Origin of the sequence: Vibrio splendidus (assembly GCF_002873455.1) — a bacterium.
GTDB lineage: Bacteria > Pseudomonadota > Gammaproteobacteria > Enterobacterales > Vibrionaceae > Vibrio > Vibrio splendidus_J.
The window spans coordinates 1-57,671 of record NZ_MCUN01000007.1 but is presented as its reverse complement, the minus strand read 5'-3'; the positions used below and the strand labels follow the sequence as shown (position 1 = coordinate 57,671).

Genomic DNA, 57,671 nt, shown 5'->3' with positions numbered 1-57,671 from the left:
AGCTTTAGCATGGTTCTCAACCTCAACATTCAACTTCTCATTGGTCTTTTGCAGTTGATAAGTTCGGTCAGTGACCAACTCTTCTAAGTGTTCTTTGTGCTCTTCGAGCTCGCGTTTCGCCTTTGCTTCGCCCACCGCGACCACTTGCAGTGCCTGCGCGGTATTTCTGGCAGTAATGATCGCCTCGCCCATATGAGCCAATTCATCGTTACCCTTAACCGAGATATCGATATTCAAGCGGCCCTGTGCGATAGACATCAAAGCTGAAGAGTATTCAGTAAGACGTTTAACAACCGAAATATAAACAACTCGCCACACAATAAATGCGACGATAACCAAGCCAATAACCGAAATCACAGACAACGACCATTGAGCTAGGTTCAGGGTGCTAGTCAGCTCATCAACCGCTTTTTTTGTGCTTAAATTTGAATCATCAACCAGTTGGTTAACCGTTGTATTCAACTGAGAGAACAGCTCCAGCGTATTTTGCATCAGAAACTCTGACTTTTTTGTGTTCTCATATTGTTCTAGCGAGATATCGAACACCACCTGGCGTTTTCTTAACTCTTCAAGCAACTGAGACATCTGCGCTGAACGAGTCGGATCTTCTACCGCTTTAACGCGGCGCGCCATAATTCTTAGGTTGGATTCAAATTCAGATTGGATTTGATGAATACGCTCAACATTGGTAACTGTCTGCGTTTCTTCAATTTGATTAAGCATCTTGAACGCCAACAAATGCAATTCGTGCAAACGCTCAGACAAATCAAGATCAACTTCAACAAGTGCGTCTAAGGCTTGATAGGCTCTATCGGTTTCTTTGGTCTCTAGGAGGTCGTAGATGTGCGTTACGTTGGCAACCGCAATGGTGGCCGTGTTCAACACTTGGGTTCGGGTTAACTGCTCTAATTCTTCTGCGAGTAGTCGCATCTCTTCGACACGAGACGTCAGTTCTTTACTTAGCCAAAGTTTGCGCTCAACCGACACACCCAGTTCAGCCAATGTGTTGATTACGCTTTGGACATTGTTTTCGAGTTTATTGAGGAGTTGGGAATCAAAGCTGTCGACACCAAGTTCTTTGATATGCTGAAGAAGCGACTCAAGTTGGCCGAACAACATGGTTCCGGCCTCTTTTCTTTCTGCTTCATTTCTCGCATTAGAAAGCGTTTGTACCGACGAAATAATACGGTTACTCAACTCAGAAACTTGACGAGCTTCGATCATGGCAGGAAGAGCTGAATCGACGACGTTTCTTTCAGTCTTTGCTACAAAGCTAAAACCTGAAACACCGATCAATGCAGACAACAAAACCAACAGTGCCATCACTAAGAATGAGGCCAGTAGCTTGCGTCCAATACTCGCTGAAGCTAACAACATAAACTCTAAACCTTAAAACGTTCTTCTTTACCCATGCAGAATACGCTATATTTTGCAGTGTTTCTTATCTAAAACCAATAAAACGGCAATTCATGCTATCTAGACCTTTTACTTCAAAAATTCTTCTCTCACTACTGGCCTCAGTAACCACGGTCGCAAGTGCTAGCGAGCCTTTGAGCCCAATAAAACCAGCCGAAGCCACATCGCAAAAAGAAAAAATCTGTGCCATTTACCCGCACCTTAAAGACTCTTATTGGTTATCGGTTAACTACGGAATGGTCTCGGAAGCAGAAAAGCAGCAAGTCGAGCTAAGAGTGTTGGAAGCTGGCGGTTACCCCAATGTCGCCAAGCAAGCTTCACAACTGGTGCTTTGTACAAAATGGGGAGCCGATGCCATTATCTTGGGCACAGTTTCACCCGATGCTTACCATGACAATCTTACGGATTGGGTTGGCTCAACCCCTGTGTTTGCGACGGTCAATGAGTTAACCGTTAATGAAGAGCAACAAAAGGTATTGAAAGGCACGGTTGGTGTCGACTGGTATCAAATGGGGTTCCAAGTCGGAGAGTTTTTGTCAAAAAGACATCCGAAAGGATCTGGCGAAACACCGATTGCCTTGTTACTTGGCCCACAAGCAAGTGGCGGCACTAAGCCTGTGGCACTAGGATTTTATGATGCGATCAAGTCGAGCGATATCAAAATTGCGATAAGCTACTGGGCAGACAACGATAAAGAACTGCAAAGAAACTTGGTACAACAAGTCATCGAGCAGCCGGATATTCAATATATTGTCGGAAGCGCAGTCGCGATTGAAGCTGCGATAAGTGAGCTAAGAGCGGCCGGTAAAACCAAAGAAATAGGATTAATTTCAAGTTACCTAAGTCACGGAACCTATCGCGGCTTACTTCGTAACAAAGTGCTTTTTGCCCCGACAGATAAAATGGTTGAGCAAGGTCGTTTGTCGGTAAAACAAGCCACCAGTTACTTGCGCGGTCAACCTTATGAAAAACACAGTGCACCCATGATTGAAGCGCTGACACCTGCAACGCTCAAAGATCAAATTATCGCCGACTCATTGTCACCTTCTGAGTTTCGTCCGGTATTCAGTGTGAATCCTTAGTGCTATATTGGCTGAAGAACTCAAAACAATAAAAACGAAACAATCATTTAGGGAACATTCATGCAAAAAACGACGCGTACTATGCCAACGCATAAGAATATCGCTTTGGTCGCTCATGACCATTTCAAACCTGAGCTACTAAGATGGGTTAAAGAGAACAAAGAAAAACTACAAAAGCACTTCCTTTATGCAACAGGCACGACGGGTTCTCTACTAAGCAAAGAAACTGGCCTAGCGATTAAGAGCATGATCAGCGGCCCAATGGGCGGTGACCAACAACTTGGTGCGCTTATCTCCGAAGGCAAGATCGATATGATGATTTTCTTCTGGGATCCATTGAATGCCGTACCACACGACCCAGATGTAAAAGCACTACTTCGTATCGCAAGTGTTTGGAACATTCCAGTGGCAACCAACCGTGCTACCGCTAACTTCCTGTTTAACTCTTCACTGCTTGAAGAAGAAGTGATCATAGAGATACCAGACTACGAAGCGTACCTAGCTGAACGCACGTAAACGCACGTTAAATGTGCTCTCTACTGAACAGACTAAAAAGCCTGCATTATCGCAGGCTTTTTTACGTCTAATTTGCAGACATTAAACAGTTCAGTCATCAAACAACATAGTCATAAGATATATAGTGAGTATCTCTACTTATCACTCCACACCGCCATTTCGTTACCGCTTGGCTCTCTAAAATGGAAACGTCGACCGCCGGGAAAGCTGAATATCTCACGGTTTACCTCTCCACCAGCATCAATCACGTCACGCTCGGTTTGCTCAAGATCTTCGCTATAGAAAACCATCAGTGCCGCGCCACTTTCAGCATTAGACGCCAGATCCGCTAAATAGAAGCCACCCATTAAGCCTTTACCTTCAAAAGCAGAATACTCAGGGCCATAGTCTTCGAAGACCCAACTAAACACTTGGCTAAAAAACGCCTTAGTTGCGGCGATGTCTCGTGCTGCAAATTCAATGTAATTAATAGAGCCGTGTTCCATAGCGAATTCCTTCTGCTTTATGCCTTTTTCCTAATGATAATATCTTACGCCCTAATTAGAATAGCTTGCGCCCAAATGACTATAGAGAGCGAGCTTGAGATCTAATCTTAGATAATTACGTCAAGTGACATCATCTTTTACGAACAACGGGGTAATCAGAGCCATGCAGCTCTTGTACAAAACCAGAACCGTCGCCACTGTGCGTGATCCATACTTTCTCTTTTGCTCGTGTCATTGCCACGTAAAACAAACGACGCTCTTCAGCATAAGGGAACGCGTCTGATGATTCAGTCAATGCGCCGTCAATATGCAGCTGTTTCTTCTTCGTCGGGAACTGCCCCTCGTCAACACAAAGAATAATCACAAAATCGGCTTCTTTGCCTTTACTGCCATGGCAAGTCATAAAATTGATATTGATGGATGTGAAGATTTTTTTCCAATCTTCTATCAATTCGGGTTTGTGATAATGATTGCGTCCAAGTAGCAAGACTGACTTTTTGGTTTTACCTTTTGCTTGCCTATTTATCTGATCCAGGATCTTCTCAACTTCTTTGCTTGGCGCACTGTAGACCGCCTTCTGTTTTTGTTGCTTGAAGCTGTTCAGTTCTTTCGGCAACTGAATCGGATTCTCCTGCACGAAGCGATTGGCAACGGCACCTAACTGATTGTTAAAACGGTAAGTCGTATCTAGATGATGAATCGTCGAGCTCTCAAAGCGATCCTTAAAGCCCGTCGTTAAATCAACATCTGCGCCCGCAAACTGGTAAATCGACTGCCAGTCATCACCTACCGCAAAAATAGAAGCTTGGTGTTGCGCTTTCGACTGATTACACAGCGCCTCAACCAAGGCAAGGCGATCTGGCGAGATATCTTGATATTCATCGATCATGATGAACTTCCAAGGCGAAATAAACTTGCCCTTCTCGACATACTGAGTCGCTCTGCTAATCATGATTGAGAAGTCGATATGATTCTGTTCTTTCAATTCCTTTTGCCACGCAGTCACACATGGCCAACAAAGTGAAAGTTCACTGTTGAGACGCGTGTAGTCTCTGTGATCAATTAACTGCTGTTGTACTTCTTTCTTCGATAAACCCGATGCATTCAACTGCTCAAGCTGCTTTTCAAGCCAACCTATCAACTTGAGGTTTGAAACATGGCTACCAAGTTCATCATCACCAGTTAGATAAGCGATTGGCCACTTAGACAAGTGCTTTTGCCAACGTTTGAAGTTGGTCGGCGTCATCCAGTGCTTTTTCAACCAATCAATACACCATGCTTGGCGTTGATTGTCATCGAGCGCTAAAGGAGAGATAACCACACGTTCGGGTTCAACCTGATTAAGGATCTTTAAACCCAACTGGTGGAAAGTACTCACTTGCACCTTCTCTGCTGATAAACCAATTTTGCTGTTAAGGCGCTGTTTCATCTCTTCCGCTGCTTCACGGCCAAATGCGAGCAATAACAACTCTTCAGCTTGAGCTTGATGGCTTTGCAGTAAATACGCGACGCGAGCGGTAAGAACACTGGTTTTACCCGAGCCAGCGCCCGCTAAAATAAGGTTGTGATCATCATTCATCAAGACCGCGTATTGCTGAGATAAGTTGAGTGGTGACGATTCACATTGAGCAAACAATACTTCCCAGTTTTGTCTTTCTGTTTCTAACCACTGCTGATTTCTTTCGGCTTGCTTAATTTCCGTCTCAGACAACCATGGCTGCATTCGAGCAATGCGGTTTGGCATACGCTGCGCCGCTTCATCTAAAGTCATCGTCATGTTCTCTAAACTTGAGTTAACCATGTCGACCCAAGTCTTAACTTTTGAATGCGGTAGGAAAGCAGGAAGTTGCTCAAGACGTGTTAATTCAGCTTCCCATTGAGGAACGTGTTCAGCTAATTGTTCACATTGTGTGTCATGCCACTTCTGATAAGCAGCAACCGATGCGCGTGCAAATTGACGGCATTGTTCCCAAGGTAGGCCTTGTACTAACCAGCTGCGCTGTTTGCCATCTTGTTGATTAGCAAAGAACTGTAACGATCCCCAAAACAATCCGCGTTTTATCGCGATCTTGCCACTCCAAATAGTAAACGGGATACGTTCTTCACTGCCTACCGAAGATAACAACAGACGTGGACCATCAAGTTCAACCTGATGATATTCATTTTGAATAAAAAACTGTGCAGTCTTGTTAGCGCTTAGCTGCATTGGAGCGTGCTCTCTAATTGGGAATATTGAATTTATATCATGATGCTGTGAGAATTAATAATGTCTCACATCTTATCGATGCTTTCATGACCATCTAAGGGCAATTATGGATAAGTATCAAATTCTTGTGCTTGATTTCTGTTAGGATTATGGTTTTAGTGTGTCAAGTGAGCGACTGTGGACTTCTCAGCCAAATTGCGCCTCTATTGGGCGAATAAAACCATAAATTACAGCGTATTAATTCTCATCACTTTGCTCGGTGTTGTGGTACCTGCTTGGTATTATGGACAAAACACACTTATCACACCTTTGATCTTAGGTGTTATCGCTGCGGCTCTTGCTGAAAGTGACGACAGTTTTACTGGCCGTCTCAAAGCACTCACGCTGACTTTTATCTGTTTCGCTGTGGCTGCTTTCTCTATTGAAATTCTCTTCGATACACCTTGGCTGTTCGCGATAGGGCTTTTCGTTTCAACTTTCTCTTTTATTATACTCGGTGCAATTGGCCCTAAATACGCCAGTATCGCGTTTGGTTCGCTGCTTGTTGCTATCTATACCATGCTCGGTGCCCATGAGAGCACCAACCTTTGGTTTCAACCGCTTCTACTTTTAACCGGTGCCGCTTGGTACTACTTCATGTCGATGATCTGGCAGATTGTCTGGCCGATGCAACCCGTACAACAAAACCTGGCTACGGTATTCGATCAAATTGGCAATTACATCGGCTCAAAAGCGGAACTCTTTTACCCTGTATCTGACCTTATTCCTCAGCCACATCGCATTATTGAAGCTAAGTTAAACGCCAGTACCGTTAATGCACTCAACATGTGTAAAGCGACGCTGCTTAACCGCTCTAAGCGCGGGCACATTGATGGTCCGAGTGATCGATTCCTTAACACCTATTTCATCGCACAAGACATTCATGAGCGTGTGAGCTCTACCCACTACCGCTATCAAGAGCTAGCAAAGCACTTTGAACGCTCTGACGTGTTGTTTCGATTCAAGTATCTACTCGAAGCCCAAGCCACAGCTTGTAAAGAAGTGGCGAGCTCATTGAAAGTCGGAGCAGAATACCAACATGGCGATAAGTCTGTATTGGCGCTTGATGAGCTAATGTCTTCGCTTAACCATCTTAACCAACAAAATAAGCCCGAATGGAAATCATTGCTCAACCAGTTGGATTACTTATTCAATAACCTAGCGACCGTCGAGAAGCAGCTCTCGAATATCAGTAACCCGGATGCAGAGAAGTTAGAAGAAGGTGTGTTGGACGATACCAACCCTCATACTTTGACGGCAATGTGGCACAAGATCAAAGCCAACCTGAATACCGACTCAATGCTGTTTCGTCATGCGATACGTATGGCAATCACATTGACGCTCGGCTACGGAATTATCCAAGGCTTTAATATTGAAAGAGGCTATTGGATTTTGCTGACAACACTATTCGTATGTCAACCAAACTACAGTGCAACCCGCCAAAAGCTAACGGCTCGGGTCATTGGCACCGTCGCAGGCTTGTTGATCGGCGTACCGCTACTGACCTTCTTCCCGTCTCAAGAGAGCCAGTTAGTTTTCATTGTGATCAGTGGAGTGATGTTCTTTGCATTCAGAATCAATAACTACGGGTTCGCGACCGGCTTTATCACGCTGCTTGTACTCTTCTGCTTTAACCAATTAGGGGAAGGCTACGCGGTGGTATTGCCAAGACTAGCGGATACCTTTATTGGTTGTGCCCTCGCCGTACTTGCTGTCATTTACGTGTTGCCTGATTGGCAATCAAAGCGATTGCACAAAGTAATGGCAGATGCGCTCGATTCCAATAAGAACTATCTCGCTCAGATCATTGGCCAATATCGTGTAGGTAAAAAAGACACCCTTAATTACCGTATTGCGCGCCGTAGTGCACACAATAACGATGCCAACCTGACTGCGGCCATCAGTAGCATGTTGGTTGAACCGGGTAAGTATCGTACCTCTGAAGATGAGAGTTTCCGATTCCTAACACTCAACCATGCTCTACTCAGCTATATTTCTGCCCTAGGTGCCCACAGAACACGTATCGATGATGAAGCAACACATAAACTGGTACTGGACGCGCACAGAGTAATACACGAACACCTAGATGCTCTAAATGATCAACTCTACTCCCACCAAGAACAGTGTGAAGTAAAAAACGCTTACGATCCTGAATTGGATAAACGTTTGAGTGAGTGGCGAGAAGAGGATGAGAGCTCTGTGAGAATGGTTCTACAACAGCTGCATTTGATTTATCGAATGCTTCCAGAATTACATACTTTAGCGACCAAGTTTGCGGTTAAGGTAAAGATCGATAAGCCGTTTGAAACAGAAGCTTCTTGAGTAACAAACAAAATACTGTAAAAACAGAAAGATAACGCCAATCGCTTACCTTTTGATCATTAAATGTATTTATGCATTGTTCTACCTACAACCCCAAATAGGTAGGACAGCTACTTGCCTACCCTTACTCCACAAGGGCTCAAGAGATTTTTACATTGTGAGAATTCTCTGACTTTGATTGACCCAACCATAACTTTGCCTAACATTCCTCGGACAAAAAACGACCACATGAATTTATAGTTGTCTTAGTTTTAGGAAACTTCAAACTTCATTTAATATTCACTTAATCTTGTTTGATTTCTGGAATCAGTAGGCTATGCTCTATAGAGCATATGGATTTGAACAAAGGTCACATTATGAATACACAACAATTTGAAGTATTTAGGCAGCAAATACAGCTTCTTAGCCCACAGCAATTGAAAGCACTTCAAGGTGAAATCGACGGAAACCTTGAAACGGACCAGTCTTCTCTGCTTACCGATGAAGAGCTAAACGCACTAAATGACCTGTTCAATTAATAGACAGACGTCACTATTTTAGCTTAAGTTCACTATTTCGCCGTAAATTTCACCCGTTCACCATTGCGCTCAAAATATCGTCCGCCTAGACTCATTAAATACGTCAATAAAAGGTTCTGCTATGTCGATATCTGGTATTCAATCTGGTTACGCCATTATTCAGCAGTCAGCCAACATGGCTGAAGAAGCCGCAATCGAGCTCAACCAAGCCTCCAAACACTCTCTAGAATCCGATGATACTTTCCAAACTAGCGATTTCAGTTTTAACCAAATAGAACCTGATCAATCGATTTCATTTAAAGAGAAAGAACCGGAACCCGCTTCATCCTCAACTGATGCCTTGATAAAACTAACACAAAGCGCAAGTTATAACCGCGTCGGTGCAAGTGTCGTTGATCGTCAAAACGAAGCCATCGGCAGCCTTCTCGACATCCATATCTAGCTCAATCTCATAGTGAGCATTTTTTGACAAAGTTGTCTTACTTAGACGAACAAATTGCTGCTAAACCCATACAAACTGTAACTCATTATATCAGGCGCTTGTTTCTGGTTTATTACTCGGTAGAATCAGCGCAAACCAATTTTGCTGCACAAACTTTACTTCATACTATTTATGCCAAAACTAAATCTGCATCGCCGTGACTATGTTTCTATTTTAGGAGGCGACATCTCCGCAGACGCATTAGAAAAAAAGCTTCAGCCTCATTTTGAAAAGCCAGTAAATAAGCTGACTCCTAGCCCCTATCTGACAGAAAAAAATCTAGCACGTCGCTGGGCAGCTCTCGACAATTTGAATTCGCAACAGGAGCTCCTCGACCCTCATACACAAAGTCAGATACAAGCTTATGAGAAAAACATTGAACACTTTATTGGCACCGTTAAAGTCCCTGTGGGCGTGTCTGGTCCTTTAAGAGTCAATGGACTATTTGCTACAGGCGATTACCTGGTACCACTCGCGACCACAGAAGCAGCACTTGTTGCGTCTTACAATCGTGGTTCTAAGCTGATTACAGCATGTGGTGGAGCAAGTGCAATGTTGCTCAATGAAGGTGTCACGCGTACTCCTGGTTTCGCTTTCCAAGGATTAGTTGAAGCTGGACAGTTTGTGGCTTGGGCTGTGACTCAATATAATCAATTCAAGATCTTAGCAGAATCAACAACATCACACGGCAAGCTTACTGACATCAACATCAACATCGAAGGTAACCATGTTTACTTAGTGTTTGAATTTCTCACCGGTGATGCTTCTGGTCAGAACATGGTGACCATCGCCACCAGTGCTGTCTTTGAGCACATCATAGAAAATACACCCGTTAAGCCCGATCATGCTTTCCTAGATGGCAACTTGTCAGGCGACAAAAAAGCCAATACCCAAACCTTGCGCAGCGTTCGTGGTAAAAAGGTTACGGCTGAGGTTAATATCTCTGCTGAGCTTATCGCTAAGTACCTCCACACCACACCAGAGAAGATGGTGCAGTTCGGACAAATGACCACGGTGGGTGGTGCTTTGAGCGGCACTATCGGTATTAATGCTCATTATGCGAATGCACTGGCGGCACTCTATATCGCTTGCGGGCAAGACGCGGCCTGTGTTGCTGAATCAGCGATTGGTATGACTCGCATGGAGCTCAATAAAGAAGGTGGTTTATACGCAAGCGTAACACTGCCTAACTTGATGTTAGGGACTGTTGGCGGCGGTACCGGTTTACCAAGTCAAAAAGCGTGTTTAGATTTGCTTGGGCTGCATGGCAACGGTAAATCACAAGCCCTCGCTGAAGTTTGTGCTGCATTGTGTTTGGCGGGTGAACTATCGATTGTTGGTGCGTTTTGTGCTGGCCACTTTTCACGAGCTCACCATAAGCTAGCTCGTTAATAACCTTGTCCGATTGGCTTGGTGTTTTGTGTGTTGCGCCAAATATCAAGCCATTCTCAATGCATGAGTCATAAATGGATTACTTACACTTATCTAGAGTGAGCCTTAAGCACCTCACTGCGCTTCATATTATGCTGAACACCCACAGCGTTACTCAAACCTCAGAACAACTTTGTGTAAGCCCTTCGAGTGTGAGCAAAACCTTGTCTCAACTGCGTGAAATTCTTAATGACGAACTGTTCTATCGAGATGGCACCAAGCTGATTCCGACGCCGTTTGCCTTGCAGATAGCTCCGACGGTTCACGCGATTCTTTCAAGCATGAACGGACTGCTTCATCAGAAGAGTTTTACTCCTCAAGAATACCAAGGCAGCTTTTCACTTTCGATGCGCGAAAGTACCTTTGAAGTATTCGCATCAAAACTCAGCAAAATTACCACAGAACTTGCTCCTAAAGCTAAACTCAATATCTATTCAAAACAGCAGCTTGGCTTCGATGCCCTACTCAGCGGTAAGGTGAACTTGATCTTGTTGCCTCATGATATTTCCCAGCCACCGACCGATAATAAAGAACTGGTTTGGGAAACGATTCTTCCAGACGAAATGGTTTGTTTGATGGGCGCAGACCACCCTCTTGCCCAGCAAGAACTGACGATTGGTGGCTACTTAGATTACAAGCACATTGGGATTTTAGATAACGAACTGTCTCAGCCTTACTTTGAGCAAAACTTAGTTCAATGTCATAAGCCAAGAGATATGGCAATATCGGTAGCGGACTTCGGTGCAGCGGCTGTACTGTGTCACCACACGCCTTTCCTGTTCACTTGCTCTAAACAGTGGGCAGAACATGCTAAGCAAGCGCAAGGCTTAGTGAGCAAACCCTTGCCTTTTGATTACGGTAAGGTTGCGTATAGCTTGGTGTGGAACAAGCCCAACATGAATGATCAAGCGATCAAATGGTTGTGTGACTTATTTTTAGAAACATAGTGCTTTGGAGACATAATTGTCTAGAAGCTGAGTGTTTTAGAGACTGATTGTTTTAGAGACTTAGTATTTCTAGAAGCTTGATGGTTTGTTTAAACACCACAAACATAAAGACTAGCTATAAACCTCTGGGGTTTGCATTGGCCTTTGAACAATCGTGTAGAGCTTGTCGTGAAAGCTCTGCATCTGTTGTTCGGTGCATTTAGGCCATTTTAGTGCTTCACCAATCACACCATGATGTTGAAACGCATTCAGTCGAATTCGAACATCACTTGGCAAACCCTTCAAGTAACACCCGACCTGCTCTACCTCGATATCTAGGTCACTTTTATTAGGAATATGCAGCAACCGGACTTCATGTAACTTACCTTTATCAGCTAAATAGTTGATGGTTTCAAACACCCGATGATTTCCTCTGCCCACTAACCAGTGATGTGTTTCCGACTGCCATGATTTTAGGTCAATCATCGCGCCATCAAGGTAAGGCAACACCTTTTCCCAGCCTTGTTGTGGCAGTGAACCATTACTATCAATAAAGCACGTGAGATGCGCTAACTGCGAATCGCTTTTAATCGCTTGAAACAGTTCGATGATAAACGGCAACTGCATGGTCGCTTCACCACCGGAGACAGTTATTCCACTTAAGAAGAACTGGTTATGCCTGACGAGATCAAGAACCTCTGAGACCTTCATTGTGGTGATTTTAGGGCTCGATTTATGATCGCAGATATCGATGCACTGATCGCAGTTGGTACAAACTTCTGGGTCCCACTTCACTTTGCCATCAACCATGCTTAAGGCACTGCTTGGACAAGCACTCACGCAGTCCCCACAATGGTTACAGTGATTGATTGTGTGTGGGTTGTGGCAAGTAATGCAGTCAAAATTGCAGCCCTGAAGAAACAGCACTAAGCGGTTTCCCGGGCCGTCAACACAAGAAAAGGTCAGCACACGGCTGACCTTCGCTTGTTTTTCTGTCTTATTATTTTTAACCCTAGCCATTTGAGTTGTTAGATCAGAAACTTTCATAATTGATATGGTTTAATTATTGATATCGTTGGGTTAAGGCGTTAGTCGTACGTCGGTGACATCTCTAAACTGGCTACACGTGGTTTACGCTCTAATATGCCCGTATTCTTCGCGGCTTCAGCACCTAAGAAGGTGGTATTAGTACGTGAGCCTTGCTCATCGTATTTCGCAATATCAGAGAGCTTAATCATGTAACCCGTTACACGAACCAAATCGTTTGATGCCACGTTAGCCGTGAACTCACGGTAACCCGCTTGAATTGCCCCTTTACACAAGTTGAACATCGCTTCAGGGTTAGATTTCACTGTTTCGTCGATGGTCAGGATGTCACTAATACCCGAGGTATAGAACTTATGGTGACCAGCAGTAGCACGAACATAAGATACTGGATCCGGTTCGGTACCATAAGGAATACGGACACCCGGAGTCACATCTTCATCTAAACTAATACCACCTTGTGCATGCAACAGAGCTTTACCCTCTAGCCCATACTTCACTTCAGAGCTTTCAACGATTTCAGCCAGTTTTTCAGAAATTCGGTGCCCGAGTTGATTAGACGGTTCATCGTGGCCATAGCGCCCCACTTTGCCTTCTTTTTCCATCAAGATGTTGACGGCTTCAGCCATGCCATAAATACCAAACATTGGCGCAAAGCGATCTTCTTCAATAAGGCCTTCTTTAGCCAGGAAGCCTTCAAAAAAGTTAGACTCTTCATGCAAGAAGCGGCTACGTGCGTTCATCAGTTCGACCATGATGCTACTGTAGTTCGGCAATACTTGTTGTAGGAAGTCAGCACTATCTTCAGACTTTAACGCCACTTGCTTAAGGTTCATACGCACTAAGGTGTTTGAACCACCCGCCAAAGGTAAGGAGTTGTAGCAGCTCACAATACCAAAACGCTTGTCGCCGTAAGCCTCGGCATGCGCTGGATAGTTTGCGATATGTGGTTTACTGCATTCACAGATGTTGCTCGCTGCATGACGAAGTAAATCATCAGGGGTCACAGCAGGGTCGTACATAAAGGTTAAGTTTGGCGCGATCTGCTTGAGTTCAGCATCTACGCGTAAAATCGTACGGCACACAACATTGTCTGTCGGGCCGATATTAACGTGCATAAAGGCATCTGGCAGTGTGCGGTCCAACATGATCCAAAACAGCTTAAGTTTTTGATACACCTGCTCATCCGTCAAGTCGCCAACAAATGGCATCAGTACATCATCCAACTGACCCAGGTAAACCGGAATTGATGTTACTGACGGAACATGGTGGTAAAGGATGGTAAGCATGTTCAATGCTTCATCGAAATTGGTTGCCGCGCCAAGCTCTAAATACTCTGAGCCTTGATGTAAGTATTTAGAATAATCTGGAAGTACATAGCGCGGCTTAAATGGTGCGTGCCCTTCAAACATGTCACATAGCACACCTTGTTGTAAGGCTTGCTCTACTTCGTTGCTTACCGGCATATACGGCAGGCTCGCTTCAGCTTCTAAGGCAAGATAGCTCGACTTCTGCTTTGGAGACAGGTTGGCATCTGAAATGATATTGCTAAAGCATTGTTGTTGCTCTGAAAGTTGTGGAGAAGCAGATTGATGGCTCATGATGAAACCCTTAATATTATTATGGGCTTATTTTACATCTCACCGTCATATTTCCACTAATGAAATGTATGCAAGACTACATTTCCAAAATGGAAATGAGTAATTTATTAATTGTTAATTGTTGAGGATTAGCTTGTCTATGAACGAAATGGGAAGAAAGAAGCCAGTAACGGCGGTGATAGTGATAGTGATAGTGATAGTGAAGATATTAAACAGCACTCGCTGGTTTGAAACACAAACGACTAAAAATAGAAAACCCACATAACTGACCTTAAGATCGTTGATGTGGGTTTCGTTACTTTAGATGAGCATTACCGAGATAGCTCAAGGCATACACAGAACTACAGGTGAGGAAGTACTTGTTTCCGCCCAACCCCCATCAGCACCTTTAACTCTCCTTGTGGAGTGTCAATCGAGAATGGTGTTGAAACTTCAACCACTGCAAAGCCCGCTGCACTCAATACATTCTCTGAGCGTTGTTGGCTTACACCGTAGTCTTGGCTGTCGTTCTCTAAGTACCAATCCCAATGTACAAATGTGCCGTCGTTTTCAAGCAGCGTGTAAATTAGACTGACTGTGTCTTGTAGGTTCGGGATAAAACCACACACCGAAGAGGCTACCACTAGGTCAAACTGGTTTCTGAATGCTGGATGCTGCGCTGCAAGTCCGCGCGATAAAATATCAACAACCGGTTCAACGTTTGGTAACTCTTTCTTATCTAACTCTTCAATCATCCCTTCTGAGATATCGAGAGCGATGATCTCTTTTGCAAAAGGAGATATTTTCTGGCTGAGTAATCCTGTACCACAACCAAAATCAAGGACACGGGTTCCGTTCAAATCAACGAGCTGTGTTAACTGGTCAAATGCGGACTGTGCGAATACAGCAGTAGCGGGATCGTTATCCCAATCAGGTGCGTACTCGTCCCATTGTTTCGCCATCATGGCCTCCATCTTTACTTCTTGTAGGTTCGGAACGCCCCCAGAATAAACCAAATTAGTCAATTCGTCATAGAGTTATCATGCAAAGATGGACTATTTCTAAGATAGTCAGCACAATATTCAGATAATATGCACCGCCACCCGCTCAATATGGAAATGAAATGAACCTTTCTCAAGTCCAAGCCTTTTGTTCCGTTGCTGATTTAGGATCCGTCTCTGAAGCTGCTCGACAGCTTGAATGTAACCGAACCAAACTGAGCATGTCGATCAAAGCCTTAGAAAAAGAGTTAGATGTCGAGTTGTTCGTACGCAGCGGAAACCACGTTGAACTTTCTGAAGCGGGTAAAGCAATTTACAAAGATTGTGAAGGCTTGTTGGTGACAGCTGCGCGTATTAAACAGACCTGCTTGCATGTTTCGGGGGAATTTAACGCGGAAATTTGGATTGCACGAGATGACTCCTTACCCGATGAAATGTGGCAGGATTTATCTCACGCCTTAAATAACAAGTACCCTTCTACCTCATTCAACTTCGTTCTCGCATCGAGCGGCGACTTAGCTAATTTAGTTGAAACTCAGCAAGTAGACTTCGCATTTGGCGTCGATTACGAACGTGTCGATGACCCAAGAATTATCTACAACCCACTGGGTAAGATTCGAATGATGTCTGTGTGTAAGAAAGGACATGATCTGAGTGCGATGCGACGAGTGTCGGATGAAGTACTGAGAAATTCGATGCAAGCAACCATGGTTTATCTCAATGAAAAGGATAACCCTGAACTTGAGCCCTTCTCTCGCCGTTACATAGGCTTCTCTAGCTTCGACTTCATGTTGGATACAATTTTACGTGAAGAGGCGTGGGGCGTAATGCCAGAGCCATTGATTCGCCATTTATTGCGTGAACAGGAACTGGCGGTGATCAAGCACACTTATGGCTTAACACAGGAAGACTACTGTATGTTTACCGCGGCAGGTATGGCAGAACACCCAGGAATGAATTGGTTAGCAGATCAGATCAGCGATTACTTGTTTGATTTTTAAAGCGCCAGGTAATGTTCTATCTCGACACTTAAAATCATCTAACAAATAGAAAGCTCTCCTTTAGAAGACCATCACGTGATCCACTAAATAGCGTCCGCCTTCTTCAACCAGCACCATTTCGGCCACAAACTCGCCTTTCGCAATGGTATACGCTTGTTTCCAAACAAAGGCGATGGAATCGGAGCGTCTGAATAGCGCAACTGGCTCACGTTCAGCAAAAAAGCCATTGCTGTGCTGATAATGGTGACACACCTTTTCTAAATATTCTGGCGTAACAATGTCTTTCATCCTTTGAGTAAAATCTCGACAATGCTGCGCATGATCAACCTTTGTTGAACCGTCCATCAGGTTATCCATGATCGGGTTAGCTATCACCCACAATTCGTTATCACTGATATCATCAAACTTCATATTGTTCTACTCCTTGTCTAATCCACCTCAGTTCCAGTTCCAGTTCCAACAAAGTATAGAAAACCAATGAAACCCTAGCGACTAATGTGTTTTATTAATCATAAACGATCCTATTTCAGTTGCACATCATTCCCAGAAAACACTCAACGTCAACTTTATTGGCACCTTAATGTTAATCTAACCAATTGAATTATAGCAATTTATTAAGGCAACATTAGTAAGGCATATAAAGATCATCAGATAAAGTTTGTAAAGTTAGCTCAATATTAGAACAATGAAGTTATCAAAAACATCTGGAAAATTTTATGTGTGACAGGAAAAGCCAAAACGAAAATCGAGTACTATTGTTCTCAGCCCTTTTAGCATCAGGCTTCGCAGTTGGCGGATTGGTGTTGGGTCTTCTCGTTGGCTCTCTGGTCATAGTATTTGACGGTGTATATTCTCTTATCAGCTTACTGCTAACTTTATTGTCACTAGCTGCATCGAAATACATTAATCGCCCATCAGATAGGGAGTTCCCGTTTGGTCGAGCCATCATTGAACCAATTGTGATTGCGATTAAAGCAATTGTGATTCTGCTAGTGGTTAGCTATTCACTTTACTCTGCGATTGGTGCCATGATGACTGGTGGTCGTGAAGTTGATGCTTCTATCGCGACTCTGTTTGGTATTTTCAACGTGTTGGGTTGTGGCTATGCTTGGTGGTACATCGCTAACAAGAGCAAACGTATTTCTTCAGGTCTAATTCAGGCAGAATCTAAGCAATGGCAGATGGATACGCTACTGAGTGTGGCAGTAACGGCTGGTTTCGTAGCAGCTTGGTTAATTACCTTTTCTCCATTTGCAGAATACGCGGTATATGCTGACCCGATGATGATGTTGTTAATGTCGTTCTACTTCATCAAAGTACCTTTCGACATGTTACGTGAAGCAATGCGCGAACTGCTTATGATGTCGGCAAACAAAGATATTTGTGACGCGGTAGATAAGAATGTTGTCGCGGTAGACAAAGAAGCGGACCAAGATTTGGAGCTGATGGGTGTGACTAAGGTTGGCCCAGAACTAAGAATTAACGTTGATATTCATACCAACGATCAGCAAGCCATTGCGGTCGATGATATTGAACGAACGCGCCGCCAGCTTAAGCGACGCCTATCTAAAATGCCTTATGAGCTTCAATTGAACCTTAATGTCGCGAGTTAAGTTTGCAAATAACATATGAAGGCCAACCTCGCGCCAACGTAAACTCAGGTTAAGAGTGAGATTTAACTTTTTTAGAAGCCGACGCCTTTGCCGTCGGCTTTTCTCTTGTTACCCACCAACAAGCCAGTGAACCAACGGTTACCATACAAACGCCCTGCCAAAATGTCATAGTCAACGACAAGCCTAAAATCACCGAAGAGAGTAAGGTTGCGAAGATTGGCGTAAAATACGACATGGTCGCAAGAAACACCATATTGCCCCCCAGAATGGCCGTGTTCCAAAGTGCATAACCTGCGCCCATGCAAGCGCCAGCTAGCGCTAAGTCAATTGCCGCACTCGTTGTCATCACCATGCCAGTTTCATCACTCAATGCATATTTGATCCACAGAGTGATCGCCGTAGCGATAAAGAAAAGCACAATCGCATTCTGTCCTTTAGCAACGCGCTGGGTGTAGTTGCAGTAAACAGCCCAAATAATCGCGCCAAAAAACGCCATCGAGTAGGTTTTAGGATTAGTCGCAATGTTGGCAGCAATTTGATCAACAGATAGACCTTGATCACCACTGATGCTCCAAGCCACACCGAAGAATGCCAAAAAGATACTTGGATAAACCAACCAGTTAATCTTCTTGTCGCTCAGCAACACCGCAAACAACACCGTCAGTGCCGGCCACAGGTAGTTGATTACTGCCATCTCTATCGCTTGATGTCGGCTGTTCGCCATTCCCAAAGCCAGAGCCAAGAAGATCTCATAACAAACGAACAAGGCGCCGCCGATCAGCAAGTAAGACTTAGAAAAGCGTGACAGCCTTGGTAAACCCATAACACAGACCAACAAAAGCGCACTCACCGTATAAAGACTGGCTGCGCCACCAATTGGACCTAGCTGTTCAGAGACACTACGAGACAGAGCAATCAAGCAGCTCCATAATAAAATGGCGATAATACCGTAGCAGCTATAGCGATGAGTTTTCAGCACGCCTTTTCCTTTATCTGTTTTAAATTGAATATAAGTTACTGGTCGTTCGTTATGAGCTCAGGCTTTTAGCTTTTAGCTTTTAGCAATTAACCTTTAGCCTTTAGCCTTTGATCATCCGTTATGCTAATAAAAGTGCTTGCAAGTCAGCGAGAGACTTAACTTGATAGTGAGGGTTAATACCCGCTGGCGTTGCCTTTTCTTGGCTGTTTAACCAACAAGTTTCAATGCCAAAATCGAGTCCGCCTAGAATATCAGAATGTGGGTTATCCCCGACCATTAATACTCTTTGCTTTGATGGCAATCCAACCAACTTATGCGCATATTCAAAAATCTCCGCATCCGGTTTCGCTACCCCAACCTCTTCAGAAATAATCACGTGGTCAAAGTAATCCGTCATTCCGGTGCGTTCTAACCGGATAGACTGAAGCTCAGTAAAACCGTTAGTAATGATGCCCATGTTCACTTTGCCTTTTAAAGACTCCATCAACTCTTGCGCGCCCGGTAACAAAGAACAGATATCCGCCATCGCCATTAAGAATGCACTGTTTAAAGCAGCCGTTGTTGTTTCTAGCTTTTCAGCCCAGCTTTCGAAGCGCGTGTGTTTCAGTTGGTCTGCGGTAATGCGACCATCTTGATAATCGACCCAAAGTGGCAAATTAACTTTTTGATAAGCTGAATAATCTTGCTCGCTGAAATCCACACCAAAACGAGAAAACATCAGCTTCATTCCTTGAAAAGCATCAAAGTGGAACAAGGTTTCATCCGCATCAAAGAATATCCAATCGTACTTCATTTTATTTCCTACTATTCGCGCTGTTGAGCTATGTCTATCTTTAAATCGTCCTTGGCGCAAAGGCCAGATGTTCATTCTACTACCAATTTTGTGAGCCTGAATATAGTTCTAATAATTTATAGAAAACAAGCCACAAGTCATGATGTATCGCAAATTTTGCCACATATTAAACCAATACCATACAAGAAATACACTTATGTACCAGGAGGTACTATGAAGCACTTTTTACCATCGTCTGTCATGCTCACCCCTTTTCTTGTCAAACACTGTGATGAGGAGCCAGAAGACACGCTTGATTCTGAAGAGTCACAAGAGCCTCACATTGAATGCAGTAATGACTCAGATAAAAAGTCGACACAAGCCTAACTAGGAAGATTTCAATAAAAAACCTTATTTTTCATTGTTATAGGGAACCATTCACTCTTAGTAGAGTCAATTTATTACTATCTATTACTGACAAAGAACTCAACCGAAAACCATGAAAACGATTGCTATATGAGCCCTATCACAACGACTAGCCACAAAGTAGTAGTTCGGAATCAAAGTTGTTCCAGATCAATGGTCGACCACTTGAATGCCGACAACATGTAGGAAATTAAAAATCATAATTAACGGAGTTTTCCAATGTCTACTGCATTTTACATCCCTACAATCAACTTCATGGGTACTGGCTGTTTGAAAGATGCTGCTGATAGCATCCAATCTCAAGGCTTTAAAAAAGGTCTGATCGTAACGGATAAGATCCTGAATCAAATTGGCGTAGTTAAGCAGGTACAAGATCTTCTTAGCCAGCGTGGCGTAGACGCAGTTGTATTCGACGGCACTCAACCAAACCCAACCATCACTAACGTAAACGATGGTCTAGAATTGCTGACAGACAACGATTGTGACTTTGTTGTTTCTCTAGGTGGCGGTTCTCCGCACGACTGTGCAAAAGGCATCGCTCTGGTTGCTTCAAACGGCGGCACGATTGCTGATTACGAAGGCGTAGACCAGTCTGAAAAGCCAATGATGCCATTGATTGCTATCAACACGACAGCAGGTACAGCATCTGAAATGACGCGCTTCTGCATCATTACTGATGAAGCTCGCCACATCAAGATGGCTATTGTTGATAAGCACACAACACCACTTATCTCAGTAAACGATCCTGAGTTAATGCTTGCTAAACCGGCATCATTAACTGCTGCAACAGGTATGGACGCGTTAACGCACGCAATCGAAGCTTATGTTTCTATCGCAGCAACGCCAATTACAGATGCTGTAGCAATTAAAGCAATCGAACTTGTTCAAGCACACCTAAGAACAGCAGTAGCGCACGGCGAAGACATTGAAGCTCGTGAGCAAATGGCTTACGCACAGTTCATGGCAGGTATGGCTTTCAACAACGCTTCGCTGGGTTACGTTCACGCAATGGCGCACCAACTGGGTGGTTTCTACGACCTTCCACACGGTGTATGTAACGCTATCTTGCTTCCACACGTTCAACGCTACAACGCGCAAGTTTGCCCAGAGCGTCTACGTGATGTTGCAAAAGCAATGGGTGTGAATGTTGAAGGTATGACAGCAGAGCAAGGCGCAGAAGCGGCCATCAACGCGATTGTTCAACTAGCAAACGACGTGAATATCCCAACAGGTATCGCTCAACTTGGTGCGAAGCTAGAAGATATCCCGACTCTGTCTGATAACGCACTGAAAGACGCTTGTGGCTTCACTAACCCTAAACAAGCGACACACGAAGAGATCTCAGCGATCTTCGAAGCGGCAATGTAATCTAGATACTAAGCTCTATTGACCTTTCGCGGTTAAATGTTGCTCTAGAAATAAATCAATATATACACAAACGGGCTCACTTTCTGAGCCCGTTTTCTTTTATCTACCCAACCCTTTCAGACCTTCGCCTTCAGCACGAACCACCAGCGACTAACCATAAAAAAGTCGCGTTGTTTAAATTGCTTAGTTATAGTCAAACTATTGATATATATAATGACAAACAGGTTCCATTGAGTCTTAGGATAATTAGCACCTCATTACTGGCATCATTCCTTACATACTCCGCTCAGGCAGAGGAACAAAACGAATGCCACAGTAAGCCCTTAGAAAACGTGCCTGTCGAAAAAGCCTACCACTTCCTGAACAGTAAGTTTTGCCAACCTGCACTTTGGTTTGACAATTTCTTTGTCGATGATCGCATTACCGAAGATGCAAGAGCTGGTACTTCCGTCCGTTGGTACAACGATTTCATTTACTCCGAGGGTGGCAAAGTAGATTACTCCACAAAACTTAAAGCACGTTTACACCTTCCTTTTGTGAGCAAGCGTCTGAAATTAATATATGAATCTGTCAGTGATGAAGAATTCTTAGATTTTTTCCCTAACGACTCAGAAGAATTAGAAAGTGCATTAGGTTTACGCTATGACGCTTATGCAAAAGGCTATAGTAGCTTCAATATAAAAGCGACTTTACGTCCACGAATTGAAGCCCGCTACCGTTTTACTTACCCTTTGACCACAGATGCTGTGTTCAGATTCACTCAGCGTGTTTACCAAGAAAAACAGAAAACTGGAGAGATCACAGATATCGACTTTGATCTTTCACTAAATGATAATTTCTTGGCTCGATGGTCAAACTTTGCAGGTTATAACGATGACTTAAAAGGATGGGAATATGGCTCAGGCTTGACCTTATATCATTACCTTTCTCAAGATCAAGCTCTGCAATATAGCGCGACTATCACAGCAACCAATGAACCTTACAACCATTATGAATACTCACAAGTGTCGATTACTTACCGGGAAAACGTTTGGAAAGAGTGGTTATTTTATGAACTTATCCCTCGCTACCAATGGGAGCGCGAGCCTTATGAGAAACACATTGAAGAAGCCAATATCACGCTTAGGTTAGAAGTTTTGTTCAATAACGTTTAATCCTTAACTCCCTTATAAATTCACAGATCAGAGAACCAAAAGAAGCACATCATTGCGATGTGCTTCTTAATTAGAAATAACAAACGTAGCTGTAGGAATTAACCTTTATAATTTCTTACTCGTGCGGCTTCCGCTTCGCGTTTGTCGACAACCGTTTTACCGATTGGCGCCAATGAGATAACCGCTAACTTAAGGTGCTGAATCGCAAACGGAATACCGATGATGGTAATGAAACACGCCACGGCTGACATGATGTGACCGATTGCTAACCAAATACCCGCAAATAAAAACCAAATGATGTTACCAATAACACCTAGCGGGCTAGTGCCGATGTCCATTTCATTGGTCAGTTCATCACGCGAAATCGCTTCCTGACCAAATGGGAAGAATGAGAAGTTACCCATTACAAAACACGCTCTACCCCATGGAATACCAACGATGGTAAGGAATGCGAGCAGCCCGAAGAACCACCAAGCTAATCCCATAAATACGCCACCGAACAGAAACCAAATGATGTTTCCTATTGTTTTCATTCTGTATTCTCCAAATCTTTGAATGCTGTTTATTTCATATGCCAAGTAAGGCAATACTTGTTCTGATAGGTTCATTATTGTTGAACCTTTATGAACCGTTTATGAATCACTTACATTTTATGTGATTGATACACACCATGAAACGCCAAATCTACGTAGGGCTCATCGATTTTATTTGATACCATGCTCTTAGATTGTTAATACCACAAAGCTAAACAGCTACAATTATTACAACTACAACTACAACTACAACGAATTGAAGGCCGAATTTATGAATAACACTGAGCAACCTAAAAAGAAAATGAAAAACTGGGTGCCAATCGTCTTCTTCGGACTTCTCAGCACGGTGCCTGTGTTCATGTTTTTAGTCGATGTGTACATCAACCAGTATATGTAACAAACCCCACCACCCTCTCGGCGTAAATGAATACAGGAAGCATGTCCTGTATTCATCTCAGTTAACTCACTTCTGCTGTAATCAATTCAACTCTTCGTTAATCAAATCAGCTCTTCATTAATAAAATCTAGAATGTCTATCAACTCATGATCAGGCAAATTTAATAAGTTATCACCAACATACCATTCAATCTTGCATTGGTTTGGCAACTCACTGATCGCTGGGTTTCCTATCCAAATTTTGTGTTTCTTCGCTATGTTGTCTCTCACAATAACCCCATCTTCATAGCTCACAGGCAAATAAAGGTGGAGCATGTTAACCTGCGGTTGCTGCGGGTTGACCGTGAACTGAGGATAATCTTGTAATATTTGATAAACCTGTTTGGTGCGTTCATATAAAGCAGGCATCAGTTCTAATCGCTCATCAAACTGCATTGCTGCTGAAACCACATAAGGCGTTCGGTGATAAACATTGCCGCCTTGACGCTTCATCCACGCAGATGCTTTCTCCACAAAGGCTTTATCACCCAGTAAAAGTGAACCACCGAGGCCGTTCAGCCCCTTGTAAAGCGAAACATAGGCACTATCAAAACCCTTGGCAATCTCGCTGTATGGCTTTTGGTAATACGCACCACATTCCCACAAACGCGCACCGTCCATGTGAAGGTGGATCGATTGTTCTTTGCAGTACTGCTTGATCGCTTCAAGCTCGTCCCATTCAGGTAATTGGCCGCCAATTTCACGCATAGGCAGTTCATACAAAGCGGCTGCAATCTCATCAGGCCACGCTTTTAAATCATCAACATTCCAAGTGCGAAATACGTTACCAACTGGAAGTATATTGAAGCGGTTTTGGAGCTGATACCCTTGGCGTTCATGACGCATAATATGACTCGACTCATGCATCGCCACTACTGGATTTCTTTTCTCTTGGCACGCAATTTCTAACGCTGTCGGTTGGTTCATGGTGCCAGTAATAACAAACACAGCAGCTTCATAACCTAGCAATTCCGCGACTTTGCTTTCGAAGCTCTCGATAAACTCACCATCGCCGTAGCTATCATGACTCACATTATGTTTCTCACACCATTCAGCCATCTGAGCGAATGTTTGTGCTGGAGTCGGTTCTAGGTGACCGGAAAGCAACAAATCACATTGTTGACGCAAGTCCATGCTCATAGTTTTTCCTTTATTCATTGTTGTTCTATGTAGGGGTATTGAATCATTTACGTTACCGGCCAACGGTGACATAAAATGCCCATATTCGCTTTTAGTATTCGTGAATAATTAGTTTTACTCAGTCATCGGCAATTTGTGCCGGAAATACTCAAATTGACTGATGTTTTGTATAATTAGGCACCTAAAAACACACGCATCTAAATAGATATGTATGGGCTAATTCGTTGTTGTTCAACCGTTCTTCTATTATTGTATATCTATAATTCCAATAAATATTATTCGCTAATGGATAAAGAGGGCTATATGTCGAAAAATCGAGTCTTGGTGCTATTCGCCCACCCTTCTCAGCATCGCTCTGAAGCTAACAAACCCTTATTTGAACAAGCCAAACGCATTAACGGGGTTACCTGTGTCGACCTCTATGCTGAGTATCCAACATTTAAGATCAACATCGACCGTGAACAGAAACGCTTGTTGGACCATGACATTATCATTTTTCAATTCCCACTATATTGGTACTCAACACCTGCGATTCTTAAAGAATGGCAAGACCTTGTTCTCGAATATGGCTTTGCCTACGGTACCGACGGGAATGAACTGCAAGGAAAAAGCTTGTTATGCAGTATCACCGCTGGCGGTAAGAAAGATGCTTATCAAACTGATGGCTATAACCATTTCACCATACGTGAACTGCTTCACCCAATCGAACAAACCGCTTCTTTGTGCGGTATGAACTACTTGGCTCCATTGGCTTTGTTTGGTTCACGTACTGCGTTGGAAGAAGGCCGAATTCAAGAGCACATAAATAGTTATAAAGTGCTTTTAGAAGCTTTTGTTGATGGCCAAGTCGACCTTAAAAAAGCAAGTAAGGCTGAAAAGCTAAACCATTACGTTGATGAACTGATGAGCAGGGGTTAAATCATGACAGGATATTTTCTACAAGCATTTATCTATCTGCTCGCCGCAGTCATCGCGGTTCCTATAGCAAAAAGGCTTGGCCTCGGTTCTGTGCTTGGTTACCTCATTGCCGGTGTTGTGATTGGTCCAATTATCGGCTTGGTCGGCGAAGAGACCACAACCATTCAACACTTTGCCGAATTCGGCGTGGTTATGATGTTGTTCTTAGTTGGGCTTGAGCTTGAACCTAAAATGCTTTGGACAATGAGAAACCGCCTAATGGGTCTAGGTGGTCTGCAAGTTGGCGGCACTACCGCGATAGTAATGGGTATTGCTCTGTTCTTTGGACAACCTTGGACGATCGCACTCACTATCGGTTTGATCTTCGCCCTGTCATCAACCGCGATTGTTCTACAAACATTCAATGAAAAAGGGTTATCCAAAACTGAAGGTGGCAAGAACGCTTTCTCGGTTCTGTTGTTCCAAGATATTGCCGTCATCCCTATGCTGGCATTCATTCCTTTATTAGCGTTACCAGAATTAATCGAAGCGGCACAAAGCGCGGTCGCTTCAGCTTCTGATCACCATGAAGAGTTAAGTCTCGTTGCGGGCCTACCCGGTTGGGCTTATGGCCTCGTGATCACTGCATCTATTGCGATTGTTGTTGTCGGTGGACACTTCTTGAGTCGTCCACTGTTCCGCTTTGTTGCAAGCTCAGGCCTGCGTGAAATCTTTACTGCAACCGCGTTAATGTTGGTTATTGGTATTGCAGCACTAATGAGCCTAGTCGGCCTATCACCTGCTTTGGGAACTTTCCTTGCGGGTGTGGTATTGGCTAACAGTGAGTTTCGCCACGAACTTGAGTCTAATATCGACCCGTTCAAAGGGCTACTACTTGGCTTGTTCTTTATTACCGTAGGTGCAGGAATCAACTTTGATGTTCTATTCAACGACTTTGGTTTAATCATTGGCCTCACCCTTGGCGTTATGCTACTTAAAGCCTTGGTGCTATTTATACTGGCGCTAATCTTTAAAATAAAAAATAGCGACCGATGGTTGTTTACGTTGAGCTTGGCGCAAGCTGGTGAATTCGGTTTTGTCCTACTGAGCTTTTCATCCCAAAACCATGTACTGCCAGCCGATATTGTTCAAACACTGTCGCTGGTTGTTGCACTTTCCATGTTCCTAACGCCAGGGTTATTCATTCTATTTGATAAAGTGATACTTCCTCGTTACGAGCAAAAGTCTAACGATCGTGAAGAAGATACTATCGAAGAGAAAGGCACCGTTATCATTGCAGGTATTGGCCGATTTGGTCAGATAGTTAACCGCTTGTTGGTGTCTAATGATGTCAATACTGTGGTATTGGATCACCAAGCTAATCAAGTAGACTTACTACGTTCAATCAACATCAAATCTTACTTTGGTGATGCGACTCGTCATGACTTATTGCATACCGCAGGTATCGAAGAAGCCGCGATGTTGGTAGTGGCTATCGATAATCAAGATTCTAGCGTCGAATTAGTTCAATACGTAAAACACACGTATCCAAAGGTGAAAATCTTGGCACGCGCATTTGACCGTGGTCATAGCTATCGCTTAAGAGAAGCTGGCGCCGATTTTGTGGAATCAGAAACGTACCACTCCGCACTTGAAATGGGCGCACAAGCCTTGCGCGCTCTTGGACATCACCCATTCTTCGTTGAACAACAAAAATCAACGTATCAACGTGTTGAAAGTCGTAAGTCTGAAAAGCTCTACCAAGCTTGGTCTGAAGCGGAAGAGAACCCGCGCTATGACAACAACTACCGACAAATCTTCATTCACCTAGAAGAAGCAATGAAAGAAGATATGAAGAAAGACCGTTCAGACAAGCACACTCGCTCCGAACGTGGTTGGACACCACCGCCGAAAGGCTATGCTGATGGATTTGAAGAAGATGAATCCTAGGTAATCATTCCAAACGTATCAAAAAGCGGCTCTTAAGCCGCTTTTCTTTATTTTCCCCTCAACAAAACCACCTATGACTGCTAATCATTAGTCCTGATGCAGGTAATCTCACCAATTTATGTGATCCACTTATAATTTTTCATTTCTCTTAACTACGCAAAAACGAGTTCATTTCTTACATTTTTGAAACATTCAAACCCCACATAAACCATGCTATAAAAGCGGATATTTATGCGTTCACTCTATTCTAAAGGCTACCAACGCATTTTATAGCGACCATTTTCTAAGGGTTGAATTGTATTGCATATATCAAAAACCAACGGAAGCACCATTTCAGAATAATTCACCACACCAATAACTTACGCTGTGAATTCACAAATCACAGCCAGTAAAATTAACATAAGCATTTCAAAATATGTCTATGGTTACAATTTGTAACGAATGGCAGTTGTAGGTATAGTCCTGCACTTCAAAAAGTGAGGCGTTTGCGCTCACCTTAAAGGAGATATAATAATGATCACTAATGATGCCGTAATTATGGGCATGTTAGCTGTTATTCTTGGCGGTGTATTTATCACGGAAAGTAGCCAAAACAGCGCACTAAAAAAATTCTACTCGTTCGTTCCGGGTCTATTACTCTGTTACTTCGTTCCTTCGCTACTAAACAGCTTTGGCATCATTGATGCTTCAAACTCGAAGCTATACTTTGTAGCAAGCCGCTACCTACTACCAAGTTCACTCGTTCTACTGATCATCTCAGCAGATCTACGTAAAATCTTTGGCCTTGGTTCAAAAGCCGTCATCATGTTCCTAACTGGTACTGTAGGCATTATTATCGGTGGCCCACTGGCTATCTTGATCATCGACCAAATTAACCCTGACCTTGTATCTGGTGACGTATGGCGCGGCCTAACAACCGTTGCTGGCTCTTGGATTGGTGGCGGTGCGAACCAAGCAGCAATGAAAGAAGTGTTCGAGGTTGATGATCAACTCTTCTCTGCGATGATTACGGTTGATGTTATCTGTGCGAACATTTGGATGGCCGTGTTACTTATCATGGCAGGTCGTCAGAAGAAAATTGATGCATGGCTAAAAGCGGATACTTCATCTATTGAAGAACTAAAAGAGACCGTTTCTAAATACCAAGAAGAGAACGCTCGCCCAACAACCACAACCGATCTCATGAAGATTACGGGAATTGCGTTCGGTCTTACAGGTTTGGCTCACTTATTCAGTGACATGATTGCACCGTGGATCTCAACCAACGCTCCAGAGCTTGCGAAATACAGCCTAACATCTGGTTTTTTCTGGTTGATCGTAATGGTAACGACGTTTGCGCTCATCGCTTCATGCTTCAAATCAACACGCAGCCTTGAGCACAGCGGCGCATCAAAAGTAGGTTCAGCATTCATCTACATTCTAGTTGCAACCATAGGTATGCAAATGGATGTGACGGCTATCTTAGACAATCCAGGTTACTTCTTCATTGGTATCACATGGTTAACTATCCACGCCATTCTAATGATTGTGATGGCGAAGCTTATCCGTGCACCACTGTTCTTCATGGCTGTCGGTAGCCAAGCTAACGTTGGCGGCGCTGCATCGGCCCCTATCGTAGCAGCTGCGTTCCACCCTGCATTAGCGCCAGTAGGCATCCTAATGGCGGTATTGGGCTACGCACTAGGTACATACGGTGCCTATATCTGTGGTCTCATCATGCAGGTTGCTGCGGGCTAAGAAGCCTAGAAACAAAAACTAAATAGGCGACTGAACTTTGATCATGTCGCCCTTTTTTTATGCTTATTTTTATGTGTTGTTACAAGCGTTTCTAAAAGCGCAAACACATTTCAAAGTGGGACAGATACAAAAAAGGCGACAGTGAAAACTGTCGCCTTTCTATTATCTTGTTACTCAGCTAAAGCTTATTCCCAATCAAGGATTACTTTACCTGACATACCAGAGCGCATCATGTCGAAGCCTTTCTGGAAGTCGTCCACTTTGTAGTGGTGAGTAATGATTGGTGTTAGATCTAGACCTGATTGAATCAAGCTTGCCATCTTGTACCAAGTTTCAAACATCTCACGACCGTAGATACCTTTGATAACCAGGCCTTTGAAGATTACTTGGTTCCAATCTACTGCCATATCTGATGGTGGAATTCCTAGTAGAGAGATCTTACCGCCGTGGTTCATGTTAGTTAGCATGCTGTTGAACGCAGATGGGTTACCAGACATTTCTAGGCCTACATCGAAGCCTTCAGTCATGCCAAGGTCAGCCATTACGTCTTCAAGCTTCTCTTCCATCACGTTTACTGCGCGAGTTACACCCATTTGACGAGCAAGATCTAGGCGGTATTCGTTTACATCAGTAATTACTACGTGACGCGCACCAACGTGCTTAGCAACAGCAGCAGCCATGATACCGATTGGACCAGCACCCGTGATTAGCACGTCTTCGCCTACTAGGTCGAAAGAAAGCGCTGTGTGTACTGCATTACCAAACGGGTCAAAGATTGATGCTAGATCGTCAGAGATTTCTGCAGGGATCTTAAACGCGTTGAACGCTGGGATCACAAGGAACTCAGAGAACGCACCAGTGCGGTTTACACCAACACCTGTTGTGTTACGACAAAGGTGAGTACGGCCGCCACGACAGTTACGACAGTGACCACATGTGATATGGCCTTCGCCAGATACACGGTCGCCGATTTCAAAACCACGAACTTCTTGGCCGATGCCAACAACTTCACCCACGTATTCGTGACCTACTACCATAGGTACTGGGATTGTATTTTGTGACCACTCATCCCAGTTGTAGATATGTACGTCTGTACCACAAATTGCGGTTTTCTTAATACGGATAAGAAGATCATTATGACCCATTTCAGGTTTTTCAACCTCGGTCATCCAAATGCCTTCTTCAGGCTTAAGTTTAGAAAGTGCTTTAATTTTCATAATGTTATCCAGTTCATCTCGCCTAACTGTAAGGCGAGAATCAAAATCTTATTGTTATCTATGTTCTGTTAGCTGTTGGTTTTATCAAACAGCAAGAATTAGATGATAGCCATGTCTTTACCAACTTGGATGAACGCATCAATTGCACGATCCAGTTGCTCACGAGAGTGTGCAGCAGACATTTGCGTACGGATACGAGCTTGGCCTTTTGGTACTACTGGGAAAGAGAAACCTACTACGTAGATGCCTTTCTCTAGTGCACGTTCTGCGAATTCAGCCGCTACTTTTGCATCACCTAGCATGATTGGGATGATTGCGTGATCGGCACCGCCCATAGTGAAACCAGCTGCTTCCATACGAGTACGGAAGTGAGCAGAGTTTTCCCATAGTTGAGTACGTAGGTCGCCAGATTCCGCTAGAAGATCTAGAACACGAATAGACGCAGATACGATTGCTGGTGCAACAGAGTTAGAGAATAGGTATGGACGAGAACGCTGACGTAGCCAGTCGATCACTTCTTTCTTACCAGAAGTGTAACCGCCTGAAGCGCCACCCATTGCTTTACCAAGCGTACCTGTGATGATGTCGATACGGTCTACAACATTGTGGAACTCGTGAGTACCTGCGCCGTTTTCGCCCATGAAGCCAACTGCGTGAGAGTCATCAACCATCACTAGTGCGCCGTACTTGTCAGCAAGATCACAAATAGCAGGAAGGTTAGCAACTACGCCGTCCATTGAGAACACACCGTCAGTTACGATAAGCGTGTGACGAGCGCCCGCTTCTTTAGCTGCGATAAGTTGTTGCTCTAGCTCTTCCATATTGTTATTCGAGTAACGGAAGCGCATTGCTTTACACAAACGAACACCATCGATGATAGATGCGTGGTTTAGAGCGTCAGAGATGATTGCGTCTTCTTTGCCTAGAATCGTTTCGAATAGGCCAGCGTTTGCATCAAAACAAGATGTGTAAAGAATAGTGTCTTCTTTACCAAGGAACGTAGATAGCTTTTGCTCTAGTTCTTTGTGAGAGTCTTGAGTACCACAGATGAAACGTACTGAAGCCATACCAAAACCGTGCTGATCCATACCATCTTTAGCAGCTTCGATAAGAGCAGGATGGTTAGCAAGACCTAAGTAGTTGTTTGCACAGAAGTTTAGCACTTCTTCACCCGTCGAGATAGAAACCGCTGCTTTTTGAGCAGAAGTGATAATGCGCTCAGACTTGTAAAGACCTTCTTCTTTAACTTCTTCGATTTGAGTTTGAATCTGTTGGTAAAATGCAGAAGACATTGTCTATTCCTTCCTAGTTATTATTCAGCAGCATCGCGCGCCGCATTATGTAGGGGATGTAAACGATTTCAATTCGATCATTTACACTGTAAAACTTATACCTCTATTCTAGTTGAACATCCCCCTTTCGATTATCCCTCTACTTGGAAAAACATTAATGAATCACAGGCACTAATTGATTTTCATTTTTTGATTCTAGTCACACATCCCACCAAATTACGCTCTCCTTTTGGCACTAGGTGTTAGGTCAATAACTTAGTCTGGTCAGTTGTTCAATGAGGCTCTGTCTATGCTTTGCGCACTTGTTTATATCAACCAAAAGTAAATGCGAACACTGAATGTTTTTTTGAAGATGGCGAAGTCATTAGTGGTAGGACGGTTTCGCTTGGGAGTGGCAAAACAAAAGATATTTGTAACAGGTATGGTCATCATCCATGCTTTTACACTGAAAGATGCAGAAAGACGTAGAGAGAATATCTGCAAGTTCTTCTTGTAATTACAGACGTTACTCCCTCAGTTATTAAGAAAAATTTCGCTTACCCATGGCCTTATGCGATCTCTCGACAATACCAGACCATGACATCTAGTTTTGTGTGATTGGGGCTCTTTCCACAGTATCTTCAGTGTGCTCTGCGAGCCAGTACAACCAGATCATCACTAAACATAATCCAAAACAGACTGCGAATAACCAAGCTGGACTCAACAATTCAATAACCACTCCACCCATTAACGGTGCAATCGCAAAACCAAGTGAATAAAGTGCTGCAGCGCCAAAGTAGGAACCTCGTAAATGGGGAGGCGCCATACGATCGATTTGAACGTTAAGCGTTGGAAATGCAATGACTTCTCCCAAACTTAATATAAAACAAGCCATTCCCCAACCTAGAGCCCAATCGCTAGGTGTAAATAGAAAGCCGACTTGGGCCAACGCCATCAATGACATTCCGATTCGCGTACGTACAAATAAAGGAACATGTTCAAACCACTTCAACATTGGAAATTGAAACACAATAATGGTTAAGGTATTAACCAGTACTAAACTCGCAATTAAATGAGCAGCATCGCTTATTGATGAACGGACAATAACTTGTGGAATCGATGACTCTACTTGAGCATAAACAAACATCATAATAAAATTGGCAATCATCAACTTAACAAAAATATTATCTTTGCGGATCACGCTTAATGTTGCCGTAAAATTGGGAAGTTGTGAGGTATCTGGCTTAGTAAACGTTCCCTTTCTTTCGATACCGACCAGTAACCAAAAACCGTAGACAACGTAGGTAAAACCCGCAACAAAAAAGAGGTTTTGTGGATGCGCGAGCGCCAATGTAATACCAATAAGCGGACCCAAAGCTCCACCTAAATTTAATAAGAAGTAACGAACGTTCAGCGCCAGTTCACGATCTTTTAAATCGTCTAGATTATCGCCAATCACAGCTTTAGCTGGTGCTTCAATCATCGGCCTCATAAGGCCTGTCATCATGATCAAAACATAGAACTGCCAAATCTCGTTGGCAATGCCAATACCCGAATAAGCAATAGCGGCAACCCAGCTTCCAAGTACCATGACCCACTTTCGACCCAGTTTATCGGAGATATAACCCGAATAGAGCCCAGCTCCAGCACCAACGACAGCTGAAGTGGCGAGCATCATGCCCACTTCTATTGCCGATGCACCATAATCTTCATAAAGAAACACAATCAGAAATGGCCAAGCCATAAAGTAACTCGTACGAGCGAGTAGAGTTCCGGTTAATACGGTCCAAATAGAAAAATTAAACCTTTTTACTCTTTGTTTCTGAAATAGGCTTTCTGGTTGTTCCATATAACTCCCTTTATCTAACTCAATGATTTACATAAAACTATTGATTCAGTATATGTATATCATTGTATAAATAAAGCTCTCAAAGCTGTTTTTTATAAAACATAGCAGGTCGTGCTTACCACGTAATGAAAAGATCCGAAAAACCATAGATAACACGGCACTTAATATTAAATGCCGTTTCACGTATGATTGAGGTATTAAAGGAATGGGTAGAGGTAACAAGCGCTCATCTATTCTTAGGATTCTCCCTCCAAACAACCCAGCAAAGAACGTTATGATCAACCCAAAACTGATTGCTTTACTTCCAGATCTCGCCTCCTTCATTTTAGTGGTAAACGAAGGTAGTTTTACGGCTGCAGCAAAACAGTTGAGCGTGACGCCATCAGCCTTGAGTAAGCTCATCACTCGCTTGGAAAAAGCGCTATCGGTGAAACTGTTTGAACGAACCACTCGTACCCTTATCATCACCCAAGCGGGTCAATTGGTTTACGACCAGAGCGTGGTTATGATTAATGCGGCGCAACAGGCCGTTGAACTGTCTACCTCAGACCATACTGAACCCGCAGGGTCCATAACGGTAGCGGCACCAGAGGCATTCTTGAACTCGGTGTTGCAGCCTTTCGTTGTTCCATTTTTGAATCAGTATCCTGAGATCCAACTTAAATTGAGAGCGGCTGATGGCGACATCGATATTTTACGTCAAGGCATCGACATCGCTTTCCGCCTTACCGATAAACCCGACGAAAGCTTGGTACTGAAAGAGTTAGGGAAAACAAACCTCGTGTTGTGTGCAAGCCCTAACTATTTAGAAGCGAAAGGAATTCCTCACCACCCTACCGAGCTGTCTGAACACGATTGTTTGTATCTTGCAGAGACAGACAAAGACCACATTTGGGATTTTCTCAAAGATGATGAATTTCACATGGTCCCAGTAAGCGGACGTTACGCAGTTAACCATTCTCAGATGAGACTAAAGGGTGTTAAAGAAGGGCTTGGCGTAGGTATTTTCCATGACTTCGTTATTCAAGATGCATTGGTAGAAGGCTCAGTTGTGCAGGTATTGGAAGATTGGACCATCAAAAGTAATTACCATGGTGCAATCGCGATGCAGTTTGCTCAAACTAAGTACATGCCTGCTCGACTGCGTGTGTTCATTGATTACGCCATGGAACACTTGGGTGATAAGTTGGCAGGGGAAATAAACTGATGCTAAAAGGAATACACCACGCCGCCATTATTTGCTCAGACTACGAAGTCTCTAAACGCTTTTACACTGAGATTTTAAAGCTTGAGGTAATTGCTGAGAATTATCGTGAAGCACGTCAGTCGTATAAGCTCGACTTGGCGCTGCCTAATGGCGCTCAAATAGAATTATTCAGCTTCCCTGACGCACCTGAAAGACCAAGCTTTCCAGAAGCTCGAGGTCTGAGACATTTAGCCTTTTGTGTTGATGACGTTCAAAAGGTTAAAAGCTATTTAGAAGAACAAGGGATTGAAGTCGAACCGATTCGGGTTGATGAGTTTACGGGTCGATCATTTACGTTTTTTGCAGACCCAGATGGCCTGCCACTAGAGCTTTATCAAATCTAGATCTGTGTCAAGTATAGAGTTGTATCAAGTCTAAAGTCTCCCTAACAAAAAGAAGCCCTCGCCAGATTAAAGAAACTGACCTCTCAAATAGAGAAGGTCAGTTCAGATATTAGTTAGCTCAACACTGTTTTGAGTTTATTAACGCGTGAAAATAGTAACCAATCTAATAACATTGCTGTCACGATAGTCGCACCCGCCAGTGGAAATAGCACCGAAATAACCACCACGGTCACCAAGCCTGCTTTCCATAAGCCAGCATCGCCAAACTTGGGTGGTGTTCCAAGCTTGCTTTGGCCTGAAGGTCTGCGCATCCACCACATTACTCCGCCCGTCACCGACACAACAACGAACGCCAAACAGAACAGAGCATTCAAAAGCTTATTGATGATGCTGATATCGCCTTGGTGTAATGAAATACCAACCGCTAATGTCTTGGCAATGAAGTTGTAATCTTGCCAAGTCACCTCTCCTAGAATACGACCTGAGTATTGGTCTAGGTGAGTAGTGCGATCCTGAGTTGGGTCTATGATATCGCCCCCCATGGTATTAGCTGTCACGGTGTAAACACCCGTTTCTGAACGCGGGAAATTCACCTTGTACTGTGTAAAGCCAAGTAAGTGTGCCTTTTCAATAACGTCATCAATCTCGAAGCTACTAGCTAACAACACATGCTGAGAGTGGTCTTCACCCATCTTAGAATGATCATGAGCTTCAGACGCTTCTTCTACTTGGTGGACATGTTCTGCTGGCTTATCTTGAGACAAAGGCAGTGGAGTTTGCTCTAGGTTCCAAGGAAGCTCTTCTTCTGAGCCATGGTTGAGGGAAGCGTGTGTCTTATCCGACAAAGGAATATCGTCCCACATTTGAGCAGGGAAAGTGCTCCACGCTTGAACAAGTTTACCGCCCCAAAACCCCGTCCATGCCAAGCCAGACAAGATAAACAACAACAAAACAAGCGATAGCGTGCCACCGATGTTCGCATGTAAATCACGCATGAGAACGCGTGGCCCAGATGAGACTCTCAGCTTAAGAAAACCGGCACGGCTTGCGTTATCTCTTGGTAGCCATAAGTAAATACCACTTACTAACAATAGAATGGATAAACTTATCGCAACCTCAATCAGATAGTCGCCCCAATCACCGATTAACAAGGTGCCATGAATGTCATTCGCCAGTTGGTAAAGGCTGTCAGTTCGTGGAATTTCTCCGACCACTTCGCCTGTATATTGATTCACGGTTGCAAAAATAGACGCTCCATCTTCAAGTGCTACCGAAAAACGGTTAGCCAGATCCGGCGTTTTACTAGGTACAAACTGTGTCACCGTACCTTGTGGGTATTGATTTTGTACGGCCACTAATTGTTGTGACACCTTGATCGGTTCGCCCGATACCGCAATTTCAATCGCATCTTGATGGAAAGCAAGTTCGATTTCATCGTCAAACAGCATCACCAAACCAGTAATACTCAACATCAACATAAATGGGATAACGAATAGCCCAGCATAGAAGTGCCAGCGCCAAGTGAGGAAGTAAAGAGTTTTATTGCGGTCTTTGCTTTTTATATTGGTTTCCGAACCGGTTGTTGCACTGCTTTTAGACTGCGAATTAGCTTGTGCTTTCGCAGTATCTTGAGATTCATTTCTCAACATTATTATTTCCTTTGACACACGCAAACATACCTTCTGAAAAATCAGAAAGTAATCTGAGCATGTTTAACTTTACTTAATACTTTATTTTTTAATTATTTTAGTGGGTTAGGTTTAAGCAATATCAAAGGGAGGGCCACGCGGGGCTTGCCTCGTATAGCGTTCGCTTAGAGCCAAAAAAGCGTAGCTGTCTGAGACAATAGAACTCAGTCGAGTTGTCAGTAGTGTAGTTGGAAGTTCATCTTGGTGAAACGTGGAAAAATGGCTGAAGGGACACGGCTTACCTTTGTGGGTATTGGGTTCACCTTCTTCAATTTGAACCAGTTCAAAGCCGTTAACCGTACATAACGACGCCCACACTCCCGCACTATTACCATGAGCATTGATAACAGGCATTAACGTTACTAGCGCCCAGCTTAATGCTGTAGCAAGTAACATGGAGAAGTTGAACGAAGTTCGGCGCATTATTCCTAATCTTTATAAATTTCCCTTATTATGAGGCACTTGTTATATAGGTAAACGTAAAGATTAACATCAGGTTAAAAAATTGAAGCTAACGCACACTCTTTTTCGTTAAAAACTGGTTACAACGAAAGAGCCAAAAGAATGTTACGCACCTATTAGCAGTAACATGTCTAGAAAATAGCAGTAAACTGTTTAGAAAAAAGACAATAAAAAACGCCGCCTTACACCCTCTTAAAAAGAATAGTGTAAGGCGACGTTTTAGAAATCAAATCTCAAGGTTTTGCTCTTTGATACGTATCTCTTTAATACGTATCTAGCAAGCTAACTAAATTGATTAGCAATTTAACCGAAGATCTTGCTCCAAATACTTGGATTACGTTTCTCGTGATACTCTTCACGAAGGCCATCGATAGTACGAAGCTCTTGCTGTGCAGATTCAAATTCACCTTGGTCTAGCTTCTTCTCAATGCTATCAATCGATGCACTGATCTTTTTGAAACCTTCCATGAAGTGTTGTTCTTTCTCAATTGGGTAAACACCCGTTTTGAGCTCAGCAACTAACGTGTCGATACGTACGATAGGCTTTTGCATCTCTTCAATGTTTTGAGCTTCTGCCGCTTGTTTAAATGCAAGCTTCATTTCTTGCATGTTTTTCTTAAGGTCAACATTAGCAAAAGCGTTGCCAGACAATAGCGAAGCAGCGATTAAGCCAGATAAAAGGATTGAGCGAGTTTTCATTGTTTCTCCAGGTGAAGCGATGACTTTGAAGATAGCACCATCGTTATTGTGGCACTTCGACTTTATTGTTTTCGGCTAGTGTATACAAAAATCCGTCGGGCACAAAAATTGATTGTGTCGAAATGCAAACTAGCTAGCTAACCAATTTCTAAAAAGTAACAAGTAACGGGTGTTCCATCACTCAAATACCGAAAACTCGGCAATCGATTGGCGGCCACGCAATGCTAAAAATGCCAAAAATTGCTGTGGCGAATGAGTGATCACTTTACTCGAATTCACACCTACTTTATCGAGTAGTGAAGACACAAGAGCTAATCCACCGACATCGACGCAAAAATGTGCGTCACTTCCTGTGGTAATAAATGCACCTTTGGCTTTCGCTATTCTCGCTATTTCATAGCAACGATCGACGCTACCAACTCGGCTATTGCCTTTGAGTGTGGTGTTATTAATTTCGATCGCAACGTTATGTTCTGCCGCACATTGAATCACAGCTTCAAAATCGAAATCAAAATTAGGGTTTCCTAAATGACCAAGTGCATCAATTCGGCCGCCTTTAATCACATTCAGGAGTGCTTCTGTATGGGTAGCAACATCCGAAGGGCGAAATACTGGCTCGTGAAAACTGGCAATCACCCAATCGAGGTTCTTGTCCACGCTTGGGTGGATATCGATTTCACCCTGTGTGTTCATGATGTTCGACTCTACACCACGGATAATGGCAACTTCTTCGATAAAACGAGGAAGCACACGCTGGTTACTGAAAAACCAATAGTGTGGAGCGCCCGGCATAGACTCTGAATGGTCGGTGGTACAAAACATAGCTAAACCATTTTGCTTTGCCGACTTAGCGTTTTCGATCAGCGTGCTGTAAGCATGACCACTAGCGTATGTGTGGGTATGGGTATCTACTTTTAGTTCCATGAATCAATGCTCTCTTCGCTTGTTCTAGTCAATCAATTTTAAGTTAGGTTGAACGGATACAGCTTCTTCAAAAAATGGCCAACATACACCTGCTTAATGTGATGCTGGGTGGTTTGAAATTATATGCTGACCATCATTCAGTATTGTTAAAATTAATTCAATCGACAATAACCTTATTTCTTCCGTTATTCTTTGCTTGGTAAAGGCGCTTATCAGCAAGCATAAAAAGATCATTTGGCGATGTGCTTTTCGTCGGAACGCATTCCGCTACACCTAGACTCATCGTTACATGAGAAGCAATGGGTGAGGAACGATGAGGAATCGGTTGACTGTGCAAAACCGTTAAGAATGAATTAAGGCGATCTCTGCTTTGCTCTATCGATGTGCTTGGCAATATAATGGCAAATTCCTCGCCTCCTATGCGAGCAGCAAGGTCTGACGGACGATTAAAAATCTGCTTCCATAACTTTGCGACTTGTTTAAGGCAAACATCTCCTTGATGGTGGCCATATGCATCATTATATTGCTTAAAAAAATCAATATCACCGATCACTAAGGTTAAAGTTTGCCCTTCGCGTTCACATCTAGCCCATTCAAACTCAAACGTTTGATTAAATTTACGTCTATTAGGAAGAGAGGTTAGCTCATCAAAAAGTGCTATCTTTGTGAGGTCTTGTTTTTCTCTCTGCAGCTGCTCATCACGCAGCTCATATTGATACAATGTTGCCAGCAATTCTTTTCGAGGAGCTTTAGTCAAATCCTTGATGGATAGTGGCGAACTAACAAACTTGGCAAAATCGCCCCTAAACAGAAAATAGAAGATCAACATCGGAACGCTATAGCACACCGCAATCAACAACTTACCCAGTATATTTCCGAATATGATAGGAACGATCTGCGGGCTTAGACCAAAAGCTAAAAGAGGAAACAGTGCTCCATCCAAACAAAGGATAAAAACAAATGCTAACGTATAGATGAATGCCAACGCTGGTAGGTTGGAAAGGAACTTACTCACTTGTGTAAATATAAACATCAATAACAATATTTCGAGGAGAATCAAGATCCCTCCAAGAACAAGAATTTTCAATGATACGTCAAAGATGCTGAAAGGGATTGCAAAAGGGTTCAACACATATTCCGATTCCAGCAACCAAGCCATGAAGTTAAAACCAACAAAGGCAATCAAATCCACACCCACTACTAACCGAAACATGTGCTTAAAAGTGCTAAAATCTCGCTCAATAATAATGAGCATTATAGTGCTCATCATAAATGCACCATAAGCAATATTTCCGCCTGAAATGCTTAAAGCTTCAGATAAGGGAAAGGAATAAACCGCACCAGCAAGCCCTCCCACTAAAAGTACGATACTAAGATAATTATAAAATGCTGCTATACGCACACGGTTTTTTAACGTAGCAAAATACAATGGGAAAATTGAGTATATTCCTACATTGAGAATACATGCCTCGAACGTCATTACTGTTCCTTCTAGGCTCAACACAATACAGCACCTAGATATTTTATAGATGTGCAAAATAACTGATAATATTAACATAATAACGATAGGTTAATAAAACGTCCGGAATGCTCGGTTTTCGAGTCAGGAATATTAAAAACATTAGAGATGTCTTGCCCGCATAGAACCTGTCCAACATTTTGGAACAACCCTATCAGCCACAAGTGACGATTAGCTCTTAAAGATAGGCTTTATTATCATTTAACTTAATCATCGTAAGCACGGCTTAGTCATACCAACGCCTTAATTACACCAATTTTTTGCAACCTACCCAAGTTCGTCAATACTTATACCAGTTAATAAGCTGGAGTATTTGATGAGACGAAGACGATATCCGCTGAGTATCCACATCACTAGCCTTTTCCTAATTTTGACAACACTTGTTGGTGCCGTACTTATCTCAATAAGCTACCGCCATTCGCAAGAATTGTTGTTAGGGACGGTACGCGAAGTCAGCAATGAACATCGCGACAAGTTGGAGTCGGCATTTAAACAAGCTATTGCCCCAGTCATCACAACCTTAAACGTGATGGCGGTGAGCCCGTTTGTTGCTCATCAAACCTCCTCCGTCGAAAAAGATTCTTGGCTCGCTTCGGTCGATATCATCTTCAAACAAAATACCAATTTGGTTGCTCTGTTCTATGGATCTGAAGAGGGTGACTTCAGGATCTTTCGTCCTCTGAGTTCCATTAAGCAGAGATCCGACAACAACGCCCCCGCCAAAGCGACAATGATGGTCAGCAGCACCAACCTAGATGGTGAAAACTTTATTACCTTTCTCGATGGCGCACATCAAGTGATCAGTACCAGGCAAGTCGAGAGTAAGTTTAACCCCACCACTCGACCTTGGTTCCGTAACGCAAAGCCTGACGGCTCAATACAACTCTCTGAGCCTTATCTGTTCTATTTCCTGCAAACCAATGGCATCACGCTTTCTAGACGTTCTTTGGATGGCAAGCATGTCGTTGGTGCCGACTTTACATTGAAGTCTCTTTCTTCCCAGATCAGTGAATTGGCTTACTCCCCACAAACACGACTTGCCCTATTCGACCAACATTTTAACCTTCTAGGCCAACATCAACTTGATCTATCGATTCCCAAGCTTACCTCCCAGCGTAACGACACAAGTAAAACTGAGAAAACGAATAACCAAACGACGGGGAAACTCTCTGGTAGTGAACAAGACCAAAGCTTCTTTAATGTGCCCAAACGTGAACAGATGGAAGCATTAAAAGCATCCGTCATAGCACCACTTATCTCCGACGAGGAGAAATTAAACCTCAACCTAAAAAACGTTGAGTACAACCTAAACACTTGGGCATTAACACTAACGCCTGTTGAGCTCACTCAAAATGTCACTTTATATTTAGCAGAGGCAACGCCGCATAATGAGCTGCTGTCTGATCTTATCTCGATGCGTGACAAGCAAGTCGCCGTCGCGATTGGGATGTTGTTCATCTGCTTCGCTATCGTATGGTTTGTCGCTAATCGACTGTCTCAGCCGCTCAATACTCTGATGCAACTCACCGACAACATCGCACGATTTGACTTTAGGCGAACTCATTACCCCAAAAGCATGATTCAAGAAGTGGCTAACCTCGCCCACTCCATTGAGTTGATGGAACACACGCTTCATGATCTTATAACACTACTTCGAGACACGGCGGGTAATCAGGAGTTTTCGATCTTAGCCAAAAATATTGCTCATCAAAGCTATTTGATTACCAAAGCAGAGACCATCGTTCTCTTCACTCAATCAAAAGAAAAAGATGTATTTGATACGGCCGCTAACCTTGCCATTCTTCCCTTTAAGGCCGACATCAATGACTTCATCAAACACACTCCTTGGTTGCTGTGCCAGCTTAAATCTGGAGAAACCATCCACTTAAACCGAGAAGATAACGTTCTGAACTATTACCAAGATTCGATCTTCAATTCAGATCTGTACTTGTTTCCATTATTAAACCGAGAAAAGCTGTTGGTGGGTATTGTCGCCATTGGTTATGAAAGACCGATTTCCAAGATGCAAGCCGACAAGCATGCCTTTTTAAGGGAGCTGCTCAGTTTTGCCGAAATCGCCAAAGATAATATCGACCAAATGCAGCAACAGAAAGACATGCTGAACGCCTTTATCGAGTTGATTGCGTCAGCAATTGATACCAAATCACCCTACACGGGCGGGCATTGCCAGAGAGTTCCTGAACTCACCAAATGGCTAACTCAAGCAACCATTGATGATAACCGCTATTACCCGCAATTCTCATTGGACAGTAAACAGTGGGAAGAGTTGATGCTCGCAGCTTGGCTTCATGACTGCGGCAAGGTGACCACGCCTGAGTATGTCGTAGACAAAGCAACAAAACTCGAAACAATTTACGATCGAATCCACGAAGTGCGAATGCGTTTCGAACTGTTAAAACAACAAGCTGAAACCGATTGCTGGAAAGCCATAGCGAATGGTGCGCTTCAAGAGGATCAGCTTAAGATCCTCGAACAAAGCCTATCAGAACTAGATGAAGAATTTGCCTTTATTGCTGAATGCAATCTCGGCGGTGAGTCGATGACGGATGAGCAACTAGAACGCTTAGACCAAATAGCACAACGCCAATGGAAGCGTACTTTGGACGACCAACTAGGGTTATCTTGGTCTGAAAAGGAGAGATTTAACACGCAACAAGATCAAACTGAGAAAGATGAAACTAAGTCAAAAATCAAAGACCAAGTGCTGCCTGTGATGGAGCCGTTACTTGCTGACAAACCAGAACATAAAATACCATGGGATAATGGCTTTAACCCTGCTGATGTATGGCAAGAAGCCTTTGTGCTTAAGCCCGGTGAAGTCAAATACAACCAAGGTGAACTGCACAATTTGAAAGTACGTCGTGGTACATTAAACGATGAAGAGCGCTTTATGATCAACGATCATATTATTCAAACCTTCACCATGCTCAACAAGCTGCCTTATCCGTCCTATCTCAAGAACATTCCAGACATTGCCAGCGGTCATCACGAGCGTATCGATGGTAAGGGTTACCCAAGAGGCCTAAACGAAGACCAATTGCCTCTACCTTCGAGAGCGATGGCAATTGCCGATGTATTTGAGGCCCTCACTTCCAGTGACCGTCCGTACAAGAAAGGCAAACTCCTAAGTGAATCACTCAACATCATGACGGATATGGCCACCAGTGGTCACATCGATCCCAAGCTGTATCTTCTGTTCTTAGAAAACAAAATCTATGACAAGTACGCAGAGCAATTCCTTGAACCTAATCAGAGATGCGAAATTGACCAAGATATACACATTAATCGAGTTAAAGAGCACATACGTTCATTGTTTTAGTTTATCAGCTAAAAGCGAACCGTTAATTTAGCGTCTAGCTTTTAGCGACTGAACCCAACACCACAGAATCTCTCGGCTTCATTTCAGCGCGTAATTTCTGTTGTGCTAGTAATACCTGCTTGGCTTTTGCTTTGTTGTGTCTTTTAGTTAGTAGCGTATTGATTATGCTCGCCACAACAATCAAATTGATACCAATTAGCTGCTGGGTAGAAAATACATCATTAAAGAATAAGCCCTGCCAAAGCACGCTAAACAGCATGTTAGTAAAAATCAATGGTGCCAACTGAGAACCGCTGTCTGCAAGCTTATAAGCCTTGGAGCGAAAGATTTGAGTATTGATGGTAAACAGTGCGAGTCCAAAAGCACCAAACCCAATCCAACTTAAACCATCAATAGACAGCAAAGTCGTTAAAGCTCCATACACACTCCCCCCGTCAAGTACATCTGGTACAGCAGAGGCCGAAGTAAACACGACCATAGGGATCACGAGTATGGCTGCAATTAAAAACGTCCATGCGTTTAGCTCTGCCGGTGTCAGGCTCGTCTTAGAGGCTCGATACAAACTCACTTGAGATCCCGAATTAAACATCCCCGCCAATAACCCTAACAACAACGCTGGCCTAAAGAAATCTGAGCCGAATTCAAACTGCGACCAATCTCCTGCCATCATCACTACGCCGACAAAGGTAATCGCCAAACAGGCGATGGTCGTTGTATGAATCTTAGTACCAAAGATTAATTTTTCTAACAAAGGAATAAACAGCGGGCCCGTACTGAATAACACCACACCTTCAACAAGCGTTAAGGTTTGCAGTGAAGTAAGGAAACACCACTGACACGCCACCATAAAGATCGCTCGCATCACCAAAGGTTTCCACATTTCTCGTGTCGGCTTGCTGATTTTGTAAAAGGTCAGAAAAAGAAATAAAAGCAGACTAGGAAACAAAAAACGCACAAGACTGAGTAACGAAGTGGGCATCACTTCAGATAGGTACTTAGCCATTAAACCGCTTAAAGACAAACTGAACGTCGACAACAACATGAAAGTCGTCGCCTTGGTAATATCAGACATAATTATCACCTCCTATGACACCTATTTTAGAGGCGTGACGTGATGAAAAATAACGAGTAATATTAACTGCAACTGTAAGGAAAACTTACCAATGAAAAAACTCGTTCCGCTTAAATCCGTTTATGCTTTTATTGCTGTTGCTGAAACTGGCAGCATGACCGACGCTGCTCGAGTGTTGTATGTCAGTCATTCTGCAATAAGCCAAGCCATCAAATCATTAGAACAACTGGTTAATAAACCGCTATTTCAGCGAGTAGGTCGTCGCGTTGTTCTTAATGCCGCAGGTAAACGATATTATCGAAAGATCGCTCCAGCACTAGAACAAGTGATAGAGGCTACCGAAGAGTTCGCCAGAACACCTAACGATCACCGCATCACTCTCAACATGGTCAACTCTCTCGCCATGCACTGGTGGATCCCACGAGTTTCGGAATTCCAAAGCTTTGCTCCTTCTCTTGATATTCGTATTTCCACGCTAACGGGCACTTTCGATATAGAACAAGAAGGTGTGGACATCGCGATCGTGCACGGCAAACCTAGCGAGTGGGACCGATATTACAGCGAAAAGCTCGGCGACGATGATCTAGTATTGGTGTGCAGCCCTGCGCTATTGAAAAACCAAATAGGGTTGAACGTTGAACAACTTGTGAAACAAAACCCAACCATTGGTGTCTTTAATCCGAGGCGACAGCACGACTGGCAGGTGTGGTGCGATCATTACCAAATACCAATGCCGACTTTCCACAGTAACTTGACGTTCGATGTCTCCATTCAAGCCGTGCAAGCTGCGATTCGTTCATTAGGCGTATTGGTTACACATCGCTTGTTTGTAAAAGATGACATCAGCCATGGGATGCTCGTCGAACTGAGTAAACCTGTTGCGAACCCACACCAAGATTTCTACTTTGTTTGCCCAAAAAACAAATTAAAACAAGAAAGTGTGCTAAAACTGAGAACATGGTTGCAACAAGAATTCACACGCGCAGAGACAATACTGAGCGATGATATTCAAGAACAAGACAACACCATCTAACAATATCGCGAAAGGCAATATCGCTGATAAAAATCTCAGCTAACGACAACTCAGCTAACTTACAAGAGGCCATTATGATTATTACCACCACTCAATCTGTTGAAGGCAAACGCATTGTTGATTACAAAGGAGTTATCGCCGGAGAAGCCATTCTAGGGGTGAACGTTTTCAAAGATATGTTTTCAGGAATTCGTGATTTTGTTGGTGGACGTTCTGGCACCTACGAGAAAGAATTGGAAAAAGCCCGTAACTACGCATTCAAAGAACTAGAACAGAAAGCGATTGAAGCAGGTGCCAACGCAGTGGTTGGTGTCGATATTGATTATGAGGTTTTGGGGACAGGTAACGGCATGCTAATGGTGTCTGCAAGTGGCACAGCGGTTGTCGTCGCTTAATCGCTCAGTCACTTATTCACTTATTCACTTATTCACTTAAGACCTCAACACATGAGCACTTGGGAATTTAGGCACGTAAACACGTAAGCAGATAATACGTTGGCACTTATTCTATTCGGCTATTGAGCAATCGGCAGCTTAATGACAACTCGTTCCAACCCTTTGATGATTGATAACCAGAGGATTAGAACGGTTATGAGCTGACACTTAGCTTGATTTAACTCGCGCAACCTTTTGCTCAGAGAGCATGTCATCAAACGACGAAACTCTCGCCAAGAATGCACCTTTATTTTCAGGTAAGATAGAACTCGCTAAAGGTAAATTCGCTTTCATCGAATCCACAGCTCTTCCACGCACCAGTACTTCAAAATGCAAGTGCGGACCGGTTACGCGGCCAGTCGTGCCAGACAACGCAATTTTCTGCCCACGCTTAACCTGTTGCCCCTTCTTAACCAAGAATCGGCTCAAATGCAGATAGCGAGTTTTGTAAACACTGTTATGTTCAATCACTATGTACTTCCCCGCATACGGGTGGTTACGAATAGCAATAACTCGACCATCACCGGTTGAATAAACAGGTGAGCCTACCGGTGTTGCGAAGTCAGTACCATTATGCGGAGATATACGTCCGGTCACTGGGTGCTTGCGGTACGGGTTAAATGGCGAAGTAATTCTTCGGAATTGTTTGTCTATTGGATAGCGATTGAAAGCTTGCTCAAGGCTGTTACCCTCTCTGTCGTAGAAGCGTCCATCTGGAGCAAGAAACGCGGCCACTTCCTTACCTCGTAACGTAATCGATATGCCTTGGACCTCAGTTTTTCCTGTTAGATGGTCGCCTGTGTATTGCTCATTGACCAACACATTAAACTCATCGCCCGCTCTTAACTGCTTTGAGAAGTTAATCTTGTCTCTTAACGTTCTAGTGATATTGGCGATCTGCGCTGTCGTTAAACCCGATTTATAAGCGGATGCTGAAAAACTGCCTTGCACAGTGCCAGAGTAAAGCTTTTCTTTCCATTCACTTGGCATCTCCACAAATTGATAACTAAAACTGCCATCGTCATTTTCTGCATAGATAGCTTGTTCAACCAAACTCTCGTGATAAATCAGTTTCACTAAATCTTTCGAATCACCATCTAAAAGCAACTCAAGATGATCACCAGGCTTTATTGTATCGAGTTTCAAAGACTCAAGATCCGCTTCCATCACTTTTTGAACTGTCCCATAAGGCAGTTTCCATGACGAAAATATGTTGCTAAGCGTATCTCCAACCTTCACGAAGTAATGAACTTTTACCAACGTTCTTGAGCTTACTTCTGAATCTGTATTCGAGTTTGATATTCCCTCTTGATGAGTTAGAGAACCTTCATAAGGGGTGACTTGAATTGATATTTCTTCTGGTGTTTCGGTTTGAAAATGGAGCAAAACGGAAAGCGAAAATGCACTGATAGCAATAATGATCAGGCCAATACGGAGGAACTTCATAAAATACTTAGCGGTTAAAACAAGGAACTTGCCAAGTGTTATAACATAACAATTAATTCAAGAAAATAAACGAAATGTAAGAAACCGTTCCGTAAACGTTGCCAAAATATGGTGGGCGTGTGAAACCCACCATCTCATGTGATATTACTCTTCACACAGCGCTTCAAAACGATCTAAGCCGCGCAGCATCTCAAAATCAGGTTCATCAGCCAACAACTCTCGCATTGAACCACTAGCTTCAATAGAACGCTCTAAGTCATCGATAGCCTGGCCTTCTGCTCCTAATCTTGCATACGAACAAGCACGTTGATATAAGGCATGGGCATTTTGATCATCCACTTCCAACACGCGGTTACATAGGCTCATTGCCCAGTGGTATTCCTGCATGTCCATCGCAGCGTCCGCTTTATAGGTCAACGCTTCTAAATCACCCGGACGAACTTTCAATATCTCATCGTAAATTTCAATCTTCTGCTCGGCGGTTTGAGCATTTTGCGCTCTGAGCCATAAATTGTGAATCTCATTGATGATTTCGATTTCTCGGTTGTTCTCTGAAATGATTCTAGTCTTACGTTTAAGATCCCTTTCAAGAACGTTAAATTTCTTCTCGTAGTCTTGAGCAATCGAATTGAGTCGCTGGTCGGCCATTTCTTTGGTGGTATGTTTGAGATCTTTCAGTGATTGCCAGCCAACCAATGCAATGAGGGAAGCGACACCCGCAATTATGTAGAAGAAATACGTTACTGTGACATTGGCATAGTTAAGGGACTTATCGGCGACTGTAAGCTCACGATCGGTCATCTGAATGGTCAAGCGTCTTTCTAGGTCTTGCTGTTCCATTCGCAACTGCTTCAACTCATCTAAGATGTAGCGTTCCATCAATGGTCGGTCTATATACTCTTTCTCTGAGTATTTAACCTCCTCGCTTGCAAAGCTCATGGACGTGACCAGCGAGAACAATGCAATCAATAGGATTCGAAGCATTTATACATTCCTTATATATTTCATCTTTGTTAACTGTATCTCTTAATCGCAAGACAAGCTAGAAAGTCGGCAATTTTGCCTTACCCTTATTGGAACTAACACTCTAAAACATCATTGATTATTATAAAACACCTGAAGCAACATCATTAATTTCTAAATTGTAGAAATACCGCGTAATACTGTTCTATATAATTAATTCGCGATGCGAATATACCAACAAGTGATTTATAGCATCCCATTGAGTCCTATATTAATAATGTTGAGAGCGAGGTTAGTTTGAATAATCCAAGATACGATTTAATGAGCCGTGTGCTGCACTGGATCATGGCTTCAGTCATCATCTATGCAACACTCGCAGGGTATGTGATGCATTATGTCACCAATCATCCAGAGCTGTTTTCTATTTTGTCGGTGCTCAATATGTCATTGGCGACAGTTGCTACACCACTGCTCGTGATTCGTTATATCTGGAGCCACTTTCGTTCATCGCCAACAATGCCACAATCTGTACCTGAAGGGCAAAAGTGCGTTGCGAAACTTGCTCACTCCTTGATGTATTTAGTGATGTTCATGGTTTTCAGCACCGGTTATTTGATGCTAAAGGAACCTTACTCTCTATTTTGGCTAGAGACCGTCAATAATCTAATTACTGAGCCTGCAATCAATAACTTCTTTTTCTATTTACATCGTGCCAGTTGTGTTGCCCTAGCTTGTTTAATTGTTTTGCACATTAGCGCCGCGCTTAAACATCATTATGTCTCTAAGAACTATGTATTGAAGATGATGCTTTAAGTTTTGGGGGGAGACTTAAGGTAATAGGAGTGATGTGCTGAGTATTAGAGGCAATCACCTGCATTAAAGATAATCATCTACTTTAAAAAATTCAGCGCGGTTTACATAAACAAAAAAGCCATAGCATGTACGCTATGGCTTTCCTATTTCAATTCGATTATTTGGTTTGAGTATCAAGCATCACTTGCCAGTATTCACACTTGGCCAAGAACTCTTTTAAATATAATTCTGGGTTCGCAAGCTTCTCACCGCCTTTAACATCAGCCCCTGTCACTCGCCAAAAACCACGAGTTACCAAGTTTCTGTGGTAAATAAAATCGTTGAGTTCATTTGTCTTCAAAGGAAGTAGCTCACCAAACGTCTGTTCGTATAGGCTCAGCGTAGAGCCTTGCTCACTTGGCTTTTCCCTTAAAAAGGTATCCAAATCCAAGCCTAGTGGCTGCTGCTGTTCCTTTGGCAGTGCTTTAGCTAATTTAGAGATAACACTGAACAGAGCCAACTCAACTTTTTGAGACGCTAATAACGATGCGCCTAAAAGCGCATGTTCATTGGAAATGTGTTGCTCTGTTGATGAAACGGTTGCTGTTGTCACTGTGTTAACCTCAAATAATCATAACGGGTGTTACTGAACTGGATAGAGTCTTTTCATTAAGCTGAATCTTATTCTTGTAATTAAGAAGAATCTTACAGTTAAGCAGAGTCTTGTACTTAAGCAAAGTCTTACAGCTAAGCAGAGTCTTTTAGCAGAACACGGTCAGCATCAATAATGGTGAAGCCTGATGCATCTTCATTCTTTTCAACTTGCACTAAACCTTTAAAACCAATCTGCGACAACTTCTTCGCAAGGTGATCCGGTGCTGTTTCAAAAACAACATTCATAAAAGGTAAAGACTCAGCATCAACAAAACCATGCTCGTTAAACAGTTCCATTGCTTGAGATAAATGGTCTGAGTCGGTTAATTCGATAATTTCTACAACTTCTTCCAACAACATTTTCGATTCCATATTCGCCAGAGAGTGACTGACACAAGCACTTACGTTTTGCTCGCATACATCCCGATGCCCGAAGACACCCCCTTTAGTAGTAGGGAGATCATAACATATTAATAATCGAAAAATATGTTTAATTTCCCTAACCTATTGGGAATATTAGAAAACAATAGAAACTGGTGAAGCATAGACAAGACCCATTTGTCTCATCGAAAGCAACAGCCTGATTTGAGGCAATCAAGCTACCGTAACATGAGAATCGCTCGTTTCGACAATCGATTCCTTCAATAACCCTGCGTAAATTCCATTGTGTGCGACTAGCTGTTGATGATTACCTTGCTCAACAATTTCACCCTGTTCCAATACCAGAATCGTATCCGAGTGACGAACGGTACTCAAACGGTGTGCAATCGCAATCACGGTTTTTTCCTTAAACAGACGCTGCATCGCTTTTTGGATGAGGTCTTCGGTGATTGAATCTACCGAACTGGTCGCCTCATCAAGCATCATCAATTGACCACCCTGTGCAACCGCTCGTGCGAACGAAATAAGCTGCGTTTGCCCTACAGACAAGTTGGAGCCGTTCTTTTCCAAGTGGAAGTCATAACCTTGTGGCAAATGTTCAATAAACTTATCGGCATAAACATAGCGCGCAGCCTGCTCAACCTCAGCTCTAGATAGATGCGTTTTACCCAGCGCGATATTGAACTGAATTGTCTCTTCAAATAAGTGCACGTCTTGCATCATCATTGAGAACAAATGAGCAGAGTCTTCACTAGAGATCTGCGACAGCTCTATTCCATTCAACAGAATGCTGCCTTCATAGTCTTGGTAGGTTTTAGAGATCAAACGCAGAATCGTCGACTTGCCAGATCCGGTCGAACCCACAAGCGCGATTTGATGCCCTTTCTCCAGAACAAACGAGACATTCTTTAGAACGTAGGGAGAGTCGTCTTTGTAACGGAAACTCACGCTCTTAAATTCAAGGCTCACAAAATGTTCGAGTTGTTTATCAACCTTATGAGATGGCAGCAGGTTGCGGCCTTCCTCTTCTGTCGGCTCAACAAACAGTTCTTCAATATGATCAAACGCTGCGAATGAACTCTGAATCGAAGCAATCTGCGAGGTAAAATCACGGATCGGGACAAATACTTTTTCTAAGGTGTTGATGAAGGCGATCAACACACCCAAGGTGAGAGCCCCTTCTATCACTTGCTCTGAGCCATACCAGATCATGATTGCGATAGTAATAGAGGTAATGCCAGAGATAAACGAGAACAAAATCGCATCGTATTTATTGATCTTCTTCTGGGCTCTCAGAAACTCATCGGTATAACCTTGATAGCGTTGTTCGACTTGCTCTTCCGCTCGATACATCTGAACCGTTTTCATGCCAAATAAGACTTCTTGTAAAAAACCAATTCCGCGAGCCAACGAAGAGCGGGTAACCTTATACAAGGCACGAAGTCGGTTTCTCACGTATACCGTCAAGTACATCACTGGTGGCATGATAATCAACACAATCATCGTTAACTGCCAGTCAATGAAGAACATCATCACCAGCAGAGCAATGGTATTAATGCTGTCTTTAACAAGCCCAACAACTGACTGAACAAATGTCTCACCGATGGTTTCTAAGTCACTCGTTAGGCGTGAAAGTGTTACTCCAATCGGTGTGTTATCAAAATAGCTGCGTGGCAGTTTAAGTACGCGAGCAAACAACACTGAACGCATGTCAGTTATCGTGTATTGACCCGTTTTACGTAGGTTATATGAATAGGTGGTATCCACCACATAACTCACCACCAGTACTGCGACTAGATAGAAGACGTATTCGAGCAATCCATCCATATCCCCATGGCTCAGGTGTACATCGATCACTTGAATGATCAGCCAAGGAAACAATAAACTTGTAATGACAGAGAGCGGAAGCATAGCAATGCCCAGAATCGCAGAACGTTTGTATTTCTTAGCAAACTTAAAAAAGTGCTTGAGGTACTTGAGATCAACACCTTTTAACATGCTGCTGCCTCCGTTTCATCCTGCTGTAACTGCCATGTACCGTAATAGTACTCACACGTTTTCAATAACGTCACGTGGTCGCCCTTCGCAATCACCTGACCTTCGTTCAACACGATAATTTCATCCATATATTCAAGGGCATTAACACGGTGCGAAACCACAAGAACTGATTGATTTTCTAGGCGCTTAAATAGGCCCTCTAAAATTTTTCGTTCCGTTTCATAATCGACAGCCGATAGAACGTTATCCATGATGATCAGATCGGTGGGTTGCAATAAAGCACGCGCAATACTCAAGCGTTGCTTCTGGCCTCCTGACAACATGATCCCTTTCTCACCGACTAAGGTTTGATCGCCATGCTCAAAACGTGTGACATCACTAGCCAACTGACTGAGCTCCAGCACTTCATCAACCTGACTCTTTGCCAAATCAACATTTAAGCTACCAAAGCGGATATTGTCTTCAACGGTTGCAGAAAACAGGTAAGGGTCTTGAGTCACGGTTTTTACATAACGGCGCAAGTCACTGCGTGAGAAGCTAGTGACATCCTTTTCGCCAAGGAAAACAGAACCTTCAGGAACATCCAAGTGGTGGTTCAAGCAGTTCACTAATGTTGTTTTACCCGCTCCGATTCCGCCTAGCACACCTACTTTCTTACCTGCTGGAATGTCAAAGCTGATGTCATCGAGAATCAGACGTTCTTCACCTGAATAGCTGAAGCTGAGGTTGCGAATAGAGAACGTTTTTCCCTTCAGCGATTCAACGTCTAACTCAGTGAGCTTATCTTCATCAAGCTTTGGTACTTTCGCATTGAGAATAGTTTGCACACTTTGAATACCAACCATGCCACGCTGATAAATCGTTGCGATTCTACCTAATTGCATCAATGGCATTGCCAACAGCACAGAGTAAGTCAAGAAGGCGGTAATCTCACCTAGGGTTAGCTCTTGTCTCATTAACATGTAGCCCCCTAGCCCAAGAATGATGATTTTCATCAGGTCATTGGCGTAATCGAGTACTGGCATAAAGAAGACTTGAATACGAGTAATTTTAAGGCGGCATTCAAGTAATAACTGATTAAGCTTTTCAGTTTCAGCTTTCACCCAAGGTGACATCTGTTGGCTCTTAATCAAGTCAATCCCAGACAGGTAACTCATTAGCTGAGCAGACAAGTTTTGCAGACGCTTCATATGTTCTAAATGCAGCGTTTTCATACGTTTGAAACCCACACGGAAAATCACGAATGCGATTGAGATAGGAATAATCGAATACATCGTAAGCTCTGGCGATATGCGCCACATGTAGAGCGGCGTTAATGACAGTGCCAACAGGGCATTAAAGAACTGCAGAAAGCCGACACCAAACAGCAGTCGAATGCCACTAAGGTCATTATTGATAATTGAGATCAGTCGACCCGACGCAAAGCGTTCATGGAAGCTACTCGGTAAGCGATTCAGCTTTTGTAGAAGTGTACTTTTGAGCGCAGCCTCTGTAATTCGCCCAGGGTTGAGCGCATAAATACGAGACAGAATTCTCACTACAACCATTGCAACCGACATGCCGACCACAATCCAAACATAGCTTTGAAGCTGCTGATGGCCAGTTGAAGAAGCGTCATCAATCAAATCTATCGCCAATTGGATGTAACGGGGGATCTCTACTTGTAACCAGTTGACGAGAAAAATGAACACAATCGCCAGTAAATACGAGGTGCGATTCATGTGCAGATAATGGGCAATAAACTGTCTTTTATTCATAGTATTCTTAGTTTAGGGCAGGCTCACAGCGAGATTTAGCGGTATGACCGGGCTGTTAAGCTAGATAGGGTCATCACTGAGGTAAAGATACATCAAAAACACTTAGTTGACAATATCAACCACATTCAATAGTTAGTTACCGTTATTACATTTTAGCATTGCTAGAAACAACTTTGCCGCCAAAAGTGGCGGCAAATATCTGATTACATGAGAACATTCGCTTTAAAGAATAACCTCTACCTGGTCATTATTGATATCGACTGAACGTTTTACTTCGCTTCCCATTGCCGACGGATACCAAACCTCAACCCAAACCTTCTCAACATGATTAGGTAGAAGAAGCGTTGTAGAAAATTCAATGTCTTCATTGATTGGGCTTCTCAACACTTGTGAAGAGTAGTCGACAACGTCTCCATTAAACTCCGTGTAGATACTCATGAATCCTCGGGTGCTTTGCGAGCTCACCACATCGACCGTCACTTTAACTTCCCTCTCTGTCGAGAAATCAAAGCCTTCTGGTATCGATAGTTCAACCGACTTCAAAGACTGCGATGTCGGCACAGAACTCGGAGATGAAGAGCTACTACCACCACCTCCGCCACAAGCCGAAAGAAATACAAGGGTCACACCACTCAGAATTAGTTTGATTGTTTTCATAAATCCTCCGGATTAGTCTTCAGTTGACCAAGTTTTGTTGGCGTTAGGGTTTTGGTACCACGTTGGTTTTGAAACACCACCTGATGTAGCCCACTCTGCGAACTCTGGGTACGCCTCACTAATATCAATGTATTCTGACGGATGGTTCCAAGGTGATGAAATCAATATTCCCCAAGGCATATTTTGTGTAGTTCGATAATACTTGTCACTCGATGGGTCTGAATCATCTTGCGCGATGCCGTAGAAATCACTCACTAACGTACCTCTAGATGTTGGTGGGAAGTCTGCGGTGTGTATTTCTAAATCTTTACCCGGAGATGTAGTGAAGCTGTCACCATGGTACTGACCTTCACCTGGACCAAAGATAAACGGGTCAAAACCACTCAACGGCATCAGTGAACTCACTGTCGGTTCATTTCCAGAAATAAACGGCAAAGAAATACTGAATGTCATTTGGTCAGCTTCTAACGTCGGACTACACGAAGGATTGGTGCGATGGAACATACACTCGGCATTGATCGGTAGGTCATTTCTCAAGTTTAGAGAAGCGACAACAACAAGATCCCCACCTGGTGATGCGACGGCTTTATCTTCTCCCGTGAATGGAGAAACGTCGACTCGGGTTGCACCATTTTTTTGTACTCTAGCCGTTTGTAAATCAATATCCGACTCATCAAAGCCATTCAGTTTCCAAGCCAAGCCATTACCGTAAGAAGCGCCATAAGCCAAGATAGTTCCTGTTAAGTCCATTCGTAACACGGCGTCATCTTTACTGATGATGGTTGTGCGGTAATAAACCACGACATCGTTCAAGTCGAAGTCACCCACTTCAGGCCAATTATCTTCAAAAGCTGCAGTGTAGTAATTAGAGTGTTGGATGGTTGTGCCAGGGTCGGTGACATTGAACACGTAATCCTCTACTTCCCCATCACCAACGTAGCCATCACTCGGAATATTTGGGCTACTGGATAAACGGAAACGAGTTTGTACAGAACCAACCGTTGCCTCATCTCCAACGCGGAGTGATAGCACTTGATTACCATCGACAACCGAATGGTTTTTCAATATTTGCTCATCGTCATCGAATGTGCCGTTCATATCCCAATCGGCCCAAGCCTGAAGGTAACCACTGCCCACTACGTTAACGTTGATTAGACTGTCTAAGCCGATCTCTAGGTTGGACAGTAGTGCGATACCGTCATCATCGTTGCCATCAATGTCTAGGTCATCGCCATTAGAAGCCGCACCTGGTTGGCCGTCAGTATCAGCATCGATGTTAGTACCTAGATAAAGCGTTGAAGAGATTGCATGCTCTGCACCATTACTCGCTTGTAATGTGTTGTAACTATCAGGTGCATCGCCAAAGTCAGACTCATCTGAACTTTCGACTGGGGTTGTGAAACCAGAAAGATCCCAGTTCCCATCAAAGGCAGAAAAAATTGGGTTAGGGAAACTACTACCACTCGTGGTCACTGTTTCAAATTGAAGTGTAACGATTGAAGTATTTTTAAAGGTAAACTTTACCGCCCCTGAAGTGTCTGTTTCTGCGAAGTTAGTACCAGGACCACTGAATAAGACTGAATCCCCATCAGCACTCTCTTCTGCCGTGAGACTAGAACCAGCAGACCCGGTTTGATAACTAAAAAAGCCTTCACTTTTGAACACACGAACTTGTTCTGATTGAACAGGTTCTCCGTCAATGTCATAACCGATCATATCAAACTCTGGAACAGTATAAGGTTCTGAAAATGTGCCAGACAACCCGTCAGTACCATCATAAAATTCAAAAGTATAAATAAGACCTGCAGAGCCAGCAGAATTGGTTTGGTAAAGAAAACCTATATCCCCATCAGGTTGGTCTGGACCTTCCTTATAATCAGGGGTGTGGAACAAAAACGTAGCATCACCAAAGACTTCGCTACTCACTTTTGCGTCTATAGTTTTTCCGTTATGTGTCCCTACATTTAAGAAATGAATAACCGTACCGTCATAAGATGGCCCTGCCCACGTACTAAGGTTTGTTGGTTCAATGTGGTTAGAAAAATCTAAATCAACAGAAGTAGCATAGAGTGGGAAGCTGGCTGATGCCGTGATAAGAGAAATAACCTGTCTGTATTTCATAATAAACCTCTACTTTATCGTCGCTAAAGCGAATTCCTTGAAAAGTACTTGAACCCCAAATGGCAAATAAACGTGATTCAATTTAAGACGTCTAAGAAGAATCAAGTGCTGGTCTATTATTTTGGTGCCGAGTAAACAAGCTGCATATTCAATAAAGCAAAAGAAAAGCCAAGTTTTCGATCAAACAAAAAATTAAGTTAAGATGTTAATATTAATGATAATTTTTTAATCTCTATTTTATAACGACAGAATTTAAAACCTAGATATTCAAAATAGGAGTCAATTTGCTTGAGTGTTCAGTCAATTTAAAAACAATGGTTCGAGCCGTGCTTTATACCGACATAAATAACTCAAAAAACGAACTAAGCTGGAGTCAAAACATTGAGATTCAATTAAATGTATAGATATTTGATGAGCAGTTAGAAATTAATCGAGCACAAAAAATATCCGCCTTCTTAGAAGGCGGTTTTGCTTTACAACCCCCTAGAAGGGGTCGTCCACGCTAGCCGTTCTTCAATAACTGCAGTTGTTGTTCATACTCTATGTCCTGTTTATCTTGGTGTCGGACATATCGTCGAATGACTTCTTCATTCACACCGACCGTATCTACAAAGTACCCTCTAGCCCAAAAGTGATTTCCCCATAGTTTCTTACGTATATGTGGGAATTTATTGAAAAGTCTAATTGCTGTTTGTAGTGGTCAACTAAAATTGGCCACGGTTTTAGAATTTTCCCAATATAATCGTTCTGAT

Annotated in this window: 50 protein-coding genes and 1 pseudogene (1 of these 51 running past the window's edge); 22 read left to right on the top strand and 29 right to left on the bottom strand. The window is 43.2% G+C overall.

All coding sequences use genetic code 11. From position 1 onward, the window contains the following. Nucleotides 1-1,377, bottom strand: the beginning of a protein-coding gene (gene torS, locus BCU75_RS04635; protein ID WP_102473056.1) for a TMAO reductase system sensor histidine kinase/response regulator TorS. It extends 1,635 nt beyond the left edge of the window; the window shows 1,377 of its 3,012 coding nt (coding positions 1-1,377); it begins with the start codon at nt 1,375-1,377; its stop codon lies beyond the left edge, outside the window. Between the two features lie 92 nt (nt 1,378-1,469). On the opposite strand from torS, the gene torT reads away from it, so the two are divergent. Both torT and BCU75_RS04625 read left to right on the top strand, forming a co-directional pair. Next, nucleotides 1,470-2,498: a TMAO reductase system periplasmic protein TorT gene (gene torT / locus BCU75_RS04630; protein WP_102473055.1), complete on the top strand. Its 1,029-nt coding sequence runs from the start codon at nt 1,470-1,472 to the stop codon at nt 2,496-2,498. A 60-nt stretch (nt 2,499-2,558) separates the two neighbouring features. Next, entirely contained in the window at nt 2,559-3,014 is a 456-nt protein-coding gene (locus BCU75_RS04625; RefSeq protein ID WP_009844869.1) for a methylglyoxal synthase, read from the top strand. A gap of 134 nt (nt 3,015-3,148) precedes the next feature. Here the strand turns inward: BCU75_RS04625 and BCU75_RS04620 are convergent, their stop codons facing one another. Together BCU75_RS04620 and helD are read right to left on the bottom strand one after the other, a co-directional pair. Then, on the bottom strand, nt 3,149-3,499 hold the full coding sequence (locus BCU75_RS04620; protein ID WP_076673382.1) for a VOC family protein: 351 nt from the start codon (nt 3,497-3,499) through the stop codon (nt 3,149-3,151). A gap of 130 nt (nt 3,500-3,629) precedes the next feature. Continuing rightward, nucleotides 3,630-5,705 (bottom strand): DNA helicase IV, encoded by a 2,076-nt coding sequence (helD, locus tag BCU75_RS04615; RefSeq protein ID WP_102464965.1) that lies wholly within the window; start codon nt 5,703-5,705, stop codon nt 3,630-3,632. A 177-nt stretch (nt 5,706-5,882) separates the two neighbouring features. Between helD and yccS the strand changes: the two genes are divergently transcribed. From yccS to BCU75_RS04590, 5 genes are all read left to right on the top strand, one after another. Beyond that, nucleotides 5,883-8,066, top strand: a complete 2,184-nt coding sequence (gene yccS, locus BCU75_RS04610; protein ID WP_102473054.1) for a YccS family putative transporter — start codon at nt 5,883-5,885, stop codon at nt 8,064-8,066. 332 nt (nt 8,067-8,398) lie between these two features. Then, nucleotides 8,399-8,584: a hypothetical protein gene (locus BCU75_RS04605; protein WP_076673374.1), complete on the top strand. Its 186-nt coding sequence runs from the start codon at nt 8,399-8,401 to the stop codon at nt 8,582-8,584. A gap of 121 nt (nt 8,585-8,705) precedes the next feature. Continuing rightward, complete coding sequence (locus BCU75_RS04600; RefSeq protein WP_102473053.1) at nt 8,706-9,026, top strand: hypothetical protein; 321 nt, start codon at nt 8,706-8,708, stop codon at nt 9,024-9,026. A gap of 171 nt (nt 9,027-9,197) precedes the next feature. Next, a complete protein-coding gene (locus BCU75_RS04595; RefSeq protein WP_102473052.1) occupies nt 9,198-10,457 on the top strand; it encodes a hydroxymethylglutaryl-CoA reductase in 1,260 nt (419 codons plus the stop codon). A gap of 74 nt (nt 10,458-10,531) precedes the next feature. Next, on the top strand, nt 10,532-11,443 hold the full coding sequence (locus tag BCU75_RS04590; protein WP_102473051.1) for a LysR family transcriptional regulator: 912 nt from the start codon (nt 10,532-10,534) through the stop codon (nt 11,441-11,443). A 111-nt stretch (nt 11,444-11,554) separates the two neighbouring features. Here the strand turns inward: BCU75_RS04590 and BCU75_RS04585 are convergent, their stop codons facing one another. The 3 genes from BCU75_RS04585 to BCU75_RS04575 form a co-directional block, all read right to left on the bottom strand. After that, nucleotides 11,555-12,469 carry a YjjW family glycine radical enzyme activase gene (locus BCU75_RS04585; protein ID WP_102473050.1) on the bottom strand — a complete coding sequence of 305 codons (915 nt, stop codon included), beginning with the start codon at nt 12,467-12,469 and terminating at the stop codon, nt 11,555-11,557. Between the two features lie 41 nt (nt 12,470-12,510). Continuing rightward, nucleotides 12,511-14,067, bottom strand: a complete 1,557-nt coding sequence (locus tag BCU75_RS04580) for a YjjI family glycine radical enzyme (protein WP_102473049.1) — start codon at nt 14,065-14,067, stop codon at nt 12,511-12,513. Between the two features lie 341 nt (nt 14,068-14,408). Further along, complete coding sequence (locus tag BCU75_RS04575; RefSeq protein WP_102473048.1) at nt 14,409-15,008, bottom strand: class I SAM-dependent DNA methyltransferase; 600 nt, start codon at nt 15,006-15,008, stop codon at nt 14,409-14,411. A 161-nt stretch (nt 15,009-15,169) separates the two neighbouring features. Between BCU75_RS04575 and BCU75_RS04570 the strand changes: the two genes are divergently transcribed. After that, nucleotides 15,170-16,048 carry a LysR family transcriptional regulator gene (locus BCU75_RS04570; RefSeq protein WP_102473047.1) on the top strand — a complete coding sequence of 293 codons (879 nt, stop codon included), beginning with the start codon at nt 15,170-15,172 and terminating at the stop codon, nt 16,046-16,048. A gap of 60 nt (nt 16,049-16,108) precedes the next feature. Here BCU75_RS04570 and BCU75_RS04565 read toward each other — a convergent pair whose 3' ends face one another. After that, entirely contained in the window at nt 16,109-16,459 is a 351-nt protein-coding gene (locus BCU75_RS04565; RefSeq protein ID WP_076673357.1) for a hypothetical protein, read from the bottom strand. A 305-nt stretch (nt 16,460-16,764) separates the two neighbouring features. Between BCU75_RS04565 and BCU75_RS04560 the strand changes: the two genes are divergently transcribed. Next, nucleotides 16,765-17,661 carry a cation diffusion facilitator family transporter gene (locus BCU75_RS04560; protein ID WP_102473046.1) on the top strand — a complete coding sequence of 299 codons (897 nt, stop codon included), beginning with the start codon at nt 16,765-16,767 and terminating at the stop codon, nt 17,659-17,661. A gap of 49 nt (nt 17,662-17,710) precedes the next feature. Here the strand turns inward: BCU75_RS04560 and yddG are convergent, their stop codons facing one another. Both yddG and yjjG read right to left on the bottom strand, forming a co-directional pair. After that, nucleotides 17,711-18,640, bottom strand: a complete 930-nt coding sequence (gene yddG / locus BCU75_RS04555; protein WP_076673352.1) for an aromatic amino acid DMT transporter YddG — start codon at nt 18,638-18,640, stop codon at nt 17,711-17,713. Between the two features lie 118 nt (nt 18,641-18,758). Next, nucleotides 18,759-19,433: a pyrimidine 5'-nucleotidase gene (gene yjjG / locus BCU75_RS04550; RefSeq protein ID WP_076673350.1), complete on the bottom strand. Its 675-nt coding sequence runs from the start codon at nt 19,431-19,433 to the stop codon at nt 18,759-18,761. 213 nt (nt 19,434-19,646) lie between these two features. Between yjjG and BCU75_RS24345 the strand changes: the two genes are divergently transcribed. The 3 genes from BCU75_RS24345 to BCU75_RS04540 all read left to right on the top strand — a co-directional run bounded on the left by BCU75_RS24345 (nt 19,647) and on the right by BCU75_RS04540 (nt 22,360). After that, nucleotides 19,647-19,799: a hypothetical protein gene (locus tag BCU75_RS24345; protein ID WP_198593394.1), complete on the top strand. Its 153-nt coding sequence runs from the start codon at nt 19,647-19,649 to the stop codon at nt 19,797-19,799. Nucleotides 19,800-20,057: 258 nt separating this feature from the next. Continuing rightward, nucleotides 20,058-21,206, top strand: a complete 1,149-nt coding sequence (gene yiaY / locus BCU75_RS04545; RefSeq protein WP_076673347.1) for an L-threonine dehydrogenase — start codon at nt 20,058-20,060, stop codon at nt 21,204-21,206. Nucleotides 21,207-21,436: 230 nt separating this feature from the next. Next, complete coding sequence (locus BCU75_RS04540) at nt 21,437-22,360, top strand: hypothetical protein (protein WP_102473045.1); 924 nt, start codon at nt 21,437-21,439, stop codon at nt 22,358-22,360. Between the two features lie 98 nt (nt 22,361-22,458). Here the strand turns inward: BCU75_RS04540 and BCU75_RS04535 are convergent, their stop codons facing one another. After that, on the bottom strand, nt 22,459-22,893 hold the full coding sequence (locus tag BCU75_RS04535; RefSeq protein WP_032544929.1) for a YccF domain-containing protein: 435 nt from the start codon (nt 22,891-22,893) through the stop codon (nt 22,459-22,461). Nucleotides 22,894-23,164: 271 nt separating this feature from the next. Here BCU75_RS04535 and BCU75_RS24670 point away from each other — a divergent pair, with 271 nt between their 5' ends. After that, on the top strand, nt 23,165-23,290 hold the full coding sequence (locus BCU75_RS24670; protein ID WP_017060906.1) for a hypothetical protein: 126 nt from the start codon (nt 23,165-23,167) through the stop codon (nt 23,288-23,290). A 101-nt stretch (nt 23,291-23,391) separates the two neighbouring features. On the opposite strand, the gene BCU75_RS04530 is transcribed toward BCU75_RS24670, so the two are convergent. Then, nucleotides 23,392-24,468 (bottom strand): threonine aldolase family protein, encoded by a 1,077-nt coding sequence (locus tag BCU75_RS04530; RefSeq protein WP_102473044.1) that lies wholly within the window; start codon nt 24,466-24,468, stop codon nt 23,392-23,394. Between the two features lie 303 nt (nt 24,469-24,771). Here BCU75_RS04530 and BCU75_RS04525 point away from each other — a divergent pair, with 303 nt between their 5' ends. From BCU75_RS04525 to BCU75_RS04515, 3 genes are all read left to right on the top strand, one after another. Then, on the top strand, nt 24,772-25,386 hold the full coding sequence (locus tag BCU75_RS04525; RefSeq protein ID WP_102473043.1) for an NAD(P)H-dependent oxidoreductase: 615 nt from the start codon (nt 24,772-24,774) through the stop codon (nt 25,384-25,386). A gap of 3 nt (nt 25,387-25,389) precedes the next feature. Then, nucleotides 25,390-27,315 (top strand): monovalent cation:proton antiporter-2 (CPA2) family protein, encoded by a 1,926-nt coding sequence (locus BCU75_RS04520; protein ID WP_102473042.1) that lies wholly within the window; start codon nt 25,390-25,392, stop codon nt 27,313-27,315. 513 nt (nt 27,316-27,828) lie between these two features. Beyond that, nucleotides 27,829-29,052: a DUF819 domain-containing protein gene (locus tag BCU75_RS04515; protein WP_102473041.1), complete on the top strand. Its 1,224-nt coding sequence runs from the start codon at nt 27,829-27,831 to the stop codon at nt 29,050-29,052. 185 nt (nt 29,053-29,237) lie between these two features. On the opposite strand, the gene tdh is transcribed toward BCU75_RS04515, so the two are convergent. The 3 genes from tdh to BCU75_RS04500 form a co-directional block, all read right to left on the bottom strand. Continuing rightward, nucleotides 29,238-30,269 (bottom strand): L-threonine 3-dehydrogenase, encoded by a 1,032-nt coding sequence (tdh, locus tag BCU75_RS04510; protein WP_004730216.1) that lies wholly within the window; start codon nt 30,267-30,269, stop codon nt 29,238-29,240. A gap of 98 nt (nt 30,270-30,367) precedes the next feature. Beyond that, on the bottom strand, nt 30,368-31,561 hold the full coding sequence (locus tag BCU75_RS04505) for a glycine C-acetyltransferase (protein WP_017059545.1): 1,194 nt from the start codon (nt 31,559-31,561) through the stop codon (nt 30,368-30,370). Nucleotides 31,562-32,144: 583 nt separating this feature from the next. Further along, nucleotides 32,145-33,389 (bottom strand): MDR family MFS transporter, encoded by a 1,245-nt coding sequence (locus BCU75_RS04500; protein ID WP_102473040.1) that lies wholly within the window; start codon nt 33,387-33,389, stop codon nt 32,145-32,147. 274 nt (nt 33,390-33,663) lie between these two features. Between BCU75_RS04500 and BCU75_RS04495 the strand changes: the two genes are divergently transcribed. Continuing rightward, entirely contained in the window at nt 33,664-34,596 is a 933-nt protein-coding gene (locus tag BCU75_RS04495) for a LysR family transcriptional regulator (RefSeq protein WP_102473039.1), read from the top strand. Beyond that, nucleotides 34,596-34,979, top strand: coding sequence for an SMU1112c/YaeR family gloxylase I-like metalloprotein (gene gloA2 / locus BCU75_RS04490; protein ID WP_102473038.1), 384 nt, complete (start codon nt 34,596-34,598; stop codon nt 34,977-34,979). Before BCU75_RS04495 ends, gloA2 begins: the two co-directional genes overlap by 1 nt. A gap of 113 nt (nt 34,980-35,092) precedes the next feature. Here the strand turns inward: gloA2 and BCU75_RS04485 are convergent, their stop codons facing one another. The 5 genes from BCU75_RS04485 to BCU75_RS04465 form a co-directional block, all read right to left on the bottom strand. Then, on the bottom strand, nt 35,093-36,628 hold the full coding sequence (locus BCU75_RS04485) for a PepSY-associated TM helix domain-containing protein (protein ID WP_102473037.1): 1,536 nt from the start codon (nt 36,626-36,628) through the stop codon (nt 35,093-35,095). Between the two features lie 111 nt (nt 36,629-36,739). Next, nucleotides 36,740-37,090 (bottom strand): hypothetical protein, encoded by a 351-nt coding sequence (locus tag BCU75_RS04480; protein ID WP_019825747.1) that lies wholly within the window; start codon nt 37,088-37,090, stop codon nt 36,740-36,742. 342 nt (nt 37,091-37,432) lie between these two features. After that, a complete protein-coding gene (locus BCU75_RS04475; protein WP_102473036.1) occupies nt 37,433-37,828 on the bottom strand; it encodes a cytochrome b562 in 396 nt (131 codons plus the stop codon). A gap of 177 nt (nt 37,829-38,005) precedes the next feature. Further along, nucleotides 38,006-38,752 carry a phosphatase gene (locus tag BCU75_RS04470; RefSeq protein WP_102473035.1) on the bottom strand — a complete coding sequence of 249 codons (747 nt, stop codon included), beginning with the start codon at nt 38,750-38,752 and terminating at the stop codon, nt 38,006-38,008. A gap of 157 nt (nt 38,753-38,909) precedes the next feature. Beyond that, entirely contained in the window at nt 38,910-40,232 is a 1,323-nt protein-coding gene (locus BCU75_RS04465) for a GGDEF domain-containing protein (RefSeq protein ID WP_102473034.1), read from the bottom strand. A gap of 355 nt (nt 40,233-40,587) precedes the next feature. Between BCU75_RS04465 and BCU75_RS04460 the strand changes: the two genes are divergently transcribed. Beyond that, the gene (locus tag BCU75_RS04460; protein WP_102473033.1) at nt 40,588-43,611 is read left to right on the top strand and encodes an HD domain-containing phosphohydrolase; all 3,024 of its coding nucleotides are present in this window, start codon (nt 40,588-40,590) and stop codon (nt 43,609-43,611) included. 34 nt (nt 43,612-43,645) lie between these two features. On the opposite strand, the gene BCU75_RS04455 is transcribed toward BCU75_RS04460, so the two are convergent. Further along, entirely contained in the window at nt 43,646-44,683 is a 1,038-nt protein-coding gene (locus BCU75_RS04455) for a DMT family transporter (RefSeq protein ID WP_241905344.1), read from the bottom strand. Between the two features lie 91 nt (nt 44,684-44,774). On the opposite strand from BCU75_RS04455, the gene BCU75_RS04450 reads away from it, so the two are divergent. Together BCU75_RS04450 and BCU75_RS04445 are read left to right on the top strand one after the other, a co-directional pair. Continuing rightward, the gene (locus tag BCU75_RS04450) at nt 44,775-45,716 is read left to right on the top strand and encodes a LysR substrate-binding domain-containing protein (RefSeq protein WP_102473032.1); all 942 of its coding nucleotides are present in this window, start codon (nt 44,775-44,777) and stop codon (nt 45,714-45,716) included. Between the two features lie 74 nt (nt 45,717-45,790). After that, the gene (locus BCU75_RS04445) at nt 45,791-46,111 is read left to right on the top strand and encodes a heavy metal-binding domain-containing protein (RefSeq protein WP_004730185.1); all 321 of its coding nucleotides are present in this window, start codon (nt 45,791-45,793) and stop codon (nt 46,109-46,111) included. A gap of 207 nt (nt 46,112-46,318) precedes the next feature. Here the strand turns inward: BCU75_RS04445 and BCU75_RS04440 are convergent, their stop codons facing one another. Both BCU75_RS04440 and BCU75_RS04435 read right to left on the bottom strand, forming a co-directional pair. Next, a complete protein-coding gene (locus BCU75_RS04440) occupies nt 46,319-47,596 on the bottom strand; it encodes a peptidoglycan DD-metalloendopeptidase family protein (RefSeq protein WP_102473031.1) in 1,278 nt (425 codons plus the stop codon). A 144-nt stretch (nt 47,597-47,740) separates the two neighbouring features. Continuing rightward, on the bottom strand, nt 47,741-48,580 hold the full coding sequence (locus BCU75_RS04435) for a tetratricopeptide repeat protein (protein WP_076673302.1): 840 nt from the start codon (nt 48,578-48,580) through the stop codon (nt 47,741-47,743). A gap of 300 nt (nt 48,581-48,880) precedes the next feature. On the opposite strand from BCU75_RS04435, the gene BCU75_RS04430 reads away from it, so the two are divergent. Further along, on the top strand, nt 48,881-49,372 hold the full coding sequence (locus tag BCU75_RS04430) for a cytochrome b (protein WP_102473030.1): 492 nt from the start codon (nt 48,881-48,883) through the stop codon (nt 49,370-49,372). 157 nt (nt 49,373-49,529) lie between these two features. Here the strand turns inward: BCU75_RS04430 and BCU75_RS04425 are convergent, their stop codons facing one another. The 7 genes and pseudogenes from BCU75_RS04425 to BCU75_RS04395 all read right to left on the bottom strand — a co-directional run. Continuing rightward, the gene (locus tag BCU75_RS04425; protein WP_102466057.1) at nt 49,530-49,964 is read right to left on the bottom strand and encodes a hypothetical protein; all 435 of its coding nucleotides are present in this window, start codon (nt 49,962-49,964) and stop codon (nt 49,530-49,532) included. A 134-nt stretch (nt 49,965-50,098) separates the two neighbouring features. Continuing rightward, nucleotides 50,099-50,365 (bottom strand): hypothetical protein, encoded by a 267-nt coding sequence (locus tag BCU75_RS04420; protein ID WP_017082440.1) that lies wholly within the window; start codon nt 50,363-50,365, stop codon nt 50,099-50,101. A 234-nt stretch (nt 50,366-50,599) separates the two neighbouring features. Continuing rightward, the gene (locus BCU75_RS04415; protein ID WP_102473029.1) at nt 50,600-52,384 is read right to left on the bottom strand and encodes an ABC transporter ATP-binding protein; all 1,785 of its coding nucleotides are present in this window, start codon (nt 52,382-52,384) and stop codon (nt 50,600-50,602) included. Further along, entirely contained in the window at nt 52,378-54,141 is a 1,764-nt protein-coding gene (locus tag BCU75_RS04410; RefSeq protein ID WP_102473028.1) for an ABC transporter ATP-binding protein, read from the bottom strand. Before BCU75_RS04410 ends, BCU75_RS04415 begins: the two co-directional genes overlap by 7 nt. Nucleotides 54,142-54,363: 222 nt before the next feature. Continuing rightward, nucleotides 54,364-54,798 (bottom strand): hypothetical protein, encoded by a 435-nt coding sequence (locus BCU75_RS04405; RefSeq protein WP_102473027.1) that lies wholly within the window; start codon nt 54,796-54,798, stop codon nt 54,364-54,366. Between the two features lie 12 nt (nt 54,799-54,810). Continuing rightward, nucleotides 54,811-56,919, bottom strand: a complete 2,109-nt coding sequence (locus BCU75_RS04400; RefSeq protein WP_102473026.1) for an LruC domain-containing protein — start codon at nt 56,917-56,919, stop codon at nt 54,811-54,813. Nucleotides 56,920-57,421: 502 nt separating this feature from the next. Next, nucleotides 57,422-57,613, bottom strand: a pseudogene (locus BCU75_RS04395) (transposase); the annotation flags it as partial. Nucleotides 57,614-57,671 lie beyond the last annotated feature (58 nt).

What these genes read in the sequence shown, in the direction of transcription:
- torT (WP_102473055.1), top strand. Translation starts at nt 1,470, where the DNA reads ATGCTATCTAGACCTTTTACTTCAAAAATTCTTCTCTCACTACTGGCC.
- BCU75_RS04625 (WP_009844869.1), top strand. Translation starts at nt 2,559, where the DNA reads ATGCAAAAAACGACGCGTACTATGCCAACGCATAAGAATATCGCTTTG.
- BCU75_RS04620 (WP_076673382.1), bottom strand. Translation starts at nt 3,499, where the DNA reads ATGGAACACGGCTCTATTAATTACATTGAATTTGCAGCACGAGACATC.
- helD (WP_102464965.1), bottom strand. Translation starts at nt 5,705, where the DNA reads ATGCAGCTAAGCGCTAACAAGACTGCACAGTTTTTTATTCAAAATGAA.
- BCU75_RS04605 (WP_076673374.1), top strand. Translation starts at nt 8,399, where the DNA reads ATGGATTTGAACAAAGGTCACATTATGAATACACAACAATTTGAAGTA.
- BCU75_RS04600 (WP_102473053.1), top strand. Translation starts at nt 8,706, where the DNA reads ATGTCGATATCTGGTATTCAATCTGGTTACGCCATTATTCAGCAGTCA.
- BCU75_RS04595 (WP_102473052.1), top strand. Translation starts at nt 9,198, where the DNA reads ATGCCAAAACTAAATCTGCATCGCCGTGACTATGTTTCTATTTTAGGA.
- BCU75_RS04590 (WP_102473051.1), top strand. Translation starts at nt 10,532, where the DNA reads ATGGATTACTTACACTTATCTAGAGTGAGCCTTAAGCACCTCACTGCG.
- BCU75_RS04585 (WP_102473050.1), bottom strand. Translation starts at nt 12,469, where the DNA reads ATGAAAGTTTCTGATCTAACAACTCAAATGGCTAGGGTTAAAAATAAT.
- BCU75_RS04580 (WP_102473049.1), bottom strand. Translation starts at nt 14,067, where the DNA reads ATGAGCCATCAATCTGCTTCTCCACAACTTTCAGAGCAACAACAATGC.
- BCU75_RS04575 (WP_102473048.1), bottom strand. Translation starts at nt 15,008, where the DNA reads ATGGCGAAACAATGGGACGAGTACGCACCTGATTGGGATAACGATCCC.
- BCU75_RS04570 (WP_102473047.1), top strand. Translation starts at nt 15,170, where the DNA reads ATGAACCTTTCTCAAGTCCAAGCCTTTTGTTCCGTTGCTGATTTAGGA.
- BCU75_RS04565 (WP_076673357.1), bottom strand. Translation starts at nt 16,459, where the DNA reads ATGAAGTTTGATGATATCAGTGATAACGAATTGTGGGTGATAGCTAAC.
- BCU75_RS04560 (WP_102473046.1), top strand. Translation starts at nt 16,765, where the DNA reads ATGTGTGACAGGAAAAGCCAAAACGAAAATCGAGTACTATTGTTCTCA.
- yjjG (WP_076673350.1), bottom strand. Translation starts at nt 19,433, where the DNA reads ATGAAGTACGATTGGATATTCTTTGATGCGGATGAAACCTTGTTCCAC.
- BCU75_RS24345 (WP_198593394.1), top strand. Translation starts at nt 19,647, where the DNA reads ATGAAGCACTTTTTACCATCGTCTGTCATGCTCACCCCTTTTCTTGTC.
- yiaY (WP_076673347.1), top strand. Translation starts at nt 20,058, where the DNA reads ATGTCTACTGCATTTTACATCCCTACAATCAACTTCATGGGTACTGGC.
- BCU75_RS04535 (WP_032544929.1), bottom strand. Translation starts at nt 22,893, where the DNA reads ATGAAAACAATAGGAAACATCATTTGGTTTCTGTTCGGTGGCGTATTT.
- BCU75_RS24670 (WP_017060906.1), top strand. Translation starts at nt 23,165, where the DNA reads ATGAATAACACTGAGCAACCTAAAAAGAAAATGAAAAACTGGGTGCCA.
- BCU75_RS04530 (WP_102473044.1), bottom strand. Translation starts at nt 24,468, where the DNA reads ATGAGCATGGACTTGCGTCAACAATGTGATTTGTTGCTTTCCGGTCAC.
- BCU75_RS04525 (WP_102473043.1), top strand. Translation starts at nt 24,772, where the DNA reads ATGTCGAAAAATCGAGTCTTGGTGCTATTCGCCCACCCTTCTCAGCAT.
- BCU75_RS04520 (WP_102473042.1), top strand. Translation starts at nt 25,390, where the DNA reads ATGACAGGATATTTTCTACAAGCATTTATCTATCTGCTCGCCGCAGTC.
- BCU75_RS04515 (WP_102473041.1), top strand. Translation starts at nt 27,829, where the DNA reads ATGATCACTAATGATGCCGTAATTATGGGCATGTTAGCTGTTATTCTT.
- tdh (WP_004730216.1), bottom strand. Translation starts at nt 30,269, where the DNA reads ATGAAAATTAAAGCACTTTCTAAACTTAAGCCTGAAGAAGGCATTTGG.
- BCU75_RS04505 (WP_017059545.1), bottom strand. Translation starts at nt 31,561, where the DNA reads ATGTCTTCTGCATTTTACCAACAGATTCAAACTCAAATCGAAGAAGTT.
- BCU75_RS04500 (WP_102473040.1), bottom strand. Translation starts at nt 33,389, where the DNA reads ATGGAACAACCAGAAAGCCTATTTCAGAAACAAAGAGTAAAAAGGTTT.
- BCU75_RS04495 (WP_102473039.1), top strand. Translation starts at nt 33,664, where the DNA reads ATGATCAACCCAAAACTGATTGCTTTACTTCCAGATCTCGCCTCCTTC.
- gloA2 (WP_102473038.1), top strand. Translation starts at nt 34,596, where the DNA reads ATGCTAAAAGGAATACACCACGCCGCCATTATTTGCTCAGACTACGAA.
- BCU75_RS04485 (WP_102473037.1), bottom strand. Translation starts at nt 36,628, where the DNA reads ATGTTGAGAAATGAATCTCAAGATACTGCGAAAGCACAAGCTAATTCG.
- BCU75_RS04480 (WP_019825747.1), bottom strand. Translation starts at nt 37,090, where the DNA reads ATGCGCCGAACTTCGTTCAACTTCTCCATGTTACTTGCTACAGCATTA.
- BCU75_RS04475 (WP_102473036.1), bottom strand. Translation starts at nt 37,828, where the DNA reads ATGAAAACTCGCTCAATCCTTTTATCTGGCTTAATCGCTGCTTCGCTA.
- BCU75_RS04470 (WP_102473035.1), bottom strand. Translation starts at nt 38,752, where the DNA reads ATGGAACTAAAAGTAGATACCCATACCCACACATACGCTAGTGGTCAT.
- BCU75_RS04465 (WP_102473034.1), bottom strand. Translation starts at nt 40,232, where the DNA reads ATGACGTTCGAGGCATGTATTCTCAATGTAGGAATATACTCAATTTTC.
- BCU75_RS04460 (WP_102473033.1), top strand. Translation starts at nt 40,588, where the DNA reads ATGAGACGAAGACGATATCCGCTGAGTATCCACATCACTAGCCTTTTC.
- BCU75_RS04455 (WP_241905344.1), bottom strand. Translation starts at nt 44,683, where the DNA reads ATGTCTGATATTACCAAGGCGACGACTTTCATGTTGTTGTCGACGTTC.
- BCU75_RS04450 (WP_102473032.1), top strand. Translation starts at nt 44,775, where the DNA reads ATGAAAAAACTCGTTCCGCTTAAATCCGTTTATGCTTTTATTGCTGTT.
- BCU75_RS04445 (WP_004730185.1), top strand. Translation starts at nt 45,791, where the DNA reads ATGATTATTACCACCACTCAATCTGTTGAAGGCAAACGCATTGTTGAT.
- BCU75_RS04440 (WP_102473031.1), bottom strand. Translation starts at nt 47,596, where the DNA reads ATGAAGTTCCTCCGTATTGGCCTGATCATTATTGCTATCAGTGCATTT.
- BCU75_RS04435 (WP_076673302.1), bottom strand. Translation starts at nt 48,580, where the DNA reads ATGCTTCGAATCCTATTGATTGCATTGTTCTCGCTGGTCACGTCCATG.
- BCU75_RS04430 (WP_102473030.1), top strand. Translation starts at nt 48,881, where the DNA reads ATGAGCCGTGTGCTGCACTGGATCATGGCTTCAGTCATCATCTATGCA.
- BCU75_RS04420 (WP_017082440.1), bottom strand. Translation starts at nt 50,365, where the DNA reads ATGTTGTTGGAAGAAGTTGTAGAAATTATCGAATTAACCGACTCAGAC.
- BCU75_RS04415 (WP_102473029.1), bottom strand. Translation starts at nt 52,384, where the DNA reads ATGTTAAAAGGTGTTGATCTCAAGTACCTCAAGCACTTTTTTAAGTTT.
- BCU75_RS04410 (WP_102473028.1), bottom strand. Translation starts at nt 54,141, where the DNA reads ATGAATAAAAGACAGTTTATTGCCCATTATCTGCACATGAATCGCACC.
- BCU75_RS04405 (WP_102473027.1), bottom strand. Translation starts at nt 54,798, where the DNA reads ATGAAAACAATCAAACTAATTCTGAGTGGTGTGACCCTTGTATTTCTT.
- BCU75_RS04400 (WP_102473026.1), bottom strand. Translation starts at nt 56,919, where the DNA reads ATGAAATACAGACAGGTTATTTCTCTTATCACGGCATCAGCCAGCTTC.